The sequence below is a fragment of the Sinorhizobium chiapasense genome, assembly GCF_045277575.1.
Lineage (GTDB): Bacteria > Pseudomonadota > Alphaproteobacteria > Rhizobiales > Rhizobiaceae > Ensifer > Ensifer chiapasense_A.
This window is the reverse complement of the sequence record NZ_CP144205.1, coordinates 3,535,880-3,593,154: the sequence shown is the minus strand read 5'-3', so window position 1 is coordinate 3,593,154 and position 57,275 is coordinate 3,535,880. Positions and strand designations below refer to the sequence as shown.

Annotated in this window: 50 protein-coding genes and 1 pseudogene (1 of these 51 cut by a window edge); 19 read left to right on the top strand and 32 right to left on the bottom strand. The window is 62.2% G+C overall.

Annotated elements, in window-relative coordinates:
• The 5 genes from tsaE to trxA form a co-directional block, all read left to right on the top strand.
• A protein-coding gene (tsaE, locus tag QM996_RS17220) for a bifunctional tRNA (adenosine(37)-N6)-threonylcarbamoyltransferase complex ATPase subunit type 1 TsaE/phosphotransferase (protein ID WP_500270345.1) crosses the window boundary here: on the top strand, window positions 1-55 show its final stretch. The gene continues 1,457 nt to the left of window position 1, outside the view; the window shows 55 of its 1,512 coding nt (coding positions 1,458-1,512); its start codon lies off the left edge, out of view; its stop codon occupies window positions 53-55.
• A 10-nt stretch (window positions 56-65) separates the two neighbouring features.
• A complete protein-coding gene (locus tag QM996_RS17215) occupies window positions 66-797 on the top strand; it encodes a nucleotidyltransferase family protein (protein WP_500268476.1) in 732 nt (243 codons plus the stop codon).
• A complete protein-coding gene (addB, locus tag QM996_RS17210; RefSeq protein ID WP_500268475.1) occupies window positions 794-3,982 on the top strand; it encodes a double-strand break repair protein AddB in 3,189 nt (1,062 codons plus the stop codon). Before QM996_RS17215 ends, addB begins: the two co-directional genes overlap by 4 nt.
• Window positions 3,972-7,538, top strand: coding sequence for a double-strand break repair helicase AddA (gene addA, locus QM996_RS17205; RefSeq protein WP_500268474.1), 3,567 nt, complete (start codon window positions 3,972-3,974; stop codon window positions 7,536-7,538). Before addB ends, addA begins: the two co-directional genes overlap by 11 nt.
• A gap of 86 nt (window positions 7,539-7,624) precedes the next feature.
• Window positions 7,625-7,948, top strand: a complete 324-nt coding sequence (gene trxA / locus QM996_RS17200) for a thioredoxin (protein ID WP_173517976.1) — start codon at window positions 7,625-7,627, stop codon at window positions 7,946-7,948.
• A gap of 88 nt (window positions 7,949-8,036) precedes the next feature.
• On the opposite strand, the gene QM996_RS17195 is transcribed toward trxA, so the two are convergent.
• From QM996_RS17195 to QM996_RS17170, 6 genes are all read right to left on the bottom strand, one after another.
• A complete protein-coding gene (locus QM996_RS17195; RefSeq protein ID WP_334141523.1) occupies window positions 8,037-9,395 on the bottom strand; it encodes an IS5-like element ISRsp18 family transposase in 1,359 nt (452 codons plus the stop codon).
• Window positions 9,396-9,607: 212 nt separating this feature from the next.
• Entirely contained in the window at window positions 9,608-10,951 is a 1,344-nt protein-coding gene (locus QM996_RS17190; protein WP_500268473.1) for a bifunctional folylpolyglutamate synthase/dihydrofolate synthase, read from the bottom strand.
• A gap of 94 nt (window positions 10,952-11,045) precedes the next feature.
• Window positions 11,046-11,960 carry an acetyl-CoA carboxylase carboxyltransferase subunit beta gene (gene accD / locus QM996_RS17185; protein ID WP_500268472.1) on the bottom strand — a complete coding sequence of 305 codons (915 nt, stop codon included), beginning with the start codon at window positions 11,958-11,960 and terminating at the stop codon, window positions 11,046-11,048.
• A 50-nt stretch (window positions 11,961-12,010) separates the two neighbouring features.
• Window positions 12,011-12,850, bottom strand: a complete 840-nt coding sequence (gene trpA, locus QM996_RS17180) for a tryptophan synthase subunit alpha (protein ID WP_173517973.1) — start codon at window positions 12,848-12,850, stop codon at window positions 12,011-12,013.
• 4 nt (window positions 12,851-12,854) lie between these two features.
• A complete protein-coding gene (gene trpB, locus QM996_RS17175; RefSeq protein ID WP_173517972.1) occupies window positions 12,855-14,075 on the bottom strand; it encodes a tryptophan synthase subunit beta in 1,221 nt (406 codons plus the stop codon).
• Window positions 14,072-14,746 carry a phosphoribosylanthranilate isomerase gene (locus tag QM996_RS17170; protein WP_500268471.1) on the bottom strand — a complete coding sequence of 225 codons (675 nt, stop codon included), beginning with the start codon at window positions 14,744-14,746 and terminating at the stop codon, window positions 14,072-14,074. The genes trpB and QM996_RS17170 overlap by 4 nt, the downstream gene beginning before the upstream one ends.
• Window positions 14,747-14,902: 156 nt before the next feature.
• Between QM996_RS17170 and QM996_RS17165 the strand changes: the two genes are divergently transcribed.
• Window positions 14,903-15,097 carry a YqaE/Pmp3 family membrane protein gene (locus QM996_RS17165; RefSeq protein ID WP_500268470.1) on the top strand — a complete coding sequence of 65 codons (195 nt, stop codon included), beginning with the start codon at window positions 14,903-14,905 and terminating at the stop codon, window positions 15,095-15,097.
• A gap of 20 nt (window positions 15,098-15,117) precedes the next feature.
• Here QM996_RS17165 and QM996_RS17160 read toward each other — a convergent pair whose 3' ends face one another.
• The 9 genes from QM996_RS17160 to QM996_RS17120 form a co-directional block, all read right to left on the bottom strand.
• Window positions 15,118-15,870, bottom strand: a complete 753-nt coding sequence (locus tag QM996_RS17160) for a M48 family metallopeptidase (RefSeq protein WP_500268469.1) — start codon at window positions 15,868-15,870, stop codon at window positions 15,118-15,120.
• Between the two features lie 100 nt (window positions 15,871-15,970).
• A complete protein-coding gene (locus tag QM996_RS17155; RefSeq protein ID WP_173517969.1) occupies window positions 15,971-16,390 on the bottom strand; it encodes a DUF2852 domain-containing protein in 420 nt (139 codons plus the stop codon).
• 142 nt (window positions 16,391-16,532) lie between these two features.
• On the bottom strand, window positions 16,533-17,807 hold the full coding sequence (phaZ, locus tag QM996_RS17150) for a polyhydroxyalkanoate depolymerase (RefSeq protein ID WP_247959322.1): 1,275 nt from the start codon (window positions 17,805-17,807) through the stop codon (window positions 16,533-16,535).
• 342 nt (window positions 17,808-18,149) lie between these two features.
• Window positions 18,150-19,172, bottom strand: coding sequence for a zinc-binding alcohol dehydrogenase family protein (locus QM996_RS17145; RefSeq protein ID WP_500268468.1), 1,023 nt, complete (start codon window positions 19,170-19,172; stop codon window positions 18,150-18,152).
• Between the two features lie 32 nt (window positions 19,173-19,204).
• The gene (locus QM996_RS17140; protein ID WP_429818781.1) at window positions 19,205-20,182 is read right to left on the bottom strand and encodes an ABC transporter permease; all 978 of its coding nucleotides are present in this window, start codon (window positions 20,180-20,182) and stop codon (window positions 19,205-19,207) included.
• Between the two features lie 141 nt (window positions 20,183-20,323).
• Entirely contained in the window at window positions 20,324-21,877 is a 1,554-nt protein-coding gene (locus tag QM996_RS17135; RefSeq protein ID WP_500268467.1) for a sugar ABC transporter ATP-binding protein, read from the bottom strand.
• 95 nt (window positions 21,878-21,972) lie between these two features.
• Window positions 21,973-22,962 (bottom strand): ABC transporter substrate-binding protein, encoded by a 990-nt coding sequence (locus tag QM996_RS17130; protein ID WP_247959324.1) that lies wholly within the window; start codon window positions 22,960-22,962, stop codon window positions 21,973-21,975.
• 166 nt (window positions 22,963-23,128) lie between these two features.
• Window positions 23,129-24,148, bottom strand: a complete 1,020-nt coding sequence (locus QM996_RS17125) for an aldo-keto reductase family protein (RefSeq protein ID WP_500268466.1) — start codon at window positions 24,146-24,148, stop codon at window positions 23,129-23,131.
• A 39-nt stretch (window positions 24,149-24,187) separates the two neighbouring features.
• Window positions 24,188-25,693 (bottom strand): UxaA family hydrolase, encoded by a 1,506-nt coding sequence (locus tag QM996_RS17120; RefSeq protein WP_500268465.1) that lies wholly within the window; start codon window positions 25,691-25,693, stop codon window positions 24,188-24,190.
• A gap of 224 nt (window positions 25,694-25,917) precedes the next feature.
• On the opposite strand from QM996_RS17120, the gene QM996_RS17115 reads away from it, so the two are divergent.
• Both QM996_RS17115 and QM996_RS17110 read left to right on the top strand, forming a co-directional pair.
• Complete coding sequence (locus tag QM996_RS17115) at window positions 25,918-26,796, top strand: GntR family transcriptional regulator (RefSeq protein WP_500268464.1); 879 nt, start codon at window positions 25,918-25,920, stop codon at window positions 26,794-26,796.
• A 19-nt stretch (window positions 26,797-26,815) separates the two neighbouring features.
• Entirely contained in the window at window positions 26,816-27,904 is a 1,089-nt protein-coding gene (locus QM996_RS17110; RefSeq protein ID WP_500268463.1) for a mannitol dehydrogenase family protein, read from the top strand.
• Here the strand turns inward: QM996_RS17110 and hpaI are convergent.
• Window positions 27,898-28,704, bottom strand: coding sequence for an aldolase/citrate lyase/malate synthase family protein (hpaI, locus tag QM996_RS17105; protein WP_500268462.1), 807 nt, complete (start codon window positions 28,702-28,704; stop codon window positions 27,898-27,900). The genes QM996_RS17110 and hpaI overlap by 7 nt on opposite strands.
• Window positions 28,705-28,953: 249 nt before the next feature.
• Window positions 28,954-30,408 carry an NAD-dependent succinate-semialdehyde dehydrogenase gene (gene gabD, locus QM996_RS17100; RefSeq protein ID WP_500268461.1) on the bottom strand — a complete coding sequence of 485 codons (1,455 nt, stop codon included), beginning with the start codon at window positions 30,406-30,408 and terminating at the stop codon, window positions 28,954-28,956.
• A gap of 254 nt (window positions 30,409-30,662) precedes the next feature.
• On the opposite strand from gabD, the gene QM996_RS17095 reads away from it, so the two are divergent.
• A complete protein-coding gene (locus QM996_RS17095; RefSeq protein ID WP_500270344.1) occupies window positions 30,663-31,259 on the top strand; it encodes a nitroreductase family protein in 597 nt (198 codons plus the stop codon).
• A 59-nt stretch (window positions 31,260-31,318) separates the two neighbouring features.
• Here the strand turns inward: QM996_RS17095 and gyrB are convergent, their stop codons facing one another.
• From gyrB to QM996_RS17065, 6 genes are all read right to left on the bottom strand, one after another.
• Complete coding sequence (gene gyrB, locus QM996_RS17090; protein WP_500268460.1) at window positions 31,319-33,754, bottom strand: DNA gyrase subunit B; 2,436 nt, start codon at window positions 33,752-33,754, stop codon at window positions 31,319-31,321.
• A 135-nt stretch (window positions 33,755-33,889) separates the two neighbouring features.
• Entirely contained in the window at window positions 33,890-34,267 is a 378-nt protein-coding gene (locus QM996_RS17085; RefSeq protein ID WP_429818803.1) for a helix-turn-helix domain-containing protein, read from the bottom strand.
• Window positions 34,264-34,830 carry a Smr/MutS family protein gene (locus QM996_RS17080; protein ID WP_500268459.1) on the bottom strand — a complete coding sequence of 189 codons (567 nt, stop codon included), beginning with the start codon at window positions 34,828-34,830 and terminating at the stop codon, window positions 34,264-34,266. Before QM996_RS17080 ends, QM996_RS17085 begins: the two co-directional genes overlap by 4 nt.
• Window positions 34,823-35,926: a murein transglycosylase A gene (gene mltA / locus QM996_RS17075; protein ID WP_500268458.1), complete on the bottom strand. Its 1,104-nt coding sequence runs from the start codon at window positions 35,924-35,926 to the stop codon at window positions 34,823-34,825. Before mltA ends, QM996_RS17080 begins: the two co-directional genes overlap by 8 nt.
• Before the next feature lie 14 nt (window positions 35,927-35,940).
• Entirely contained in the window at window positions 35,941-36,645 is a 705-nt protein-coding gene (locus QM996_RS17070) for a Tim44/TimA family putative adaptor protein (RefSeq protein ID WP_500270343.1), read from the bottom strand.
• 66 nt (window positions 36,646-36,711) lie between these two features.
• Window positions 36,712-36,891, bottom strand: a complete 180-nt coding sequence (locus QM996_RS17065; protein WP_500268457.1) for a hypothetical protein — start codon at window positions 36,889-36,891, stop codon at window positions 36,712-36,714.
• Between QM996_RS17065 and QM996_RS17060 the strand changes: the two genes are divergently transcribed.
• Both QM996_RS17060 and secB read left to right on the top strand, forming a co-directional pair.
• Window positions 36,882-37,388, top strand: a complete 507-nt coding sequence (locus QM996_RS17060; protein WP_500268456.1) for an FxsA family protein — start codon at window positions 36,882-36,884, stop codon at window positions 37,386-37,388. The genes QM996_RS17065 and QM996_RS17060 overlap by 10 nt on opposite strands.
• A 171-nt stretch (window positions 37,389-37,559) precedes the next feature.
• Window positions 37,560-38,063 carry a protein-export chaperone SecB gene (gene secB / locus QM996_RS17055; RefSeq protein WP_247959332.1) on the top strand — a complete coding sequence of 168 codons (504 nt, stop codon included), beginning with the start codon at window positions 37,560-37,562 and terminating at the stop codon, window positions 38,061-38,063.
• Window positions 38,064-38,129: 66 nt separating this feature from the next.
• Here the strand turns inward: secB and QM996_RS17050 are convergent.
• From QM996_RS17050 to QM996_RS17025, 6 genes and pseudogenes are all read right to left on the bottom strand, one after another.
• Window positions 38,130-39,495: pseudogene (locus tag QM996_RS17050) on the bottom strand (IS3 family transposase).
• A gap of 69 nt (window positions 39,496-39,564) precedes the next feature.
• On the bottom strand, window positions 39,565-40,269 hold the full coding sequence (gene dnaQ / locus QM996_RS17045; protein ID WP_500268455.1) for a DNA polymerase III subunit epsilon: 705 nt from the start codon (window positions 40,267-40,269) through the stop codon (window positions 39,565-39,567).
• Entirely contained in the window at window positions 40,262-40,858 is a 597-nt protein-coding gene (gene coaE, locus QM996_RS17040) for a dephospho-CoA kinase (RefSeq protein WP_500268454.1), read from the bottom strand. The genes dnaQ and coaE overlap by 8 nt, the downstream gene beginning before the upstream one ends.
• On the bottom strand, window positions 40,858-41,715 hold the full coding sequence (locus QM996_RS17035) for a shikimate dehydrogenase (RefSeq protein ID WP_500268453.1): 858 nt from the start codon (window positions 41,713-41,715) through the stop codon (window positions 40,858-40,860). Before QM996_RS17035 ends, coaE begins: the two co-directional genes overlap by 1 nt.
• Complete coding sequence (locus QM996_RS17030) at window positions 41,708-42,307, bottom strand: Maf-like protein (RefSeq protein WP_500268452.1); 600 nt, start codon at window positions 42,305-42,307, stop codon at window positions 41,708-41,710. Before QM996_RS17030 ends, QM996_RS17035 begins: the two co-directional genes overlap by 8 nt.
• 143 nt (window positions 42,308-42,450) lie before the next feature.
• Window positions 42,451-43,272 (bottom strand): pyruvate, water dikinase regulatory protein, encoded by an 822-nt coding sequence (locus QM996_RS17025; protein ID WP_173517946.1) that lies wholly within the window; start codon window positions 43,270-43,272, stop codon window positions 42,451-42,453.
• Window positions 43,273-43,679: 407 nt separating this feature from the next.
• Here QM996_RS17025 and hemE point away from each other — a divergent pair, with 407 nt between their 5' ends.
• From hemE to QM996_RS16985, 8 genes are all read left to right on the top strand, one after another.
• A complete protein-coding gene (gene hemE, locus QM996_RS17020) occupies window positions 43,680-44,711 on the top strand; it encodes a uroporphyrinogen decarboxylase (RefSeq protein WP_500268451.1) in 1,032 nt (343 codons plus the stop codon).
• The gene (gene hemJ, locus QM996_RS17015) at window positions 44,708-45,250 is read left to right on the top strand and encodes a CopD family protein (protein WP_500268450.1); all 543 of its coding nucleotides are present in this window, start codon (window positions 44,708-44,710) and stop codon (window positions 45,248-45,250) included. The genes hemE and hemJ overlap by 4 nt, the downstream gene beginning before the upstream one ends.
• Window positions 45,251-45,444: 194 nt before the next feature.
• Window positions 45,445-46,710 carry a transcription termination factor Rho gene (gene rho / locus QM996_RS17010; RefSeq protein ID WP_089044254.1) on the top strand — a complete coding sequence of 422 codons (1,266 nt, stop codon included), beginning with the start codon at window positions 45,445-45,447 and terminating at the stop codon, window positions 46,708-46,710.
• Window positions 46,711-47,081: 371 nt separating this feature from the next.
• Window positions 47,082-48,410, top strand: coding sequence for a tRNA modification GTPase (mnmE, locus tag QM996_RS17005; RefSeq protein ID WP_500268449.1), 1,329 nt, complete (start codon window positions 47,082-47,084; stop codon window positions 48,408-48,410).
• Window positions 48,411-48,510: 100 nt separating this feature from the next.
• Window positions 48,511-50,394 carry a tRNA uridine-5-carboxymethylaminomethyl modification enzyme MnmG/GidA gene (gene mnmG, locus QM996_RS17000; RefSeq protein ID WP_500268448.1) on the top strand — a complete coding sequence of 628 codons (1,884 nt, stop codon included), beginning with the start codon at window positions 48,511-48,513 and terminating at the stop codon, window positions 50,392-50,394.
• Window positions 50,391-51,032, top strand: a complete 642-nt coding sequence (gene rsmG / locus QM996_RS16995; RefSeq protein ID WP_500268447.1) for a 16S rRNA (guanine(527)-N(7))-methyltransferase RsmG — start codon at window positions 50,391-50,393, stop codon at window positions 51,030-51,032. Before mnmG ends, rsmG begins: the two co-directional genes overlap by 4 nt.
• Before the next feature lie 15 nt (window positions 51,033-51,047).
• Window positions 51,048-51,842 carry a ParA family protein gene (locus tag QM996_RS16990; protein ID WP_500268446.1) on the top strand — a complete coding sequence of 265 codons (795 nt, stop codon included), beginning with the start codon at window positions 51,048-51,050 and terminating at the stop codon, window positions 51,840-51,842.
• A 35-nt stretch (window positions 51,843-51,877) separates the two neighbouring features.
• Window positions 51,878-52,768 (top strand): ParB/RepB/Spo0J family partition protein, encoded by an 891-nt coding sequence (locus QM996_RS16985; protein WP_247959341.1) that lies wholly within the window; start codon window positions 51,878-51,880, stop codon window positions 52,766-52,768.
• Window positions 52,769-52,970: 202 nt separating this feature from the next.
• Here QM996_RS16985 and holA read toward each other — a convergent pair whose 3' ends face one another.
• The 3 genes from holA to leuS are packed head-to-tail and all read right to left on the bottom strand — an operon-like array spanning window position 52,971 to window position 57,164.
• Window positions 52,971-54,005 (bottom strand): DNA polymerase III subunit delta, encoded by a 1,035-nt coding sequence (gene holA / locus QM996_RS16980; protein WP_247959342.1) that lies wholly within the window; start codon window positions 54,003-54,005, stop codon window positions 52,971-52,973.
• An 11-nt stretch (window positions 54,006-54,016) separates the two neighbouring features.
• Window positions 54,017-54,550 carry an LPS assembly lipoprotein LptE gene (gene lptE / locus QM996_RS16975; protein ID WP_500268445.1) on the bottom strand — a complete coding sequence of 178 codons (534 nt, stop codon included), beginning with the start codon at window positions 54,548-54,550 and terminating at the stop codon, window positions 54,017-54,019.
• Window positions 54,537-57,164 (bottom strand): leucine--tRNA ligase, encoded by a 2,628-nt coding sequence (leuS, locus tag QM996_RS16970; RefSeq protein WP_500268444.1) that lies wholly within the window; start codon window positions 57,162-57,164, stop codon window positions 54,537-54,539. The genes lptE and leuS overlap by 14 nt, the downstream gene beginning before the upstream one ends.
• Window positions 57,165-57,275 lie beyond the last annotated feature (111 nt).

The window sequence follows — 57,275 nt, the reverse complement described above, 5'->3', positions numbered from 1 at the left end:
CTTGTACGACTGGTGTATGAAGACCGGAATCCTCGTTTCCGAATCAGCGAACTGACAGAGAAGCAATGTCGATCAGCAATGCGATGGTGCTCGCCGCGGGCCTCGGCACCCGGCTCCGCCCGATCACCAACACCATACCGAAGCCGCTCGTGGAAATCGCGGGCAAGCCGATGATCGACTACGTGCTGGACCTGCTGGTGGAGGCAGGCATTACCAGGGCCGCGGTCAACGTGCACCACTTCGCCGATCAGATGGAAGGGCATCTCAGCCGGCGGAGCGCGCCCGAGATCCTGATCTCGGACGAGCGCGACGCGCTGATGAATTCCGGCGGCGGCCTGGCGAAGGGGCTGAAGCTTTTGCCGGATGGCCCGGTTCTGGTGATGAATGCCGACCTCTTCTGGGTCGGCGAACCCTCCGGGGTACCGAGTAATCTGACGCGGCTCGCCGCAGCTTTCGACGCTGATCGCATGGACATGCTGCTGCTCTGCGTGCGCGACGAGGACACGACCGGGCACAACGGCAAGAAAGACTTTTCGCTCGGCGCCGACGGGACGCTGACGCGTTACAAGGAAGGTCTGCCGAACCCGGTGGTCTATGCCGGCGCGATCGCGCTTCACTCCCGGCTTTTTTCCGATGCGCCGGATGACGCCTTCAACCTCAACATCTACTTCGACCGTGCGGCCGAGAAGGGACGCCTTCACGGCATCCTGCTCGAGGGGCACTGGATGACGGTCGGCACGCCCGAAGCGATCGGCGAAGCGGAAGCGGCGATCCGCCGCCATCAGCCGGGAGGATGAGCGTGCGCGGCCGCCGGTCCAACGTCTTCACGATCCCGCCCGGCCTCCCGTTCCTGAAGACGCTCGCCGAAAGGCTTTGCGACGGCAGCCTGACCCCGGACTTCCGCTACGATCCGGCCGACCCCCTGCCGCTTGCCGGCGTGACGATCTTCGTGCCGACGCGGCGCTCGGCCCGTGTGCTCAGATCCGAATTCGTCGATCTGCTCGGTGGCCGTTCCACCATCCTGCCCACCATCAAGGCACTCGGCGAGACCGACGACGACAGCGGCTTCTTCGACGCCGAGGTACCGGCGATCCTCGATCTGGCCCCGCCCCTGCCCGGTACCGCGCGTCTGATCGAGCTTGGCCGGCTGATTCTTGCGTGGCGCAACCGGCTGCCGAAGGTGGTGCTCGACATCCATGCGGAGAGCCCGCTGATCGCGCCGGCAAGCCCGGCGGATGCGATCTGGCTCGCGCGCAATCTCGCCGATCTCGTCGACGCGATGGAGACGGAAGAGCTGGACTGGGACAAGCTCGACAAGCTCGATGCCGGCGAACATGCCCTCTGGTGGCAGCTGACGCTGGAATTCCTGAAGATTGCCCGCAGCTACTGGCCGGAGCGGCTGGAAGAGCTCAAGCAATCCTCCCCTGCCCGCCACCGCAACGCTATCCTGCAGGCCGAGACGCAGCGCATCGCCGCTGGCAAGATCGAGGGCCCGATCATCATCGCCGGTTCGACCGGCTCCATTCCCGCGACCGCCGCGCTCATTGCCGCCGTGCAGAAGCTTCTAAACGGCACGATCGTGCTGCCCGGTCTCGACCAGACGATGAGCGATGCCGAATGGGAGATGATCGTCGCCGACGCCGCGCTTGACGGCAGGCCAGACCCGGCAAGCCGCAGCCATCCGCAATACGGCTTCTACCGGCTGCTGAAGCGCATGGGCGTCATCCGGTCGGACGTGACCACCCTGGCCGACGCCGAGACGGACCTCGACTTCCGCGCCGAGATCCTCTCGCATGCCCTTCTGCCGGCGAAGGCAACCAATGCCTGGACCGAAAGGCGCAGCGAACTCGATGGCGGCGAGCTGCACGCCGCCTTCAGGGATGCGGCCCTCATCGAGACCGCCAACGAACGCGAGGAGGCCGCCGTCATTGCCGTCGCGTTGCGGCTGGCGCTCGAAGGCAGCGAGGATAGCCAGGCAGCACTGATCACGCCGGACCGAAATCTCGCACGACGGGTCGGCGCCGAGCTTGCCCGCTTTGGTATCGAGGCCGACGATTCCGCCGGCACGCCGCTATCCTCGACGCCTCAGGGCAGCTTCATGCGCCTGCTTCTGGAGGCTAGTCTGCGCCCCGGCGATCCTGTGCCCTTCGTGGCGCTGCTCAAGCACCCGCTGGCGCGCTTCGGGCTATCGCGTGAGACGATGCACCAGGGCGCCGACGCGCTCGAACGCATGGCGCTGCGCGGCAGCACCGCAACCGTCGATATCCTCGCTCTGGAACCCTTGCTCAACGCGGCCATTGCCGGGCACAAGGTCGATCGCCACCCGCCGGAATGGCGCGTCGGCATCGGCGCCGAGGAGCTTCAGGCAGCCCGCGATCTGGCGATGAAGATCGGCCACGCAGTGGCGCCGCTCGCTTCCGCTCTGAGCCGCAGCAAGGACGGCAGCCGTGTTTTCTCGGAAGAATTCACCTTTGCCGACTGGGCGACGCGGACCGGCCAGGCGCTGGAAGCGGCCTCGGCCGACGAGCGCGGCGATCTCAGCGGGCTCTGGTCCGGCGAGGCGGCGGATACGCTCGCGACCCTGCTTCGCGGCATCATCGAAACCGATGGCCAGATGACGGCAGATGGGCCGCAATGGTGCGATGTCATGGAGGCGCTCGCCGCCGGCGCAGCGGTCAAGCCGCGTTCCATGCGCCATCCGCGGGTCTTCATCTTCGGCGCGCTGGAATCACGCCTGCAGAGCATGGATCTGGTGGTGCTCGGCGCCATGAACGAGGGCAATTGGCCGGGCCAGACCGCCAACGATCCGTTCCTGTCGCGCACGATGAAGACGGGCATCGGTCTCGAACCGCCGGAGCGACGCATCGGCCAGCTCGCCCACGACTTCCAGATGGCCTGCGGCACACGGCGCCTCATCTTCACCCGCTCGATGCGCCAGGGCGCGGCACCGACCGTCGCCTCACGCTGGCTGCAGCGCCTGCTGGCGCTTGGCGGCAACCGGCTGGTTGAGGCCTTGCAGGCCAACGGCGCCGACTATCTGACCTGGGCCCGGATGCTCGACGACGGAGGGCGGCAGCCGCTTGCCGAACGCCCGGCGCCCAAGCCGCCGGCGGACCTGCAGCCGCGCAAGTATTCCTTCAGCGAGGTCTCGCGGCTGAGGCGCGACCCCTATGCGGTTTACGCCCGGCGCATCCTTCGCCTGCATCCGCTGCTGCCGTTCAACAGCGACCCCGGTCCGGCCGAACGCGGCACGCTTTATCACCAGATCGTCGAGCGTTTCGTGCGCTCCGACGTCGATCTGATGTCGCCTGCAGCCGAAGAGCGGATGCATCGGCTGCTGAACGATGCCTTCGACGAGGCGCGGCTGCCCACGCATATCGACACGATCTGGCGGCCACGCTTCGCCGCCGTCGGCGCGGCTTTCATCAAGTGGGAGCGGGAACGCGCACGCTTCATCCGCCACTCGCGCACCGAGGTTCCGGCATCGATGGAACTGGGCATCGCCGACATGCGGCTGACCGGCATCGCCGACCGGCTCGATACGCTGACCGACGGCAGCGTCGAGATCATCGACTACAAGACCGGCTCCAGCCCATCGGCGACGGAAGCCCGCGTGCTGCTTGACCCACAGCTCGCCCTGGAGGCGGCGGCGCTCAAGGCCGGCGCCTTCAAGGACGTGCCGCCGAGCCATCCGCAGTCGCTGCTCTATGTCCGGCTCAAGCCCGGCTCACGCTTCAAGTCGGATGCGGTCAACAACGAAGGCAGCAGGTCGAAGGAGACCAGATCCGCGGACCAGCTTGCCGACGAGTCCCTCGCCGAGCTCAGAAAACTGCTCAGCGCCCTTCTTTCGGGAAAACACGGCTTTGCTTCCCGGCTGATTGTTCAGAAAGAGCGCGACTACGGTGGCGAATACGACCATTTGGCACGTGTGGCCGAATGGTCGACGGCCGATAGCGAGGAGGAGAACGGCGATGAGGGATGACAGCCTCGGCCCCGAGCAGGCGACGCCGCAAGCCTGGCTCGACTGGACCTCGCGCCGGCAGTCGCTTGCCTCCGATCCCGCGCGTTCCGCCTGGGTTTCGGCCAATGCCGGATCCGGCAAGACGCACGTGCTGACCCAGCGGGTGATCCGGCTGCTGCTCGCCGGCTGCCGTCCCTCGGCGATCCTTTGCCTCACCTATACCAAGGCGGCGGCGTCCGAAATGTCGAACCGCGTCTTCGAACGGCTGGCGGAATGGGTCACGCTCGACGACGCGACGCTTGAAAAGCGGATCGAGGCGATCGAGGGCGAGCGGCCTGGCCTGCTGAAGCTGCAGGAGGCGCGCCGCCTCTTCGCCCGCGCGCTGGAGACGCCGGGCGGCCTCAAGATCCAGACGATCCACGCCTTCTGCGAGGCGCTGCTGCATCAGTTTCCGCTGGAAGCCAACGTCGCCGGGCATTTCTCGGTCCTCGACGACCGCGCGGCCGCCGTACTGCTTGCCGATGCGCGCCGCATGCTGTTGACGGCGACGGCAGCCAAGGACGATCCGGAACTGGCGCGCGCCTTTGCCACCGTTCTGGACCTCGCCGACGACACCGGGCTTGAAAGGCTGCTCGCGGCGATCGTCGAGAACCGGACCTCGATCCAGACCTTTCTCGAACATGCCGCCGCGCTCGGCGGCACTGAGGCCGAGCTGCGCAGGGCCCTGAAGCTGGCGTCGGATGAAAGCGTCGACAGTGCCATGGCCGCGATCTGGCCGTTGGCGGGACTGAACGGCGCGGCCCTGGAACGCTACTTCTCACTTGCCATGAGTGTCGGCGGAACAAAGGTGCTCGACTTTGCCGAGGGGCTTCGAACCGTTTCCAAGCTCACGGACGTGAGCGCCCGCTATGATGGTCTCCGGCACTTGTTCTTCACCGGAACCGGTAAGGCCCGGGCCCAATCCACGTTCCTCAACAAGGCGATGCAGCAGGCCGCCCCCGATCTCATAGACCTGGTGGACGAAGCCTACCGCCATGTCGTCGCCTGTATCGATCACATCAGCATTCTCAAGATGTTCGAGGCGACGCTTGCGGCGCTGACGCTCGCCGAACGGCTCAACGTCGACTACGAGGAACTCAAGCGACGCCGCAGCCAGCTCGATTTCGAGGACCTGATCAACCGCACGGCGGCGCTCTTTGCCCGCGGCGACGTCAGCGCCTGGGTGCATTACAAGCTCGACCAGGGTATCGACCACATCCTCGTCGACGAGGCGCAGGATACCAGCCCGGCGCAGTGGACCATCATCCAGGCGCTGGCCGCCGATTTCTTCTCCGGCGAAAGCGCCCGCGGCGCCAACCGCACCTTGTTTGCCGTCGGTGACGAGAAACAGTCGATCTACTCCTTCCAGGGCGCGCGGCCGGAGCGGTTTTCGCTCGAGAGCCAGGAAACCGAACGGCGGGTGCGCGACGGCGGCAAGGCCTTCGCGCCCATCCGCCTGCAACTCTCCTTCCGCTCGACCGTCGACGTGCTTTCGGCCGTAGATACAGTCTTTTCCAATCCGGCGCATGCGCGGGGCCTCAGCGCCCGCAGCGAACCGGTCGTTCATGCTTCGAACCGCATCGGCCATCCCGGTGCGGTCGATATCTGGGACGTGATTGCCGCCGAACCGATGGACACGGACGAGGAATGGACGGCGGCCTTCGACGCGACGCCTGAGAGCGCACCGGTCAATATCCTCGCACGGCGGATCGCCGGCGTGTTGGAGAGCTGGATCGGCAAGGAGACGATCGTCGAGAAGGGCGTTCGCCGGCCGATGCGTCCGGGCGACGTGATCGTGCTGGTCCGCAAACGCGACGCCTTCGTCAATGCGCTGACCCGGGCGCTCAAGCGCCGCAACAACATTCCGGTCGCCGGCGCCGACCGACTGGTGCTCACCAAACATATCGCGGTTCAGGACCTGCTGGCTCTCGGCCGCTTCGTCCTCTTGCCGCAGGACGACCTGTCGCTCGCCGCACTGCTGAAAAGCCCGCTGTTCAATCTCGGGGAAGACGCGCTGTTCGAACTCGCGGCGCGCCGCAAGGTAGGCGAAAGCCTCTGGCAGCGTCTGCAGGCCGAGGCTGCCGAGGGGATCCTGTTCCACCAGGCAGAAAAGTCGCTCAAAAGCTATATGGCGCTCGCCAACCAGCTTGCACCGCACGATTTCTATGCCCGCATCCTTGGCGTGCACGGCGGCCGGGCGGCCTTCCTGGCGCGGCTCGGCACCGAGGTCAGCGACATTCTCGACGAATTCCTCACCTTCGCGCTCGACCAGGAAAGAAGCGGCCTCCCGGGCCTGCAGGCCTTCGTTTCGACGCTGGAAATGGAAGCGCCGACGGTCAAGCGCGAACAGGACAAGGAACGCGACGAGGTCCGGATCATGACCGTGCACGCCGCCAAGGGTCTCGAAGCGCCCGTCGTCTTTCTCGTCGATGGCGGCGGCGCACCTTTCAGCAACCAGCATGTCCCTTCTCTCCGCTTCCTCGAGCTTCCTCGAGGAAATGGCGCGGTCCTGTCGTTGCCGGTGTGGCGGGCGCCGGGCTCAGAGTCGAACTCGCTGATCACCGCCGACAGCGATCGTCTGAAAACGCTCGCCGAGGAAGAATATCGGCGCCTGCTCTATGTCGGCATGACTCGCGCCGCCGATCGTCTGGTCGTCTGCGGCTACCGCGGACAACGGGCCGCCGCCGAAACATGGCATGCTATGGTTCAAACGAGCCTGGCCGGGGACGAAAGCGGCCGCGGCCATCCGACGACCTTCCATGCCGGCGGCGAGGAATGGTCCGGCCATGCCTGGCGCGAAAGGCAGCTTGAGCGCGTCCTTCCCTCGAAGGAAGCGCCCTCGCCGGATGCCAGCCGCCCGGCGTCGGGCCTGCCGAAGGCGCTTTCGACACCGTTGCCACCGCAGAAGCGGCTGCCACGCCCGCTCAGCCCTTCCGGCGTCGGTATCGCTATCGACGAGGACGACGGCGATGGGCTCGTCGGGTCCGCGCTGTTTTCGGAAAAAGCACCGGCAAATCTCTCGATGTTGCGCGGCGCCATCCTGCACCGCCTGCTGCAGGTCCTGCCCTCCATTGCGGGCAATGATCGCCGCGCCGCAGCCGAGCGCTATCTCCTGCGCTCCCTGCCCCGTTGGTTGCCCGAGCAGCGCGCCGCGCTGATTGCCGGCGTCGAGAAGGTGCTCGACCACCCCGATCTTGAGGCACTCTTCTCGGCCGGCAGCCGCGCCGAGGTCTCGGTCATGGGCACGCTCACGCTCGGCGCGCGCGACCACGCGGTATCCGGTCGCATAGACCGGCTCGCCGTCAGCGACGGGATCGTGACCATTGCGGATTTCAAGACGAACCGACAGGTGCCGGCTTCTGAGGAGGATATTCCCTTCGCCTACAAGGCACAGCTGGCGATCTATCGCGAGCTCCTGCGGCCGCTCTATCCCGGGCACAGGTTCCGATGCGTGCTGATCTTTACCGAAGGGCCGGCAATCCACGTCGTTACCGATCGGGCGCTCGACAGGAGCCTTGAAGACCTCGCGACAAAGTGAGATACCGGATATTGAAAATCCAGCGGCGCCCTCTCACATGAGGCACAACATCTGGATACTGCCATTCCGAACGCAAGGAGCAGCCTATGGCTACTGTAAAGGTCGATACGTCCAATTTTCAGCAGGAAGTGCTGAACGCCGCCGAGCCGGTGGTTGTCGATTTCTGGGCTGAATGGTGCGGCCCGTGCAAGATGATCGCACCGAGCCTCGAGGAAATCTCCAACGAGCTCGCCGGTAAGGTCAAGGTTGTTAAGCTCAACATCGACGAAAACCCGGAACTGGCTGCCCAGTACGGCGTTCGCTCGATCCCGACGCTCGCCATGTTCAAGGCCGGCGAAGTGGCCGACATCAAGGTCGGCGCCGCACCGAAGACGGCCCTTTCCTCCTGGATCTCCACGGCGGTCGCCTAAGACCTTCGCTGACTACCGCAGCAGAAAGCCCGGAACCCCGGGCTTTTTTCTTGTCTTGCATCTGGTGTCGATCGTGAAGAACTCGCTTTCAGGCAGTTTGCTGCGGCGTTGGTCGGCTCTGGAACGTGAACAGTAGTGCGGCGAACAGACACAAAAGTTGCCTGAACCATCGCAGCAGGAGGGAGAAGTTGTATCCGGCGGCGGCCAGAACGGCATTGACGGCATCCCCCTGTTCGCCAGCGAGATAATTCCGGTCCATTCTGTGTTCGCTCTTGAGGTGTCCGATGACGGGTTCGACCGCCGATCGTCGTCGCATCTGGCGTTTTATGGCGGGCGTGATGCGGCGCTTCTGGCCGCTGGTGAAGACCCTCAGCTTGTGACTTTCGGGAGCATTATGGCCGCGGTATCCAGCATCGGCCAAAATGCGGGAGAGCTCGTTGCCGATCATCTTTTCCATATCCGGAATGACGGTCGCGAGCGTGTGGCCGTCGTAAGGATTGCCGGGCAGCGCGGTCGCGTGCAGGGCGAACTGCCCGCCCTTTGAACGGTTCAGTGTCGTGGCCACGGACACCTTCACTCCGAACTCATAGGGCTTGTGCGCCTTGCCTTTACCAATGCACTCGACTTCGTCGGCATGCAGGCTGTAGATCTTGCGGCCACGCTGACGTTGCCGCTGCGCGATGACCGTTTTTGCCTGATAGAGCGACCATTTGAAGATCGCGTCGAGTTGTTCGTCGCCGGCGATCTGACGCTCGATGTCGCGAACGGTCCGGCCGAGATAGGTCTTCAACTTGCGCAGCGCCTTGCCGGCCCGTTTGAATTGCTTCGCATGCGCGTAGCGCTGGTGCTGGATCAGGGCGAATTTACCGACCCGAATGTAGGTCTGGCGCAGGTCGAGCCCCATTTTCTTCGCCAGCCGCACCAGCCGTTCGCGCGCCCGGTGAATAAGCTTGGCATCCGTCGGGAACATGACGTTCTTCGGTTGAACGGTCGTGTCGACGGTCACCTGCCGCGTATCCTGCGGCTTCATCGCGCCTGTCTTGACTGCCACGGCCAGGCTCTCCTGCAAGAGCGCGCCGATCCGCGCCTCGCCCATGCGCTGCCGCCAGCGCGTCATCGAGGAGCGGTCGAACGATAGTTCGTGCCGAAAGAACTCCTCGCCGCACAGGTACTGAAAGTAGGGGTTCTCCACCCAGCGCTCGCACAGCGCCTCGTCCGACAGGTTGAACGTGTGCTTCAGAATGGCCAGCCCCGCCATCAGCCGCGTCGGCAAGGGCGGCATGCCCGCTCCGTCCGAATACACCGTCCCAAAGCGGGCTTCCAACACAGGCCAGTCGATAGCCTGCGCCAGACGCACCAGTTCGTGCTTCATATTGATGATCTGGTCGAGCCGGGATCGGAATAAATCCTGTTCACCCGTTTGGCGCCGTTCGCGTGGTTTACCCATTCCTGGCACTCCGATTCACCGCGATAAACCCAGTGAATCACGCTTCGCCAACCACGCAAACCTCAAACTGATATTGCAAGGAAACAGCTTGTTCGGCGGCTGTTTCCTGCAATTAGAAGATCTGCAGACCCCTCGATTCCTACGTCAAATCAGCGGCTTCCGAGTTCTTCACGGCCGACTCTGGTACCTGGATGGCGGCGGCGCCTTCGGAATCACTTCGGCGGTGTGCCGTTGTCGGCGAGAACGTCGCCCACCAGATAGAGCGAGCCGCCGATCAGGATGCGCGGCGGCGCCGGATCCTCGTCGACCAGATTGGCAATGATCGTCAGCGCTTCGGCGACGGAAGAGACGGCAGAGGCTTCGAACCCGACGGCAGCCGCGTCGCTTGCAAGCGCCACCGGATCAAGGCCTGCGTCTGAACCCCGGATCGGCACGGTGAAGACCTGTTCGGCAAGATCGAGAAACGCTCGGAAATAGCCGACCGGATCCTTGGTATTGATCATGCCGATGATCAGGAAGAGGGGCCGCGCTTCGCGTTCCTCGAACGTCGCCATCGCCTCGGCGATCACTTGGCCTGCACCCGGATTATGGCCACCGTCGACCCAGATTTCCGCGTCGGCCGGGCCATAATGCGTCAGCTTGCCGCTGGTCAGTCGCTGCAGGCGGCCGGGCCACTCGACCCCGGCAAGACCTCTCTCGATCGCCGCTTCGGAAACGTCGAAGCCTGCGGCCCGCACCGCACGAATGGCCGCGGCGGCATTCGCATATTGGTGGCGTCCCGGCAGCTTCGGCAGCGGCAGATCGGCAAGCCCGCTCTCGTCCTGATACACAAGGCGGCCGAACTCCTCATGCGCCATGAAGTCCTGGCCGTAGACGAAGATCGGGCAGCCGAGCCGTTCCGCCGTTGAGATCAGCACCTCACGCGCCGTTTCCTCTTCCTGTTGGCCGATCACCACAGGGCAGCCGCGCTTCATGATTCCGGCCTTCTCCGCGGCGATCAGTTCGACCCGGTCGCCGAGATAGGACTGGTGGTCTAGCGAAATCGGCATGATGACCGAGGCGGCCGGGCGGACAATGACATTCGTCGCGTCGAAGCGACCGCCGAGGCCTACCTCGATGATTGCGACATCCGCCGGATGCTCGGCGAAGAGCAGGAAGGTGACAGCAGTCAGGATTTCGAAGACGGTGATCTTCTCGCCGCCATTGGCTTCGGCGACGCGGCGCACGGCATCGGCCAGAACGGGATCGCTGACGAGCCGTCCCCTGCCGCCCTTGACGCCCAGGCGGTAGCGCTCGTGCCAATTGACGAGATGCGGCGACGTGTGGACGTGGACGCTGAGACCGGCGGCTTCCAGGATCGCCCGCGAGAACGCAGTTGCCGAGCCCTTGCCATTGGTGCCGGCGACGTGGATCACCGGCGGCAGGCGGTCCTGCGGATTGCCGAGCGCGGCAAGAAGCCGGGTGATCCTGTCCAGCGACAGGTCGAAGCCCTTGGGGTGGAGGGCAAGGAGTTTTTCGATCTCATAGCCCGCTTCGCTGGCTTCCACCGCTGCCATCTCTTAATCCGCCCCGACAAGCTCGACTGCCAAAGCATCTCCACGCGGAGATGCTTCATTTTTGTTCTGTGTAGCTCCGGTTACCCGAGCTTTTTCAAGCGCTTGCCGCGACCGGCAAGGCAGCCGGCTGTGTGCCGCCGTTGAGTTTCGAGGCTTCCGCCGGCTTCTTCATCAGGATCTTCAGAACCCGGGCGAGCGTTGCCGGCAGATCGTGGCGCTTGACGACCATGTCAACCATGCCGTGCTCCAGCAGGTATTCGGAGGTCTGGAAACCTTCCGGCAGCTTCTCGCGCAGCGTCTGCTCGATCACACGCTTGCCGGCAAAGCCGATTTCGGCGCCGGGCTCGGCCATGTGGATATCGCCAAGCATCGCATAGGAGGCGGTGACGCCGCCGGTCGTCGGGTTGGTGAGCACGACGATATAGGGAAGACCCGCTTCCTTCAGCAGGTTGACGGCAACGGTGGTGCGCGGCAGCTGCATCAGCGACAGGATGCCTTCCTGCATGCGGGCGCCGCCCGATGCCGGGAAGATGACCAGCGGGCACTTCTCGGCAATCGCCCTTTCGAAGGCCTTGATGATCGCCTCGCCGGCAGCCATGCCGAGCGAACCGCCGATGAAGTTGAACTCGTGCACGACGGCGACGAGCTTGACGCCTTGGACGCGGCCGAGGCCGGCAACGATCGTGTCTTCGAGCTCGGTCTTGGTGCGGCTGTCGCGCAGACGGTCGACATACTTCTTGGAATCGCGGAATTTCAGCGGGTCCTGAGCAACCTTGGGCTGCGGAAACGCCTCATAGATGCCGCCGTCGAACAGGTCCTTCAACCGCGCCTTGGCCGGCATCTTCATGTGGAAGCCGGACTGCGGGATGACCCACTTGTTTTCTTCGAGATCGCGGTGGAACACCATCTCGCCGGTTTCCGGGCACTTGATCCAGAGATTTTCCGGAACTTCCCGGCGGCCCAGCATCGAGTTGATCTTCGGCCGAACGTAGTTTGTGATCCAGTTCACTTAGTAACTCCTGAAGATTTCCTTCGGGTTGTGCGCGCTAATATAGGCAATTATTCGGCTGCTGCGAGGCGTGCGGACCGCACGCCTGCCGAGAGCCCTCTCACCAGCGCTTCAACACCCGGAACCGTCGCGTCGGTCGCCTTGCCCTCTTCGGTCAGGCTCGACGCGATCTGGTTGACGATCGCCGTACCGACGACCACGCCATCGGCGGATGCTCCGATGGCCCTTGCATGTTCTGCCGTCTTGACGCCGAAACCGACGCAAACCGGCAAGTTGGTGTGCGCCTTGATACGGCCGACGGCACCGGCAATCAACGACGGATCGGGCAGAGCCGAACCGGTGATGCCGTTCATCGACACGTAGTAGACGAAACCGGAGGTGTTTTCGAGCACCTTCGGCAGGCGGCGGTCGTCCGTGGTCGGCGTCGCCAGGCGAATGAAGTTGATGCCCTTCTCAAGCGCCGGAACGCAGAGCTCGTCGTCCATCTCCGGCGGCAGGTCGACGACGATCAGGCCGTCGATGCCGGCGGCAAGCGCATCCGTCAGGAAGCGGTCGACGCCGTAGATATAGATCGGGTTGTAGTATCCCATCAGCACGATCGGCGTGCGCTGGTCCTCCTCGCGGAAGCGGCGCGCGATCTCGAGCGTCTTGGCGAGCGTCTGGCCGCCCTTCAGGGAGCGCTGACCGGCAAGCTGGATCGCCGGACCATCGGCCATCGGGTCCGAAAAGGGCATGCCCAGCTCGATGACGTCGGCGCCTGCCTTCGGCAGCGCCTTCATGATCGAGACCGACGTCTCGAAGTCAGGATCGCCGCCCATGAAATAGGTGACGAGGACCGGACGTCCCTCGGCCGCAACATCGGCAAATCTCTTGTCCATGCGTGCGGTCATGATCTTACTGCCCCATTCCCAAAATCTTACCGACGGTGAAGATGTCCTTGTCGCCGCGGCCGGAGAGGTTCATCAGGATGATCTCGTCCTTGCCCATCTTCGGTGCGCGCTTGATGACTTCGGCAAGCGCATGCGATGGCTCGAGCGCCGGGATAATGCCTTCGAGGCGGGTCAGCGTCTGGAACGCTTCGAGCGCTTCGTGATCCATGATCGGCACGTATTCGACACGGCCGACATCGTTCAGCCAGGCATGTTCCGGGCCGATGCCGGGATAGTCGAGACCGGCCGAAATCGAGTGGCCTTCCTTGATCTGGCCGTCGCCGTCCTGCAGCAGATAGGTGCGGTTGCCGTGCAACACGCCGGGCGAACCGGCGGTGATCGACGCGCAATGCTCGTCGCCCTCGATGCCCTTGCCGCCAGCTTCGACGCCGACGATCTTGACGCTTTCATCATCGAGGAACGGATGGAAGATGCCGATTGCATTGGAGCCACCACCGACGGCGGCAACGACGAGGTCCGGCAGCCGGCCTTCGGCGGCGAGCATCTGCTCCTTGGCTTCCTGGCCGATGACGGCCTGGAAATCGCGGACCATTTCCGGATAGGGATGCGGGCCGGCAGCGGTGCCGATCAGGTAATAGGTGCTGTCGACATTGGTGACCCAGTCGCGCAGCGCCTCGTTCATCGCGTCCTTGAGCGTGCCGCTACCGGCGGTTACCGGCTTCACCTCGGCACCGAGCAGCTTCATGCGGAAAACGTTGGGCGCCTGGCGCTCGACATCGGTCGCGCCCATGTAGACGACGCAGGGAAGGCCGAAGCGGGCCGCGACGGTCGCCGAAGCCACACCGTGCTGGCCGGCGCCGGTCTCGGCGATGATGCGTGTCTTGCCCATGCGCTTGGCAAGCAGGATCTGGCCGATGCAATTGTTGATCTTGTGCGAGCCGGTGTGGTTCAGCTCTTCGCGCTTGAAATAGATCTTGGCGCCGCCGAGTTCGGCCGTCAGCCGTTCGGCGAAATAGAGCGGGCTCGGCCGGCCGATATAATGGGCGCCGAGATGTGCCAGCTCCGCCTTGAAAGCCGGATCGTCCTTCGCCTTGTTCCACTCGTCCTGCAGGTCGAGGATCAACGGCATCAGCGTCTCGGCTACGAAGCGGCCGCCAAAAATACCGAAACGACCGTCTTCATCCGGGCCGCCCCGGTAGGAATTCAACTTTGGCGCCTGGTTCACGTCCTGCTCCCTGACCGTGGCATGCCCGCCTCCGCCTGGCGAACGGCATTGAAAAACGATTCCATGAGCTTCAAATCCTTGACGCCCGGCGCGCTCTCGACGCCGGAGGAGATATCGATGGCGCGGGCGCGGGTCTGCGCCATGGCCTCGCCAATGTTACTGGCGTTAAGACCACCGGAAAGCATGTAATCGACGCTTCCGTCAAGCGCGTCGAGCAGCTTCCAGTCAAAGGAAACGCCGTTGCCGCCGGGCAAATCGGAACCTGCAGGCGGCTTGGCATCGAAGAGGAAGCGATCGGCGATGCCGATATAGGCGTCGATCTTTTCGAGGTCCGAGGCCTCACGCACCGAAAGCGCCTTCATGACCGGAAGGCCGTACATCGCCTTGACCGTCAGCAGCCGTTCCGGGCCCTCGCTGCCGTGAAGCTGCAGCATATCCGGATTGAGCGCCGAGACGATCTCATCGAGCTCGTCGTTGTCGGCATTGACCGTGACGGCGACGATCTTCGCCCGACCGCGAATGAGGTCCGCCAGCCGGCCGGCATCATCCGGCTCGATGTTCCTTGGGCTCTTCGGGAAAAAGATGAAGCCGGTATGGGACGCTCCGAGCGCGACAGCGCGCTCAACCGCTTCCGCGGTCTTCAGCCCGCATATCTTTACTTCGGTTTTCATGAGAAGCGACCTTGCATGAAATGTCGCGCGAGTCGAGCCAAAAACCGACGCGCGGCCTGCCAGCCAGCGCCCCCGGCACTATGCCCCAACGGCTGTGCGCCCCTTGTGCGACCAGCGAGCTTTCACCATATGCATTTTACCATAATGGAGAGACTGATGCGCCTGTTGCTCGCGCTTATCCTGCCCTGGCTGCAGTTTTTCACGATCGGCCGTCCCTTTGCCGGCCTCATCTGCCTGATCCTGCAACTCACACTCATCGGTTGGGTTCCGGCAGCGATCTGGTCGGTCTATGCGCTCGGCCAATACAAGACAGACGAGAAGATCCGCGAAGCTCTGCGCCACCGCGCATGATCTCCGGCTGGCTGGCTGGCTCAGTCGAAGTCGATGGCGTGAAGCATCGTGCCGTTGCGGCGGAGCCAGCGCTTGGCATCGTCTGTATCCGGGCACAATTTCCCACACAGCGCCCAAAAATCAGGCCCGTGATTCATCTCCTGCAAATGCGCGACCTCGTGCGCTGCGAGATAGGCGATGACCTTCGGCGGCGCCATGACGATGCGCCAGGAAAAACTCAGCGCTCCATCTGCAGAACAGGATCCCCAGCGGCTGCGCGTGTCCTTGAGCGACAGCGACTTCGCTCGCCGGCCGATGCGACCGGTATAGATCGCCACCAGACGATCGAGATCCTGGCGGGCCTCTTTCTTGAGAAAATCGACGATGCGCCGGTTCAGATGTTCCTCGCCGCCGCTGACGCGCAACACCGGTTCGTCATCAAGCACGATCGCTTCCGTCAGGCCGCGGATCTTGCCGGTGCGCTCGATACGATGGGAGATGCCGCGGATGAGGATGGAGCCGCCCTCCTCGATCTGGCTCTCGCCGGAGAAACGGGCAAGCTTCGTCATCAGCCAACCCTGATGGCGGCTGAGAAAGGCATTGACCTCGCGCTCTGGCATACCTTGAGGGATCGTCATCTTCAGCGCCCGGCCGCCAGGCTCGATGCGCAGCGTCATGCGGGTCGCGCGCGCGTTCTGCTTGATCGTCAACGGCAGGGACTTGCCGGCGACCTCGATCTGCCGCGTCGTGGCGGGTGGTGCAGGTTGGATGCGCCGCTTGAAGGAAGGGAACATGCAGGCTTTCTAACCGATTCGCGGGGCTTTCGCCTACAGTGCCGCGAGACGCGAACGGATATCCGGCGTTTCATGTGAAACGCCGGAAAGCATCATCGGGTCAGTGAGCTTCGACAACCGGGCCGGAGCCGCCGTTCTTGCGGTCGCGCATGAAGCGGTCGAACTCTTCCTGGTCCTTGGCACGGCGAAGCTCGCGCACATAGGTGTCGAATTCTTCACGCATTTCGTCGAGCTTGCGGCGCTCCTCGTCGAGGCGCGCAAGTTCGGCTTCGCGCCAGTCGTCGAAGGCGACGTTGCCGGTGCGATGCGTCCAGTTGGAGCGGCGACCGCCGCGCTTGAATGCAGAGCACATGCCATCCACCGTATCGTTGGCGTCTTTCTTGAACGTCTTGAGCTTTTCGCCGAACAGAATGTAGGCGAGCATGGCTAGGCCCAGTGGCCAGAAGACCACGAAGCCGAGCACCATCAGGGCGATGGTCGCGGGCGTCCAATCCGGACGGATCATTGCAGATTGGTTCATCTTCAGGATTCCTCGCAATCATCCGGGCCGCCCATGCGGCCCGATGAAAACGATGTGGGAAGGCGCCCCTGGCTGTGCAAGACGCCCTCCCCCGGAATCGGACAAACCCTTGACTCTACGCGGTCAAAACGCGATGGCGAGGTCAGGCCGACTTGCCGCCCTTGATGAGCTGCTTCACCGGCTTTACGTGCCGCGAATGCTCGCGGTGGAAGGCGACGATGCGCGGGGCGATTTCGCGACGGAAACGCGAACCATTAAAGACGCCGTAGTGGCCGACATCCGGCTGCATGTAATGCATGCGCATATGATCAGGGATATTGGTGCAGATCGTCTGCGCCGCCTTCGTCTGACCGACGCCGGAGATATCGTCGTTCTCGCCCTCGACGGTCAGCAGCGCGACCTTCCTGATTGCCGTCGTATCGACGCGCTTGCCGCGATGCATCATCTCGCCCTTCGGAAGCGCATGCTGCATGAAGACCACCTGTACGGTCTGCAGGTAGAATTCGGCGGTCAGGTCCATGACCGCGAGATACTCGTCGTAGAAGTCGCGATGCTTCTCGGCGGCGTCGCCGTCGTTCTTCACCAGATGCGCGAAGAACTCCTTGTGGGCGATCAGGTGTCGATCAAGGTTCATCGACATGAAGCCGGAGAGCTGCAGGAAGCCCGGATAGACCATGCGCATGAAGCCCGGCTGCGGCCACGGCACCGGCATGATGACGTTGTCGCGGAACCATTCGATCGGCCGCTGTTCGGCGAGCTGGTTGACGCCGGTCGGATTGATGCGCGTGTCGATTGGTCCGCCCATCAGCGTCATCGTCGCCGGCGACAGCGGATCATCGGCCGCTTCCATCAGCGCGACGGCGGCGAGCACCGGCACTGCCGGCTGACAGACACCGATCACATGGGTGTTCGGGCCCAGGAAGTGCAGCATCTGGATGACATAGTCGATGTAGTCATCGAGATCGAAAGTGCCTTCGCTGAGCGGCACCATGCGGGCGTCGATCCAGTCGGTGATGTAGATGTCGGAATGCGGCAGCAGCGCTTCCACGGTACCGCGCAACAGCGTCGCGTAGTGGCCGGACATCGGCGCCACCACCAGCACCTTCGGATCGGCAGCACGCCCCTTGGGCAAGGCGCGCTCGAAATGGATGAGGTTGCAGAAGGGAGCGCGCCAGACGATGCGCTCGTAGACGGAGACGGACGTGCCGTCGACCTCGGTCGCGGGAAGTCCGAACTCCGGCTTGCCATAGCGGCGCGTGGAGCGCTCGAACACTTCGAGCCCGGCGGCGGCCGCACGACCGAAATAGGTGTGCGAGACGGGATTCATCGGGTTGCTGAAGGCAAGCCGCATGGCATCGGCGGCCGTACGCCACGGCGCCATCATTGCATGGTTCAATTCATAGAGCTGGTAGAACATGGGAAGCGTACCCCTTGGTTCAATCAACGACAACGCCGCTCCCGGTCGGACGCAAGCTTGCGATTGTTTGTCTTGGTGTCCGCAATCGCTGCCAGACTACCATTTTTCTTGTGCAGTGCAACATGTATACCCGTGTCACCGCGACACAAGGCCTGAGCCCAGAATGAATCCGGATTCCTGACGATTTGCAAACGAGCTTGTCCGAAACTGCCGGTTTTCCGCTATTTTCGTGCGCTGAGAACCGATGCCGGGCAATTTCAGGAAAAAGTGGCGGTTCCGAAGCGTGATTGGCAGCTCCACTCTCTATGGCGACTCTGTGGCGACGCAGCAATCAGCGATCTTTCAGGCAGCCCCCACCTTGACGATCGCTTTGACCAGACCCGTCTTTTCTTCCGACCAACGGGGAAGATCGACGACAGCTCCGTCAAGTGTCGTGCGGTGGGTGATCAGGGCCTCGACCGGTACAAGGCCGGAAGCGATCGACGCGACTACATGGTCAAAGTCCTGGCGGGTCGCGTTGCGGCTGCCGATCAAGGTCATCTCACGTTTGTGGAACTCCGGGTCGGAAAAGCGGATCTCGTCCTTGACGACGCTGACGAAGACCAGCGTGCCGCCATGGGCGACATAGGAAAAGGCCGCCTGCATCGAGCCACCATGACCAGTGGCATCGAAGACGACGTCGAAACCGTCGCCATCGGTCGCCTCGGCAACGCGCGCCGCTACTTCCGCGTCCGCGACAATGCCATCGGCAAAGCCGAGCTTGCGAGCGGCAAAGTCCAGCCGTTCGGCGCTGGTGTCGGTCAGCGTCACCTGATGGCCGGCGATGCGTGAGAAAATCGCGGTGCCGAGACCAATCGGTCCCGCGCCGATGACCAGCGCCCTTGAGCCGGCGTCCGCGGAAGCACGGCGCACCGCATGGGCGCCGATCGCCAGGAATTCGACGGTGGCGGCTGCCTCCGGCGACAGGTCATGCGCCGGATAAAGATTGTCCTCCGGCACGACAATCTCTTCGCAGAAGGCGCCGTCGGTGTGAACGCCGAGTACCCGGATGGCGGTGCAGCAGTTAGGTTTACCCTGGCGACAGGCAACGCAGTTGCCGCAGGAAAGATAGGGGTTCACCACGACCGGCGTGCCGGGCGCGATCGCCGTGCCGCGACCACCGGAGATGACCGTTGCCGATATCTCGTGGCCCATGACGCGCGGGTATTCTAGAAACGGATGTTTGCCGGCGAAGATATGATAGTCAGTGCCGCAGATGCCGACATGGCTGACGGCAAGACGCACCCAACCGTCAGGCACGTTGTCCGCCGGCGGACGGTCGACGACCTCCAGGCGACCGGGTTCGAGGCAGAGCACGGCTTTCATGGCATTTCCCACGGAATATTCGGTGCCTGCGCCTAGCGGGCGCTGCGGCGCCGGAGTTGGTCGAAATAGACGATGACGATGATCAGAACGCCGGTGATGATGCGCTGCCAGAACGAGTTCACGTTCAGGAGATTGGCGCCGTTGTTGATCGTCGCGAGGATGAAGGCGCCGAGCAGCGGCCCGTGCACCGAACCGACCGCACCGAACAAGCTGGTACCGCCGATCACCGACGAGGCGATCGCCTGCAGTTCCCAGCCTTCGGCCTGCGTCGCGTTGCCGATGCCGATGCGCGAGGCGAGCAGCAGGCCGACGAAGGCGGCGCAAGTCGAGGAGAGGATATAGGCGAGATAGATGGTGCGGTGGACGTTGACGCCGGAGAGGCGTGCAGCCTCGCTGTTCGACCCGACGGCGAAGAGGTAGCGCCCGAAGCGGCTCAGATGCAGGAAGACATAGGCCGGGATCGCCACCACGATCACCATCCAGAACAGGCTGGGCACGCCGAGGAAATCCGCCCGCGAGAAGTTGGTGAAGGCTTCGTTTGTGATCGAGATCGTCGAGCCGTTGGTGATCAGCAGGCCGATGCCACGGAGCGAGGTGAGGGTCGCAAGCGTAATGATGAAGGGCGGCAGGCCCATGCGTACGATGCCGAAGGCGTGGAAGGCGCCGATCAGCACTCCAAAAGCAAGCGTGAGCAGGATGGCCGCCCAGAGCGGCATGCCCGCCGCAAGCAGCCAGGCGACGATGACGCTGGTGAAGCCGACCACCGCGCCCACCGAAAGATCGATGCCGGCGGTGATGATGACGAAGGTCTGGCCGACCGCAAGGATCGCCGTCATCGCACCCTGGCGCAGCAGGTTGCTGATGTTGTTGGGCGTCCAGAAACTGTTGGTGGCGAAGCCCAACAGCAGCCAGAGGAACAGAAGCAGCCCCAAAAGGGTGAGGCCGAACAGAATGCTCACGCCCTTGCGTGGCGCCGCGCTGGCGCTGCTCTCCACCGTTTCCGCACTCATGATCTTTCTCCCTGCATTCCTCAAGTTTCTTAGATCATGATGATCTTGGGTCTATCCGAACAAGATCATCATGATCGTCTTCTTCATAAGCTGGAGCGGGATGCGGGCGGAAAACCGCTCACCTCATCCCGCTCTAGGCGCTCAAACGCCGATCGCCTGCGTCAGCACTTCCTCATGGCTCGCGGCGCGGTAGTCATGGCTGGCAACCAGCCGGCCGCGCCGGAAAACGTGCAGCCGATCCGCGAGCTCGTAGACTTCAGGCAGATAGGACGAGATCAGGATGATGCCCGCCCCGTTCTCCAAAAGCCGCGCGAACAGGCGGTAGATTTCCGCCTTGGTGCCAACGTCGACGCCGACGGTCGGCTCGTCGAAAATGAAGAGTTTGGCACCGTGGCTCAGCCATTTGCCAATGACGATCTTCTGCTGGTTGCCGCCGGACATGGCGGACGCCAGGACCCGGCGCGAAGGTGTCTTGATCTTCAGGTCGCGGATCTGCCGGTCGGCATTCTCCCGCTCCTGCTGGCCGTTGATCGTCAGACCACGCGTCAGCCGGCTGAACACCGGCAGATTGATGTTGAGGCCGATCGGCAGATTGAGGCACAGGCCCTGGTCGCGACGGCTTTCCGGCGCCAGCGCGATACCGAGATCCATGGCGACACGCTCACTGGCGATATCGACCTTGTGCCCCTGCCAATAGACTTCGCCGGCGCTCGGGCGATGGCGCCCATAGAGGCCGAGCGCAAACTCGCTGCGCCCCGCTCCGATCAACCCGTAGAGGCCGACGATCTCGCCGGCGCGAACGGTCAGCGATACGTCCTGGAATCCGGGGCCGCTCAAGTCTCGCGTTTCGACGATGACTTCGCCGGGCGGAAAATGCTCCTTGTGATAGATCTGCTCGATCGTGCGGTTGATCATCAACGCGATCAGTTCCGCCTCGTTCGTTTCGCCGATCTTGCGGGTACCGACATGGGTACCATCGCGCAGCACCGAGACACGATCGGCAAGCTCGAAGACTTCCTCCATGCGGTGGCTGATATAGACGATGGTGACGCCTTCGGCCTGGAGCCTGCGGATCAGCCGAAAGAGCTGGGCCGATTCCTGCCGGGTCAGATAGGCCGTCGGCTCGTCGAAGATCAGGAACTGCGTGCCGCGCATCGCGGCGCGCGCGGTGGCGACGAGCTGCTGCTGGCCGATCGTGAGACTGCCAAGCACGGCAGCGGCCGGCAGGTTGAAGCCGAGATCGTCGAGCACGCGCTGGGCCGCATCGGTCATGGCGCGCTTGCGCATCAGGCCGTTACGGTTGATCTCGTCGCCTAGAAACATGTTGGCCGCCACCGACAGGTGGGCGCAGAGCACGACCTCCTGGTGCACGGCGTTGATGCCGCGTTCGATCGCCTCGTGCGGCGTGTCGAGCTGGACGGGTTTGCCGCACCAGAAGATCTCACCGGATGTGCGCTTGATGACGCCGGTCAGAAGCTTGATCAGCGTCGACTTCCCAGCACCGTTCTCGCCGACGATTGCGTGAATCTCACCGGACAGAAAGGTCAGCGACGCCGGTTTCAAGGCTTCTACGGCGCCGTATTTCTTCTGCAGGGCGCGCAGTTCCAGGATCGGTTCGCCCTTCGGAACTGGGTGGCGCGTTGCCACGTGCAGGCCTTCGGTCCTGATGTCGTGCGCCTCTTGCAACTCGGTCATCTGCGCATTCCTCCCATCGCAGAGATCGCTTGCGACCGGTCCTCGTTCCGGTCGCAAGCGGGTGCGGCGGGCAAAGCGGCCCGCCGCGGCCGTCGTCACTTGACCTTCGGGTTCAAGAGAGCGTCGATCTTCGGTTCGGCCATATTGGCCTTGGTTACCAGATTGGCACCGGTATCGACGTTCTTTTCGACCTTTTCACCCTTGGAAACGGCCAGCGCCGTCTTCACGCCATCATAGCCCATGCGGTAGGGATCCTGAACGACGAGACCGGCCAGAACGCCTTCCTTGAGGAAGCCGACCGTCTTGTCGTCACTGTCGAAGCCGATCACCTTGATCTTGTCGCCGAGCTTGTTTTCGGCGATCGCCTGGCCGACGCCCTGGGCCATGATCAGGTTGGAGGCGAAGACACCGACAAGATTGGGATTGGCGGTGATCAGGTCGGTCATGATGTTGAGGCCGGTGGTCGCCTGGCCGTCGGCATATTTGTCAGCGACGACCTTGAAGCCCGGATACTTCGTCTTGACCTGATCGAGGAAGCCCTCGCGCCGCTGGTCGAGCGAGCCGACGCCCGGGAGACTGGTGATGATGGCGATTTCGCCCTCTTCCTTGCCGGTCATTTCCTTGACCGCCGCAGCAAGACCGTCGGCAGCGATGCGGCCGCCCTGGACGTTGTCGGTGGTGAGGAACGAGGAGAAGGCCTTCGAGTCCGCACCAGAGTCGATGCCGATGATCGGAACAGCCTTCGCCGCCTCATCGATCGGCTTGCCGAGCGCCTTGAATTCCGTTGGCGAGATGACGACGGCAGCCGGAGCGCCGGCGACCGCGTTCTCGAGAATGCTGATCTGGCCGTTGATGTCGGACTCGGATTGGGCCCCGAGTTCGGGTACATTGACGCCCAGGTCCTTGCCGGCGGCGCGTGCGCCGGCCAGCACGATCTGCCAGTAGAAGGACGTGGTGTCCTTGACGATGATCGGGATCGTCACGTCCTGTGCGAAGGACGCGACCGGCGACATGCCGGCGATCATCGCAGCACCGGCCAGGGCGGTGAAGGCGCGACGCGTAAGGCTGCTTTTCAAAATGCTCATCCCAGGTTTCCTCTCAGTGCACCGTGTTCCACTTCTTGGAGGTCGATCGCAGGTGCCGGCTTATCGACCTTTTATCGATAAAAAACATATCTGAATGCTAGTACGACTATTCCGGCTTGGCAAGCTGCCGGAACAGCATTTCAGGCCGCAAGGCGGCCGCGATCCGCTAGACCCGAACCGGCTCGTCTCCGAGCTCCGGCGCAACCAGCGTGAACGGTTCAAAAGCCGCGAAATCTGCCGCGGAAAACCGGTGTTCGGTGAGTGCCATGTTGCGCGTCAGGCTCTCCGGCTTGGCGGTGCCGAGCAGCACGGAGGCAACCATGGGATGGCCGAGCGGAAACTGCATGGCGGGTGCCGCAAGCGGCACGTTCATGCCGCGAGCAACCGCCTCCATGGCGCCGACCTTTTGCCGGATATCTTCCGTTGCCGGCATGTAATCGAAATGCGCCCCCTCGACGGGCCCTGTTGCCAGGATGCCCGAATTGAAGACCCCGCCGACGACAAGCGAGGTCTGCTTCTTTTCGCAGAGCGGCAAGAGTTCGGCGACGGCCGAGCGATCGAGCAAGGTATAGCGGCCGGCCAGCAGGATGCAGTCGATATCGGCCTGGCGCATGACCTCGAGGCAAACCGGCACCTCGTTCACGCCGAGACCATAGGCGGCGATGGTTCCTGAGGATTTCAGTTCCTCCAGCGCCTTCAGGCCGCCCTCCAGCAACTGCCTCATATAGACGGCGTTGCGGGCGGCGCCATGGGTATAGATGCCGATATCGTGCACATAGAGAATATCGATGCGGTTGAGTCCCAGCCGGGCATAGCTGAACTCGACGGAGCGCATGATGCCGTCGTAGCTGTAGTCGTAGCTGACGTCGAAATTGAGCGGCTTCACATAGGAATAATCAGGCACCTTGTCTTCCGGCACCGGATGGAGAAGTCGGCCAACCTTGGTGGAGAGGACGAATTGATCGCGCGGCTTGTCGCGCAGGAAATCACCGACCCGGCGCTCAGCAAGCCCGAGGCCGTAAAAGGGTGCCACGTCGAAATAGCGCAGTCCCGCAGCCCAGGCAGCGTCCAGCGTCGCGATTGCCGCCTCACGGCTGCACTCCCGGTAGAGCCCGCCAAGCCCGGCGGCGCCGAAGCTATATTCGGTCACCGATAGTTCGGTTCGACCGATCCGTCTCGTCTGCATTCCCCGTCTCCTCCTCCAAGGATGCCAGTCGTTCCGTATTTAGAGCGTCGCGCCCAGATGCCAGGGTACGAACTCGTTGTCGCCATAGCCGAAGAGCTCGCTTTTGGTCTTGCGGCCCGAGGCGGTCTCGACGATCAGATCGAAGATCTCGCGGCCGAGCCCGGCGATGCTCGCCTCCCCCGAAGCGATCACGCCGCAATCGATGTCCATGTCCTCTTCCATCGCCTTGAACAGCGCCGTGTTGCTGGTGAGCTTGATCGACGGCGCCGGCCGGCAGCCGAAACAACTGCCGCGGCCGGTGGTAAAGGCGATGACATTGGCGCCGCCAGCAACCTGGCCGGTCGCCGACACCGGATCGTAGCCGGGTGTGTCCATGAAGACGAGCCCATGCTCGGTCACCCGTTCGGCGTAGCGATAGACCGCGTTCAACGGTGACCGGCCGCCTTTGGCCACGGCACCGAGCGATTTTTCGAGAATGGTGGTCAAGCCGCCGCGTTTGTTGCCCGGCGACGGATTGTTGTCGAGCGAGGCGCCGTGCATCGCCACATAGTTCTCCCACCAGGCGATCAGTCCGTCGAGCTTCATCGCCACGGCTTCGTTGACGGCCCGGCTGCGCAACAGGTGCTCGGCGCCGTAGATCTCCGAGGTCTCGGAGAGGATTGCCGTCCCGCCAGCCGCCGCAAGGATATCGACCGCGGCGCCAAGCGCCGGATTGGCTGTAATACCTGAAAGCCCGTCGGATCCGCCGCATTGCAGGCCGACGACAATCTCGCTCACCGGAATGGCAACTCGGCGCTCCTTGCCGACTTCGGCCGCGATCTCCTCGAGAATGCCGAGCGCCTTCTCCACCGAACGTCGCGAGCCGCCGGCTTCCTGAATATTGAAGTGACGCTTTTCGCTGCCAGCACCGCTCTGGCCATAGAGCGTCAACTGGTTGACCTCGCAGCCGAGGCCGACCATCAGCACGCCGCCGAAATTGGCGTGGCGGGCATAGCCGGCGAGCGTTCGGTGCAGATTGGCCATGCCGTCGCCGGTCGACGACATGCCGCAGCCCTGGTCATGCACGATCGGCACGAACCCGTCGATGCCTTCGTATTTCGGCAGGATTCGCCTGTTCGCCTCCTCGGCGATGGCCCGACAGACGGTGGTCGAACAGTTCACGCTGGCGACAACACCGATATAGTTTCGCGTCGCCGCTCGCCCGTCGCCACGGCGATAGCCCATGAACGTGCGCGCCTTGTCGGCATCGCTTGCTGCTTCCGGCGTCCCCTGCGGGCCAATCGCCAGGCGATCCCGGTCGAAGGCGAGGTTGTGGGAGTGCACATGGTCGCCCGGCGCAATGTCAGCGGTCGCCCGTCCGATCGCCTGGGCATATTTGACGACGGGTTCGCCGGCGCGGATGGCGCGGATCGCGATCTTGTGGCCGGCATCGACCTTTGCTGCCGCACGCGCGCCATTTGGCAAGGCGTCACCGGCGGCAATCGCCAGGGTCGCCACGACGACGTTGTCCTCCGGCGCGAGCAGAATGGTGGACGGCGCAGACACCGATTTCTCCATGATTGTTAAGGTCTGTTCTTCTGTCTTTTATCTACAATAGACAGATCGTCGTCAATGGGTATTATAGCAAAACGTCGCTGACGCCGTCGGGCCAACGACCGGGGTGAACGGGAGGAACAGATGTTGACGACAGACGGAGACAAAACCGGATCGCCGCGATAGAGGAGCGTCCCTGATAAGCGCAGAGAATTTCGAACCGGCCGGATCTTGCCATGGCAAAACAGAACACCGTCTTCAAGGATGCCTATAACCGCTGCCTGAAGCTTCTGGCGGAAACATCCTCGCTGCCTTCCGAGCCGGAGCTTGGGCAGGTACTCGGCGTCAGCCGGACGACGGTGCGTGCAATCCTCAGTCGCTTCGAGGAGCTGGAGCTGATTGCCTGGGACAAGCGCAAGAAGAACGTGCTGCGGCAGCCCCGCCCCGACGACTATTTTCCGACGGAAGAAACCGATTCGCTCTCCGAGATCATAGAGCGCAGTTTCATGCGCCGGATCCTCGCCGGCGGCGCCGAGCCCGGCATGCAGATCAACGAGCTCGAACTGGCGCGCGAAATCGGCACCGGGACGACCAGCGTACGCGAGTTCCTGATCCGCTTCAGCCGCTTCGGCCTGATCGAGAAGCGGCCGAACAGCCACTGGATCCTCAAGGGCTTCACGCGGGAATTTGCGCTGGAGCTGACGGAAGTGCGCGAGATGTTCGAATTGCGTTCGGCCGCGCGCTTCGTCTCCTTGCCGCACGATCACCCCGCGTGGGAGGAGCTCAAGAAGATCGAGACCCTGCACCGGGAGATCCTGGCCGATATCGACAACCGCTACCGGGAATTCTCCGAACTGGACGAGCAGTTCCACTTGCTCGTGCACAAGGCGTCCAGCAACCGCTTCATCGTCGATTTCTACGACATCATCGCGATCGTCTTCCACTATCACTACCAGTGGAACAAGACGAATGCCCGCCAGCGCAACGCCCGCGCCCTGGAAGAACACCTTGCCTATATCGAAGCGTTGCGCTCGCATGACCCCGCAAAGGCCGAACAGGCCTGCCGGCGCCATCTCCAGTCCGCGCGCGAAACCTTGCTTCAATCCATTCCATAGCCAGCTACCGGAGCCACAGATGACGACACCGATCGTGCAATTCGGGACGAGCCGTTTCCTTCAGGCCCATGCCGATCTCTTCGTCAGCGAGGCACTGAAATCAGGTCAGGCGCCCGGGCCGATCACTATCGTCCAGACGACCGGATCCAGGGAACGCGCCGGACGGCTTGCGGCGCTTGCCCGCCCCGAAGGCTTTCCCGTCGTCATCCGCGGCATCCAGGGCGGCGAGCGGATCGACCGGACAGTACAGGTCACCAGTGTGGCGCGCGCTCTCTCGACCGCCGAAAATTGGAGCGAGGTCCGGGAGATCGTTGCCGAGGAGGCGGAGGTCCTGATCTCCAATACCGGCGATACGGGTTACCAGGTCAGCGACGACGACCTGGTAACGGACATTCCCCATTCCTTTCCCGGTAAGCTGCTTCTGCTCCTGAAGGCGCGCTTCGATGCGGGTGGGCGCCCCCTGACGATTCTCCCTTGCGAGCTCGTGTCACGCAACGGCGATGTGCTGAAGGCTCTGATGCTGGAGCTTGCGGCGGAGCGGATCAATGACAATGCTTTCACCATGTGGCTGGACAAGCGCGTCGTCTGGGCAAATACACTGGTCGACCGCATTGTCTCCGAACCGCTGGAGCCCGCCGGTGCGATTGCCGAGCCCTATGCGCTGTGGGCAATCGAAAACAAATCCGGTCTACGGTCGCCCTGCACCCATCCGTCCGTGAAGCTCGTGGACGACCTGACACCCTACGAGAAGCTGAAGCTTCACATCCTTAACCTCGGTCACACGGTCCTTGCGGATCTTTGGCTTAAGGAAGGCCGTAACTCCAACGAGACCGTGCGGGAGATCCTCGCCGACGCACGCGTGGCAGCCCGGCTGGACCACATCTATCGATCCGAAGTCATTCCTGCTTTCGCCGCCAAGGGATTGAAGAACGAGGCGATCACCTATGCTGCAGCGACGCTGGAGCGCTTCAGAAACCCGTTCCTTAACCACCGCCTGGGCGATATCGCCAACCATCATCGCGAAAAGATCGAGCGTCGGATCGTCGACCTCCAACGCTGGAGCCCGAGCGTTCCGATGCCCGAGCTCACTGCAATATCGGATCAGTAGCCGGATTCCTGCTTCTTTGGTGCCGAAGCGACCTCGCCGAGAAACTCCTGGCGCAGCGCCGTCGTCGCGCGGACAAGCGACGTGACGTCCGTGCCGATCGCCATGAAATCAGCGCCGAGCTCGCGGTAGTCGCGCGCCTGCTCGAGATCGAGCGTCATAATGCCCCTCGCCTTGCCGGCCTTCTTGATACGCTCGAACGCGTCGGCAATCGCCGCGCGCACCTCTGGATGGCCGGGCTTGCCGAGATAGCCCATATCGGCCGCCAGGTCGGACGGACCGATGAAGAGGCCATCGACGCCGTCGAGTGCGGCAATCTCGTCGATCGCGGCAAGGCCTGCGCGGCTTTCGATCTGCAGGATCAGGCAGATCTCGTCGCCAGCGGTTTGAAGATAGTCGCCGATGCGGCCGAACTGAGAAGCGCGGCCGAGGGCGGCGCCAACGCCACGAACGCCATGGGGCGGATAGCGCGTGGCGCGCACCAGTTGCTGCGCCTGCGCCAGACTCTCGACCATCGGGATCAGCAAGGTCTGCACCCCGGTGTCGAGGATCTGCTTGATCAACACGGTATCGCCGACCGGCAGGCGGACCATCGGATGGCTGGCAGATGCCGAGACCGCGCGAAACTGTGCCGACAGCAGCGGGATATCGTTCGGCGCATGCTCGCCATCGATCAGCAGCCAGTCATAGCCGCTTCCAGCCACCACTTCCGCCGCATAGGGACTGGCAAGCGCCACCCACAGTCCAAGCTGGAAGCGATTTTCGCGCAGAGCTGCCTTAAAGGGGTTCTTCGGTGCCGGCATGCCTATTCTCCTTAAACGTAGCTGTAAGGATCAACCTCGCCCCTCTTGCGCCACCCGGCATCTCTCCTCGTAAACGGAGACGATGCCGCGCCGACTTGAAATCCCTCTCCCCGCATGCGTTGAGAGGACTAGGGTAAGGGGCAACCTCACGCCATCGATAGATTCGACTGCGAAGACTAACGCCTTGCTGGCAAAAGAAAACCGGCCAAAACACTGGCCGGTTTGTTGCAAGTTGGATTTTCGCCTGTTTCAGGCAACGCCGCCGAGGCAGACATACTTGATCTCGGTGAACTCCTCGATGCCGTAGCGCGAGCCCTCACGGCCGAGACCGGAGAGTTTGACGCCGCCGAACGGCGCTTCCGCTGTCGAGATCAGCCCGGTGTTGACGCCGACCATGCCGTATTCCAGTGCTTCGGCGACGCGAAACACGCGGGCCAGATTCTTGGCGTAGAAGTAGGAGGCGAGACCGAACTCGGTGTCGTTTGCCTGCTCGACCACATCGGCCTCGTCCTTGAAGCGGAAGAGCGGCGCGACCGGGCCGAAGGTTTCCTCACGTGCCACGGCCATCGCCTGGGTGACGTCGGCGAGAACCGTCGCCTCGTAGAAGGTGCCGCCGAGCGTGTGGCGCTTGCCGCCCTGGATCACGCGTGCCCCCTTCGACGTGGCATCGGCAATGTGCTCCTCAACCTTTTCCAGCGCGGCATTATCGATCAGCGGCCCGAGGATGACGCCTTCATCAAGGCCGTTGCCGATCTTCAGCTTGGCGACGGCCTTGGCGAGCTTGTCGGAAAAGGCGTCATAGACCTTGTCCTGCACATAGATACGGTTGGCGCAGACGCAGGTCTGGCCGTTGTTGCGGAACTTGGCGATCAGCGCGCCTTCGACCGCGGCATCGAGATCAGCATCATCGAACACGATAAACGGCGCATTGCCGCCGAGCTCGAGGCCGAGCTTCTTGATGGTGCCGGCACTCTGGCGATAGAGCTCGGCGCCGACCTCGGTCGAACCGGTGAAAGTGAGCTTGCGCACGACAGGGTTGGAGGTCATCTCGGCGCCGATCTCGCGGGCGGAACCGGTGATGACGCTGAAGAGGCCTTTCGGCAGCCCGGCGCGTTCGGCAAGGATCGCGATCGCGATCGCCGAGAACGGCGTCTGCGCCGCTGGCTTCAGCACCATGGCGCAGCCGGCGGCGAAGGCCGGACCGGCCTTGCGGGTGATCATCGCATTGGGAAAGTTCCACGGCGTGATCGCCGCCACGACGCCGATCGGCTGTTTCATCACCAGGATGCGCTTGTCGGGCTGATGGCCGGGGATCAGGTCGCCATAGATGCGGCGCGCTTCCTCGGCGAACCACTCGACGAAGCTTGCGCCATAGACGATTTCGCCGGTGGCTTCCGCCAGCGGCTTGCCCTGTTCCAGCGTCAGGATGCGGCCGAGATCCTCCTTGTTCTCGATCATCAGCTCGAACCATTTGCGCAGGATGCCGGCGCGCTCCTTCGCCGTGCGCGCCGCCCAGCCCTTCTGGGCCACGCGCGCCGCCTCGATCGCTGCCTTGGTTTCCTTGGCGCCAAGCTTCGGCACGCGGCCGATGATCTCGCCGGTCGCGGGGTTGTTCACCTCGATCGCATTCGCCGCGTCCGCCTCGATCCACTCGCCGCCGACGAGGGCTGCCTGGCGAAACAATGATGGGTCTTTAAACGACATGATCCGTCCTCTCTCAAAGCCTACAGAACTTATACAACTTTTTTCCTGGAAACGGCAATGACCCACGCGACCGTTTCTGCACTTTCCTGACGCGCGCAGCCTACCGGTCGCGCACGTTTCCGTGCGTCCAACCCGGTTTCATCCGCACCCGTCCTCATGTAGCGTCCGAAACGAATCGAGCCATAGGCGCCGGGGACAGATCAGGCGCTGAAAAGCTGCTGAGGATTTAGAGAACACAGAGAAGAGGCATGTCCATGACGGCGACCGACAACAGAAAAGCCGACTTTCCCATCGATGCCATGTTCCTTGAGCGCTGGTCGCCCCGCGCCTTCACCCACGAGGAGATCGAGGAACGCGAACTGCTTTCCTTCTTCGAAGCGGCCCGCTGGGCACCTTCGGCAAGCAACCGGCAGCCCTGGCGCTTCGTCTACGCCCGTCGCGGGACGGAACCCTTCCCGGTGCTGCTCGACATTCTCGACGAAGGCAACCAGCGCTGGGCGAAGAACGCGGCAGCGCTTCTGATCGTCATTTCGAGAACCCACAACCAGGCACAGAACGGCGAGATGCGACCGGCCTATACCCATGCCTTCGACACGGGCTCGGCCTGGTACAGCCTTGCTTTGCAGGTTTCTCTTTCCGGCTGGCACGCCCATGGCATGGCGGGCATCGACCGCGACAAGGCCATGCACGTTCTGAACGTTCCCGAACATTACCGGGTCGAAGCCGCCGTTGCGATCGGCCGGCTGGCCGATCCCTCGATCCTCCCCGACGATCTGCGCGTGCGGGAAATCCCAAGCCAGCGCAAGCCGGTCAACGAGTTCGCCTTCGAAGGCCGATTCAAGGGCGAATAACGAAAAATCCCGGTGCCGCAAGGCACCGGGATCCCGATTGGCAATGGTCTTCGGAAAGATCAGATGTCGAGGTTGGCGACGCTCAGCGCGTTTTCCTGGATGAAATCGCGGCGCGGCTCGACCTCGTCGCCCATCAGGCGCGAGAACAGGCCGTCAGCATCGGTCGCGTCTGCCACCCGGACCTGCAGCAGCGAGCGGACGTTCGGATCGAGCGTCGTTTCCCAGAGCTGCTCGGCGTTCATTTCACCGAGGCCCTTGTAGCGCTGCATCGACAGGCCCTTGCGGCCAGCCGCGAAAATGGCGTCGAGAAGCGCACGCGGTCCGCTGATCTCCTGTGTCCCGTCGCGACGGCGCAGGACCGGCGGGGCGGCATAGACTTCCTTGAGCTTGGCGGTGAGCTGGTCGATGTAGCGGGCATCGGACGAGCCGATCAGCGCCATGTCAAGCACGGCGACTTCCTTGACGCCGCGGACCATGCGCTCGAGGCGGAGACCGCCTTCGGCCGTGATCGCACCAGTCCAGCCGCGTTCGGTTTCCTCGGCGATGACATCGAGGCGACGGGCAACTTCCGCGGCGACCGCTTCGTAGGCGTCGCGCTGGCCATTGAGCTCGACATTCAGCGCGCCGGCAATCGCTGCCTGCTCGACGATGGAGCGATTGTAGCGCGAGTGCAGCCCGTTCATCAGATTGCGTAGGCGGAGCGCGTCGTTGATGACTTCGCGCAGATCCTGGCCGGCGCGCACTTCGCCCGATTCCAGCTCCAGCGTCGCCTCTTCCAGGCCCATCGTGATCAGATAATCTTCCAGCGCCTGCTCGTTCTTGAGGTACTGGGCCGACTTGCCGCGCGTTACCTTATAGAGCGGCGGCTGGGCGATATAGAGATGGCCACGCTCGATCAGCTCCGGCATCTGGCGGAAGAAGAAGGTGAGCAGCAGGGTACGGATATGGGCGCCGTCGACGTCAGCGTCCGTCATGATGATGATCTTGTGGTAGCGCAGCTTGTCGGCATTGAACTCGTCCTTGCCGATCGAAGTGCCGAGCGCGGTGATCAGCGTGCCGATTTCCTGGCTCGACAGCATCTTGTCGAAGCGGGCGCGTTCGACGTTGAGGATCTTGCCGCGCAGCGGCAGGATCGCCTGGTTTTCGCGCGAACGGCCCTGCTTGGCGGAACCGCCTGCCGAGTCCCCTTCCACCAGGAAGAGCTCGGACTTGGCCGGATCGCGCTCGGAGCAGTCGGCAAGTTTTCCGGGCAGCGACGAGATGTCGAGCGCACCCTTGCGGCGCGTCAGTTCGCGGGCCTTGCGGGCGGCCTCGCGGGCAGCAGCCGCTTCGACCACCTTGCCGACGAGGATCTTGGCTTCGCTCGGATGTTCCTCGAACCAGGTGCTGAGCGCTTCGTTGACAAGGCTTTCGACCACCGGTCGCACTTCCGACGATACCAGCTTGTCCTTCGTCTGCGACGAGAACTTCGGGTCCGGAACCTTGACCGAAAGAACGGCCGTCAAGCCCTCGCGGCAGTCCTCGCCCTGGAGCGTGACCTTCTCCTTTTTCGTGATGCCCGAGGAATCCGCGTAGGAGGTGACCTGCCGCGTCAGCGCCGCGCGGAATCCGGCCATATGGGTGCCGCCGTCGCGCTGCGGGATGTTGTTGGTGAAGCAGAGCACGTTTTCGTGGTAGCTGTCGTTCCACCACATGGCGACTTCAACGGTGATGCCGTCCTTCTCGCCACGAATGGCGACCGGCTTGTGCACCAGCGGCTTCTTCGCCCGGTCGAGATAGGCGACGAAGGCTTCGAGGCCGCCGTCATACATCATCTCGTCCTGGCGAATGTCGGAATGGCGCTTGTCCGTCAACATGATGCGGACGCCGGAGTTCAGGAAGGCGAGTTCGCGCAGACGGTGTTCCAGGGTCGAGTAGTCGAACTCGGTCTTGGAGAAGGTCTCGGCGCTCGGCAGGAAGGTCACTTCGGTGCCGGTCGCGTCGCCTGCCTCTCCGGTGACCGCAAGCGGAGCATCGGCGACGCCATGGGTAAAGCTCATCTCGTGGATCTTGCCGGAACGGCGGATCTTCAACTTCAGCGAAACCGACAGCGCGTTGACCACCGAGACGCCGACGCCGTGCAGACCGCCGGAGACCTTGTAGGAGTTCTGGTCGAACTTACCGCCGGCGTGCAACTGGGTCATGATGACCTCGGCCGCCGAAACGCCTTCCTCCTTGTGGATGGCGGTCGGGATACCGCGGCCGTTGTCGGTCACCGTCACCGATCCATCCGGATTGAGCGACACCGTGACGATGTCGGCATGACCGGCGAGTGCCTCGTCGATCGCGTTGTCGACGACTTCGTAGACCATGTGATGCAGACCGGAGCCGTCGTCCGTATCGCCGATATACATGCCAGGCCGCTTGCGCACGGCATCCAGGCCCTTCAGCACCTTGATGGAATCGGCACCATATTCGGCGCTGGCGCCGGTTTCGGTCTCAGGAATATCGGTCATTCAGCTACGGGTCTTTCCAGGTTCTTCGGACATGGTGATTCGTTGCGAATCACGTCTCGGACGCCTCGTGGACTATAGAAAATTTGTCCATGGTTCCAAATCCCGGACCGCCAGGCAGCGGCCGGAAACAGGCATTCATCCCCTGTCATTATCAGGAAATGTGGCTTTTTCCAAAACATCTTCCAGGGCGCGGATCGTCTCTGGCGACAAAGCGCGGATTTGCTCGCTGAGCCGGTTGGCAAAGGCCGTGTGCTCGGGCGTCAGACCCGACGTGTCCAGCACCACTTTCGGGGCGGAGACGTTGGCGATACGGAACAGTTCCTCCGCCTCGTCCCAGATGACGTTGAAGTAGCCTGCCACCCGCTGGAGAAAATCGAAGCTCGGCGCACCGCGCTTTCCGTGTTCAAGCGCCGAGAGATAGGCGGCAGAAACGTTGAGCGCCGCCGCCATCTGTTTCTGCGACACGCCCTTCCTGCGCCTGAGTTCGCGCAGCGCCTCGCCGAAGGGCGTCATATCGCGCTCCCGCGGGTACGCGCCAACCGAACGTAGAGAGCGCCCTCTCCGCCATGGTTGCGGGCAGCCTGCTCATAGGATGAGATCAGCGGCCGGAACTCAGGCAGGGAGAACCAAAGCGGCACAGCCCGTTTCAAAGCACCGTCGCTACCGAACGAGGTGCCCTTGCCGGTGATGACGAGCACATGGCGCAGCCCCCGCTCATGCGCCCTCAGAAGAAACTGCAGCAGCAATCCATGCGCTTCGCTCTGGATCATGCCGTGCAGGTCGATCCGCGCTTCGAGTGTCAAGCGCCCCTTGGCAAGCTTACGCTTGACCGGCTGCTCTAGCGGATGATGCACTTTCTCGCCCGGCTTTTTCGTCAGCGTGATGCCCGGCGGCTCGACGGTACCGGTCGGTTTCTGCTGCTGCTTGGCTTTCGGTTCTTCCTGCGGCCTTGGCTGTTCGTCCTCGGCCAACATGTCCATCAGCTCGTCGAGCCGACCCGGCATCGGTCTCGTCGAGCGGGCAACCTTGCCCCAGAGAATGCGGTCCTCGGACGAAAGCTTCTTTTCCTTAGGCATGGCCGTATCGTGCCGCGGCGGCCCTGGGAACAAAGACATAAAAATCCGCCGCATTGCGGACCGCGCCCGCCCGTTCGCCAGCCTCGAAGCCGGAACCGGTGAAGATGTCACCGCGCGCCGGCCCAACGATCGCCGAACCCGTGTCGAGCGCCAGCATCAGGCGCTGGAAGGGCTTTCCGTCGTCGAGGCGCGTCAGGCTCTCGCTCGCGATATAGAAGGGCACGCCGAAAGTGTGGATCAGGCGATCCACCGCCAAGGAACGTCCCGGCTCGAGCGAGACCTTGGCAGCGGCGATCGGGCCCAGGTGCTCGTCCTCGACCGCGGCCTCACGGAAGAAGATGAACGACCGGTTGTGCCAGAGCACTTCATCGACGTCGTCCGGGTGCGCCTCCAGCCAGGCACGGATGCTCATCATCGAGACGGTCGCGGCGTCGATCTTGCCGCACTCGATCAGCAACTTGCCGACCGGCGAGAAAGTGTGGCCGGTCTTGGCGGCATAGGTCACGCGACGGCGCGAACCATCCGGGAAAACGAGCCGCGCCGCGCCCTGCACATGCACGAAGAAGAGATCGATCTTGGATTTTGCATAGGCAATCTCCAGGCCGCGGCCGGTCAAATAGCCCTCTTCGATGGCCCGCCTGTCCGGATACTCGCTGATCCGGTGACCGTCAGAAAGGCCAAAGGCGAAATAGGGATCCATGCCATCGGGTCGGTTGCTGTCATCGATATCGACCAAGTCGTCCGGCCGGCGATAAAGCGGATAACGATAGGTATCGTTCGCTTCAGCACGAACTTCGATTTCCGGTTCGTAGAACGCGGTCACGAATCCGGAACCGGCATCCGGGCCGATGAGAAACGGCACGAAGTGCTTCTCGAAAAATGCCCGCGCGCCTTCAGCCGTATCGATGTCCGCCAACGAGGCCGAGAGAGCCGGCATCAGATCATCGACCGAGATCCCGAGCGAACCGGTGCGATAGGGCTTGACCGTCGAGACATGCTTCTGACAGCGGCGCATCGCCTCGATCACCTTCGTCGGGTCGTCGTCCCGCCAGCCGGGAAGATCGTCGAAACTGACGGGTTCAAGTCGAAAGGACATGGCAGCCCGTCCGCTCAGTTTTCGGATTCGGTGGCGATTAGCTTCCAGTTTGGATCCCGCGAACGGATGTCGCGCGCAAAGGTCCAGAGATCGTTGACCTCGGCAACCGACTCGGCATCGCCGTCGATCAGGCCACCCTGCTTGTCGTAGGTCGCCGATATCAGCTGGCTGACGATGCGGACCGTGATGTTTTCTTCGCTGTCCTTCACTTCGGCGTGAATGATGTCCGCCTTGTCGATGCCGACAAAGGTGGACTTGACGACTTCGCCCTTGCGCTCACGGTCGGTGATCGCCGCGTCGAAGCCTTCATAGACCTCACGGGACAGCAGGTTCTTCAGCGTCTTGCGGTCGCCGTCAGCAAAAGCCATGACGATCATCTCGTAGGCCATCTTGGCGCCATGGACGAATTCCTTGGGATCGAAGCTCGGATCAGCATCGCTCAGCGATCGAAGCTGGGTATTCAGCGTCGTACCCGCCTTGGCGAAGGTATCGATCGATTCGTAGCGCCCCGCTTCTTCGTCCGCGTTCTCGCGCCGCGGCAACTGCACGACTTTGCCCTTGTCGCCGTTTTCCGGCCCCTGGCTCATATCACGCGGCGAGTAAGGATCGAACGGCGGCCGTTCGCTCCCTGTCCGACGGCCCAAGACGCTGCGCAGCTGCAGGAAAATGACCACCGCGGCGATCAGGAAAAAAAATGTGATGAAGTCGAAGGAGCCCATTTCCACCCGGAACCGCTGTTAGATTTTCTCGTGGCTATTTCCATATAGTCCGCAAGAATAGATCATTCAAATGGCGATGTCCGCACTCTTACGGCGCCGCGCGTCTTTTAAGATGCGCAAAGATCGCTGTGGTACTTCGGAGTTGCTGCATGCTTTTGCCCTGAAATCGGAGACGCTTTGAGGAAACATGCGGTAGAAGGGGATCTGACACCAGGTTTCATTTTCGGGCAGCATCGATGCGTTCATTTCTTATCCCCCTCGTCATCCTCGGGCTCCCGCTCGCCGAAATCGCCGGTTTCGTCGTCGTCGGCCGAGAGATCGGGCTTTTGATGACGCTGCTTCTGGTGCTTGGAAGCGCATTTGTGGGTGTGATCCTGCTCAGGGTCCAGGGATTTGCCGTCATCCGCAGGATGCAGGATGCCACCCGCACCGGCAGTGACCCGGGCCGGGAGGTGATCGGCGGCGCCTTGCTGTTCGTCGCGGCGATCCTGCTCATCGTGCCGGGCTTCGTCAGCGACGTAATCGGGCTCCTCCTGTTTCTGCCCTTTGTCCGGAATGGCGTGGCCGCCTACCTGCGCAAGCGGATGACGATCGTAACCGCGGCATCGGGGGCAAACTGGTACCCACAAAACGACCCGCGAGAACCACGGCCCTCGCCGCGCGTCATCGACCTCGACGAAGGCGAATTCTCGCGGACCGACGACGAGGATCCGCCGCAAAACGGCGATCGCCATCGCCCCTGACCAAAAGAATGCGCAAACGGCACTCCGTCGCCCACATTCTGGAGCATATTCCCGGCTTCGCGGTTTGGAGCAAAGGTACCCGCATCCGGCCGAACGCGCCGGGTTCGCAGGGTTGTAAGCCCTAGGCCGAAATGCTAGATGGCCTCACCGAATTGATGTCGAGGAACCCTTATGACGACTGATACCGCATCCAACGGCAACGGCAGCGCGCAGCAGAGCCCGTCGCTGAACATCCTCGCCCAGTATATCAAGGACCTTTCCTTCGAAAACCCGGGCGCTCCGCGTTCGCTGCAGGCTCGTGACAAGGCGCCGTCGATCAACATCAACGTCAATGTCAACGCCAACCCGCTCGCAGAGAACGATTTCGACGTTGTTCTGTCGCTGAATGCCGAAGCCAAGGACGGCGAACGCGTTCTCTTCAACGTCGAGCTGGCCTATGGCGGCGTCTTCCGCGTTGCCGGTTTCCCGCAGGAGCACATGCTGCCGCTGCTCTTCATCGAGTGCCCGCGCCTGCTGTTCCCGTTCGCGCGCCAGATCGTTGCCGACGCGACCCGCAACGGTGGCTTCCCGCCGCTGATGATCGACCCGATCGACTTCGCGCAGATGTTCGCGCAGCGCATGGCCGAAGAAAAGGTCCGTGCCCAGGTTTCGAACGCGAACGAAACCGCGAACTGATCGAAATCCAGAACGCTGGAACAAAGAAGCCCGGTTCACTGAACTGACCCCGTAAAGTTGGACGGTTCATAGGCTGGGATGATTTAAGGGCTGGGTCCTGTATTGTACAGGGCTCAGCCCTTTGAGCTTCAGTTTGATGCGGTGATGGTTGTAGTAGTGGATGTAGTCTGCGATGCCGTCTTGCAGGCTGTTGATGCTGTCGAAGCGCGTGGGATGGAAGAACTCGGATTTGAGGGTGGCGAAGAAGCTTTCCATGGCGGCATTGTCGAGGCAGTTGCCTTTGCGTGACATGCTCTGATCGATGTTGCCTGCCTGAAGCAGGCGCTGCCAGGCCGGCATCTGATATTGCCATCCCTGGTCGGAGTGCAGGATCGGCCGTTCATCGGCCTGCAATCGGCTCAGAGCTTTGGTGAGCATGCTCTCGACCAGTTTGAACACCGGCCGCCTGGCGGTCTCATAGGCGATGATTTCGCCGTTGTGGAGGTCCATGACCGGCGAGAGATAGAGCTTCTCGCCCGCCACGCTGAACTCCGTCACATCGGTCACCCATTTCTGGTTCATGCGCTCGGCGGCGAACTGCCGCTGGATGCGATCGGGCGCTACGTGTCCGGCCTGGCCCGTGTAGGAGCGGTATTTCTTCGGCCGGACCAGCGACTTCAGGCCCAGCTCGACCATCAGCCGCTGAACCGTCTTGTGGTTGACCGTCTCGCCTAGTCCGCGCAACGCTGCGCTCACCCGGCGGTAGCCATAGCGGCCCTTGTGGGCCGCGAAGATTGATCGGATCCGGTCCTTAAGCACGATATGCCGGTCGGGCCGGGCGAGTGCCTGCTGCTGATAGTAGAACGTGCTGCGCGCCAGGCCGGCAAGCTTGAGCAAGCCGTCAAGCCGATAGAACGGCCTTAACGCTTGGACGACGTGCGCTTTTTCGGCGCCTGTTCCCGCGTTAAGGCCTCCAGTTTTTTTAGGTAGGCGTTCTCCATGCGCAGATAGTTCAGTTCTGCCAACAGCTCCTCACGGCTCTTGGCGTCATCGCTCCGCGAAGCATCCGCTCCACTGGCTTTGACGGGTGGTTCTGGCATGGATGGCGGCCTTCCTCTCCGGCGCGGGGTCAAGGCTGCGAGCCGCCGCGTTCATATCGCCTCTCCCATTCCGAAAGGCAGCCGGCATTGCGGATGCCGAAGATCGCCGCTGCCTGCCGACGGGACAACCCATCCTCCCACATCCGGCGCAGAACCGATAGCTTGAACTCGGCATCATAGTGGCCGAATTTCTTCTCCAGTCCCGCCAAACCATGCGCCGCATGAGCCGCCACCCATTTGCGCACCGTCGCGTCATCGATGCCGAACTGCGCCCCAACGCTGCCGTAGCCGTGATCACCGCGCAGATAAAACGCGACGACAGACTGCTTGAAAACCGTGCTGTGCTTGGACATGCAAAACCCCCGAAGGTTGATGTCCAACTTTCGGGGGTCAGTTCACACGCCGGGCTTTTTTGATGCCTGTTATTCCTGGGGTTCGTATTTTGCCCAGATCGCCTTGGCGCCGATCTTCGCAATCAGCGCAGCGTGCGCCGCAAGATCTTCCTCCGACAGCCGGCTCGGCAGCGGACGCGGACGCTGGCCGATGACGATTGGCGCATCGTCGAGTTCAATCGACTGCCCCGCCGATTTCGTCGAGACAAGGCCGAGCGCAGCCTGCCGACCGCCGATCATCTCGATATAGACTTCGGCAAGCAGTTCGGAGTCGAGAAGAGCGCCGTGTTTCGCGCGGTGCGAATTGTCGATGCCGTAACGACGGCAAAGCGCATCGAGCGAGTTCGGCCCCATCGGGTGCTTGCGGCGAGCAAGCGCCAACGTGTCCGTCACCCGATCGACGGCGATCGGCGGCAGTCCCAGACGGGCGAACTCCGCGTTGACGAAGCCCATGTCGAAGGTGGCGTTGTGCGCAACCCAACGCGCATCTCCGAAGAATTCGAGGATCTCATCGACGACATCGGCAAAGGGCGGCTTGTCCCTCAGGAATTCGTCGGTGATGCCGTGGATGGCGAGTGCATCCGGGTGAACCTTGCGGCTGCCGGGATTGATGAAGATGTGCAACGTGCGGCCGGTCGGAAACTGATTTTCGAGTTCGACACCGCCGATTTCGATCACGCGGTCCTCGCGATTGTCGAGGCCCGTCGTTTCCGTATCGAAGATGATCTCACGCATCCGTGTCTCCGTTGCTGGCTGCGAGCTCGTCGACGACGGCCTTCACCTGGCCGCGGGTGACGTCGAAACTGTCGCTGGTATCGATGATGTAGTCGGCGCGTTTACGCTTTTCGCTGTCGGGCACCTGCCGCGCAAGGATCATCGCGAGTTTTTCCTCGGTCATTCCCGGGCGCTTCAACGCTCTTTCGCGCTGGAGTTCGGCCGAACAGCTCACCACCACGACGCGGTCGACCCGCTTTTCCGCGCCCGTTTCAAACAGCAGCGGAATGTCCAGGACAACAAAAGGCGCGCCTGCGTTCTTCGTTAGGAACTCTTGCTCCTTCTTGCGCACGAGCGGATGAACGATCGCCTCGAGTTCCGGCAGCCGTCCCGGCGCCTCCATGAGCTGGCGCGACAGTTCGGCGCGATCGACCTCACCGTCTTTCGTCGTTCCGGGAAAGGCCGCCTCGACCGGTGCAACCGCCTCGCCGCGATAAAGTTCGTGCACGACCTCATCGGCATCGTTCACCGGAACGCCGAAATCACGGAACATCTGGGCCGTCGTCGACTTGCCCATGGCGATCGATCCTGTCAGCCCGAGGATCATCATCAGTGCCTGTCCATGTCATCGATGATGAGCTGTCGAAGCGCGGCATCGACCGTCGGCCGACAGCCAAACCAGAGCTCGAAGCCGGGCACCGCCTGGTGCAGAAGCATGCCCAGACCGTCGACGATCGCGAAACCTTGCGCCTCCGCCTGGACCAGGATCGGCGTCTTCAGCGGAACATAGACAATATCCGTCACGACGGCGCCGGATGCCATGATGCCGAAATCGATCGCCGGCGCTTCGCTGCCATCCATGCCAAGGGAAGTGGTGTTGATGAACAGGCCTGCGCCCGCCATCACCTCCTTGAGCGCGCCCATGGGATGCGCCTCGACCGACGGTCCGAAACGATCGGCGAGCTCCTTCGCCCGCTCGACCGTCCGATTGACGACATGAATCGTCTTGATGCCGCGATCACGGACCGCCTGGATGATCGCGCGGCTGGCGCCGCCGGCGCCGAGGACAACGGCGGTCGACGTCTTGTCCCAGCCGGCCGCCCGCTCATCGAGATTGGCAACGAAACCGCGGCCGTCGGTGTTGGTGGCGCGAACCTCCCCATCTTCAACCCAAAGCGTATTGGCGGCGCCGAGCTCCTGGCTCAGCTCATCGGGTCTATCCGCCAGGCGACAGGCGAGTTCCTTGTGCGGGATGGTGACATTGCCGCCGCAGAAACCGGATGTTCCGTCCCTGAGGCTTGCAATGAAGGCGGCGAAATCGTCCGGCCTGACCTCATGGGCGCGGTAGCTGCCGGGCAGACCGAGCTGTTTCAGCCAATAGCCGTGGATGAGAGGCGATCGGGAATGCTTGATCGGATAGCCGGTGACGAAGGCGTGGTTAACAAATGTTTCACGTGAATCACGCATCGATCGTTCCCAGTTCACGAAGTTTGGCGAGCAGCGGCAGCATCGGAAGACCGAGGATGGTGAAATAGTCGCCCTCGATCTTTTCGAAGAGCTGGATCCCCTCGCCTTCCAGTTGGTAGGCGCCGACGCTCGAAAGTGCCTTCTCGCCGACACGCTCCAGGTGGCGCCTAACGAAGTCTGCCGTCAGCGGCCGCACGGTCATATGAGCGGAAGAGACGTGCCGCCAGACAACCTCTTCGCCGCGCAAAAGCACGATGGCGCTGTTCAGGCGATGGGTCTTTCCCGACAGCGAAAGCAGATGCTGTGCCGCTTCCGCCACGTCCTTTGGCTTGTGATAGACCCGCGCTTCCAGGGACATGGTCTGGTCCGAGCCGATCACCAGCGCGTCGTCAAAATGCCGGATAACGTCGCGCGCCTTTGCCTCCGCCAGCGCGAGCGCCACGGTTTCGGGCGCAGCACCGGCATCTTCGAGCGGCTTTTCCAGCGCACGCTCATCGATCTTGGCTGCCTTCGCCTCGAAAACGAGGCCGGCATTTTCCAGGAGCGCACGGCGAAACGGGCTTGCCGAGGCCAGGACGAGCAAAGGATTCATCAATCAGGTTCCCGTATTGTTCGATTCGGGGGGATCACATGATTTTGGGGTCGGCTCGACCCAAAATCATAAACGTGATCGATTTTTACAAGTGAGAGCGGGATGGCGGGCGGAAAACCGCAAACACTTTTCCTCATCCCGCTCTAGCGCAGACGCGGACGCAGGGCAACGATGGCGGCCGCGGTTTCCTCGATCGAACGGCGGGTAACATCGATGACCGGCCAGTTGTTGCGGGCGCAAAGTGACCGTGCATATTTCAGTTCCTCGGTAATCGAGGCCTTGTCCGTATATTGATCGCCGTGGAACCCTTGCGTCGTTCCGAGCACCCGGTGCTGGCGCACTTGTGAGATGCGGTCGGCGGTGGCGATCAGCCCGACGACGAGCGGCTTCGTCGCCTCCATCAATCTGTCGGGCAACGGCACGCCCGGGACGATCGGAATGTTGGCGGTCTTGATGCCGCGGTTGGCGAGATAGATGCTGGTCGGCGTCTTCGACGTCCGGCTGATGCCGACGAGAACGACATCGGCCTCGTCGAAATCGGCAGGCAACTGGCCGTCGTCATGGTCCATCGTAAAGTTGAGCGCATCGATACGGGCGAAGTATTCCGCGTCCATCACATGCTGGGCGCCGGAGCGACGACGCGAGGGCGATCCCAGATAGGACTGGAAGAGGTCGATGATCGGGTCGAGCACCGAGACACAAGGGACGCCCATGTCGCGACAACGCCGATCGATGATATCGGCAAGTTCCCGGTCGACAATCGTGTAGAGCACGATGCCGGGCGCGCCATCGATCGCGTCGAGAACCTGCAGCAACTGTTTGCGGTTGCGGATCAGCGGATAGACATGTTCCAGCGCGTGGGAACTCTGGAATTGAGCGGCTGCGGCCCGCCCCGCGGCGATCAGAGTCTCGCCGGTCGAGTCCGAAATCAGGTGAAGGTGGAAGTAGTTTTTCTTGTTCTCCACGCAATTCTCCTGGTGCTGTTGATAAGCCGGGATGAAGAACAGCTAACGACGCGATGCCGATCCAGGCAAGTGGAAAACAGCCGACTTATTCACAATTGGCGCAGCCGCGGAAAATGCTCCGCGGCAAATGTGGAAAAGACTCGCGGCGATGACAAAGTGTCACGCGTATCAACCGGTTGTCCACAAGCCCGGCCAAAATCTCTGTGCCGCTAATCGACTGAATCAAAAGGCCTTTATTCGCCTATCTGCACTGTTTTTCCAGATGGCGCGGTTGTTGTCCCGGCGCACTTCATCCTGATCCGCGGCCGTGGACAAGTTGGTGGGTTGTTTTAATCCTTGATACCCACCGACTCTAAGAAATAGAAACCTTCTAAATATCTTTGATTTTAGATTGGGAGAGATGATCCGTGACCGAAACGCGCAGAAAGGTTCTGGAGGTTTTGGTAGGGAAGACGGTATCTCCTCCTCCGATCTGGCTCATGCGCCAAGCCGGCCGCTACCTGCCGGAGTACAGGGCAACGCGGGCTAAGGCCGGAAGCTTCCTCGATCTCTGCTACACGCCGGATCTCGCAGTCGAGGTGACGCTGCAGCCGATCCGTCGATATGCTTTCGATGCCGCCATTCTCTTCTCCGATATCCTGGTCATCCCGGATGCTCTGAAGCGCAATGTGCGCTTCGAGGAAGGCCATGGGCCGCGAATGGATCCGATCGATGTCGACGGTATCCTTCGCCTGAAGCCTGAGGGCATCGCTGAGCACCTTCAGCCTGTCTTTGAGACGGTGTCGCGGTTGCGCGCCGAACTCCCCGGAGAAACGACGCTGCTTGGCTTCTGTGGCGCTCCCTGGACGGTTGCGACCTATATGATCGCCGGACACGGGACGCCGGACCAGGCCCCTGCCCGTCTCTTTGCCTACCGCAATCCGGAAGCCTTCGATCACCTGCTGTCTTTCCTCGCGGATGTCTCGGCCGACTATCTCGTGCGGCAGATCGATGCCGGCGCCGATGCGGTGCAGATCTTCGATTCCTGGGCCGGGGTTCTCGGCGAGGAGGAATTCGCCCGTTATGCCGTCAAGCCGGTGCAGCGGATGATCGCTTCGGTCCGGGCGCAGCGGCCGAACGCGAAGATCATCGCCTTTGCGAAAGGCGCTGGTCAGCTACTGAAGACCTATCGCCAGGCGACGGGCGCCGATGCCATCGGCCTTGACTGGAGCGTGCCGCTTTCCTTCGCGCAGGATCTGCAGAAGGAAGGGCCGGTGCAGGGCAACCTCGATCCGATGCGGGTTGTTGCGGGCGGCACGGCGCTCGAGGAAGGCATCGACCGTATTCTCGATGCGCTTGGCCATGGACCACTGATCTTCAACCTCGGCCACGGCATCACGCCGCAGGCCGATCCGGATCACGTGTCGGCGCTGGTTGCCCGGGTCCGCGGAGCGAAATGATGGCGGAGAGGCAGACCGATCAGGCGCCCGGTAACAGGGCGCGGCTCAGGGCAGCGATTGCGCTCAGCGCTTTCGTGGCGCTTCTTGTCGGTCTGTTCGTCTGGCAGCCGGATGATCTCTATCTCTGGATCAAGGCGCTGCATGTCATCGCGGTCATGTCCTGGATGGCGGCCCTTCTCTACATGCCACGCCTCTTCATCTATCACACCGACGCCGAGCCAGGCTCGGCGCAGTCGGAAACCTTCAAGATGATGGAGATGCGGCTCTTGAAGGTCATCATGAACCCGGCGATGATGATCTCCTGGGTGCTCGGGCTCTACCTCGCCTGGAGCGTCTATGGCTTCCAGGGCGGCTGGCTGCACGCCAAGCTCCTGTTCGTGGTGCTGCTGACGGGTGTCCATATGCGCTTCAGCCGCGCCGTTCGCGAATTCCAGCGTGACGAAAACAAGCACGATGCGCGCTATTGGCGGCTGATGAACGAGGCCCCGACACTGCTGATGATTCTCATCGTGATCATGGTCGTGGTGAAGCCGTTCTGAATTTAATCGATTTGTGGTTTGCAATAGTCGTTTCTAATTTGCGACAGCCCCTTGCGGGGTTTCACGTGAATCGCTATTTTCTGCCATCTCCTCTTCATGGCTTGTGACAAAGACAAGAGCCTGCCTCTTCCAGCCGCAGCTCCCTAACGAATACTCGCCATCTCTCCATTACCCATACCAAACATGGATCCTTCATGGCTGAAATGAAGCTACAAGAACTCAAGAACAAGACGCCGACCGATCTGCTCGCCTTTGCCGAGGAGCTCGAGGTCGAAAACGCCAGCACGATGCGCAAGCAGGAGCTGATGTTCGCGATCCTCAAGATGCTTGCCGCACAGGATATCGAAATCATCGGCGAAGGCGTCGTTGAAGTCCTGCAGGACGGGTTCGGCTTTCTCCGTTCCGCGAATGCAAACTACCTTCCCGGTCCCGACGACATTTACATCTCGCCTTCCCAGATCCGCCGCTTCTCCTTGAAGACCGGCGACACGGTTGAGGGCCCGATCCGCGGACCGAAGGAAGGCGAACGCTACTTCGCCCTGCTCAAAGTCAACACCATCAATTTCGATGATCCGGAAAAGATCCGTCACAAGGTTCACTTCGACAACCTGACGCCGCTCTATCCGAACGAGCGCTTCAAGATGGAACTCGACGTTCCGACGTCGAAGGATCTCTCGGCCCGCGTCATCGACCTGGTGGCGCCGCTCGGCAAAGGCCAGCGCGGCCTGATCGTCGCACCACCGCGCACCGGTAAGACCGTTCTCCTGCAGAACATCGCGCATTCGATCACCGCCAACCATCCGGAATGCTACCTGATCGTTCTCCTGATCGACGAGCGTCCGGAAGAAGTGACGGACATGCAGCGCTCGGTGAAGGGCGAAGTCGTTTCGTCGACCTTCGACGAGCCGGCAACCCGCCACGTGCAGGTTGCCGAAATGGTCATCGAAAAGGCGAAGCGCCTTGTCGAACATGGCCGCGACGTGGTTATCCTGCTCGACTCGATCACCCGCCTCGGCCGCGCCTACAACACGGTCGTTCCGTCTTCCGGCAAGGTCCTGACCGGTGGTGTCGACGCCAATGCGCTGCAACGTCCGAAGCGCTTCTTCGGTGCCGCCCGTAACATCGAAGAAGGCGGCTCGCTGACGATCATCGCGACCGCGCTGATCGATACCGGCAGCCGCATGGACGAAGTCATCTTTGAAGAATTCAAGGGTACCGGTAACTCGGAAATCGTGCTCGACCGCAAGGTCGCCGACAAGCGCATCTTCCCGGCGATGGACATTCTCAAGTCCGGTACGCGTAAGGAAGACCTATTGGTGCCGCGTCAGGACCTGCAGAAGATCTTCGTGCTCCGCCGCATTCTGGCGCCGATGGGCACAACCGACGCGATCGAGTTCCTTATCGACAAGCTCAAGCAGACGAAAAACAACGGTGATTTCTTCGACTCGATGAACACGTAAGACGCGGTCGATAGCCGAAATCAGAGACCGGCCGAGTAATTCGGCCGGTTTTGTTTTCCAAGAACCTTAGCCGGATTCACTGCAGATATCGATTCGGCCTCGCAACAATCCGGATCATCGGGATCTCGACTCCACAATTGTTTCCGGCTGATTCACGTGAAACATGCCGGCGCCATGAAACACGAAGCGTGGCAGCACCTTGATATTTCAACGGCGTTTCGGCATAAGCTCCCCCGACCCGTTGAGATACAGTCTTCATTCTGCGTGAGCATGCTCCGCGAAGCGAAACGATCCGGTCCCGAACTTCGACGATCCCCATTGTTTCGACCAGCGAAGCGCATAACGGCTTTCGCGGTCTTTCAGGTGAGCCAATGACAGCGATGCACACGATATATGCGCTTTCCAGCGGAGCCCTGCCCGCCGGCGTCGCGGTCGTGCGTGTCAGCGGCCAGCACACCGCGGCGGTCCTGCAGGCGTTGTGCGGTGACGTGCCGCTTCCGCGAACAGCGACACTCAAATCGATTCGGACCCGCAACGGTCTTGTGATCGATAGCGGCCTTGTCCTCTATTTTCGCGGACCTGCTTCCTTCACCGGCGAGGATTGCGCCGAATTTCACATCCATGGTGGCCGCGCTGCGGTGAACGCCCTGCTCGAAGCGCTCTCCCAGTTCGAGGGGCTGCGCCACGCGGAAGCGGGCGAGTTTTCACGGCGCGCCTTCCAGAACGGCAAGCTGGATCTGGTGGAAGTCGAGGGGCTCGCCGACCTGATCGTTGCCGAGACCGAAATGCAGCGCCGGCTGGCGATTGAACATTCGGGTGGTGGGCAATCGAAGGTTTACGCGGCCTGGGCAAAACGCCTCACGCATGCGCGGGCGATGATCGAGGCCGAACTCGATTTTGCCGACGAGGACGACGTGCCGGGTTCGGTGAGCGAACGCATCTGGCAGGACATGGCGATGCTGGCACGGGAGATCGCCGCCCACATCGCCGATGCGCCGATCGCCGAGATCATCCGGGACGGGTTGAAGATCGTCATCGCCGGCGAGCCGAATGCCGGCAAGTCGAGTTTGCTCAATGCACTGGCGCAGCGGGATATCGCCATCGTCACGGAAATCGCCGGGACGACACGCGACGTACTCTCGGTTGACCTTTCATTAGCCGGATTCTCCGTCAAACTCTACGACACCGCCGGATTGCGTGAAACCGACGAACGTGTCGAGCAAGAGGGTATCCGTCGGGCACGCGAAGTGATCGAGCGAGCAGATCTGATCCTCCTCCTGTCGGAGTCCGCCGGCGGTTTTGAATCTTTGTCCGAAATTGCCACTGACGGCACGCCCGTCCTGCGGGTGGCAACAAAGATCGATCAACGAGACCAGCGGTGGTCTCCCGATGCGGCGGACGTTTTCATCTCGACCAGGACGGGTGAAGGCATGGATCGCCTATTGGATGCGATCGCCAGCCATCTGCCCGACCTCAGTGGCCGGACCGCACTCGCTTTGCCGTCGCGTCGCCGCCATGTCGATAGCCTGCGTCAAGCGCTTCGGGCAATCGAAGCGAGTTTGGCGGGGGAGCGTTATGGTCTCGACATCCGAGCTGAGCAGCTTCGTCTCGCAGGCGATGCCATTGGGCGGATTACCGGCCGGGTGGATGTCGAGAACCTTTTGGATGTGATATTTTCCGAATTCTGTATTGGAAAATAGCCTGTGGAAACAACGATACAACGTTTGCGCGTCCTTCGTTGTGTTTCACGTGAAACGATTCGTGCCGGCGCGAAGCGGTGCTGGCTTGGAGATATGAGCAATGATCCAGTATGACGTCATCGTCATTGGCGGCGGCCATGCGGGCTGCGAAGCGGCAGCCGCGGCAGCGCGTCTCGGCGCCAATACGGCACTGATTACCCATAAGGCGTCAACCATTGGCGTGATGTCCTGCAACCCGGCGATCGGTGGATTGGGTAAGGGGCATCTGGTGCGCGAGATCGACGCGATGGATGGCCTGATGGGCCGCGTCGCCGATGCTGGCGGCATTCAGTTTCGCCTCCTCAACCGGCGCAAGGGGCCTGCTGTTCGAGGTCCGCGCACCCAGGCTGACCGGCGCCTCTATCGCGAAGCCATGCAACGCGAGATCGCCGCCATCGCCAATCTGACGGTTATCGAGGGCGATGCCTTTGACCTCGTTGAGACTGACGGAAAGGTCAGCGGCGTCGTGATGAAGGACGGGCGGTCGTTTATATCAAAGTCCGTGGTCCTGACGACTGGCACTTTCCTGAAGGGTCTGATCCACATCGGCGATCAGAAGATCCCTGCCGGCCGTGTTGGTGAAGAACCATCGGTTGGTCTTTCCGGGACGCTGTTGCGCTACGGTCTGAAGCTCGGCCGCTTGAAGACCGGTACGCCGGCACGCCTCGATGGACGCACGATCGACTGGGATCGTGTCGGGCGGCAAGGGCCGGACGAGGATCCCGTGCCCTTCTCCTTCATGACCGACCACATTCTGAACCGTCAGATTGATTGCGGTGTGACGCGCACGACGGAGGCAACGCACAAGATCATTGCCGACAACATCGGCAAGTCGGCCATGTATTCGGGCCAGATCGAAGGTGTCGGCCCGCGCTATTGTCCGTCGATCGAGGACAAGATCGTGCGCTTTGGCGAACGCGACGGTCATCAGATCTTCCTGGAGCCGGAAGGCCTCGACGATGACACCATCTATCCGAATGGGATTTCGACGTCGCTGCCCGCCGATATCCAAGAGGCGTTCATTCGAACAATCCCCGGCTTGGAGAATGTGACGATCCTGCAGCCCGGCTATGCCATCGAATATGACCATGTGGATCCGCGCGAGTTGAACGCAACTTTGGCGGTGCGCAAGATGCCCGGCCTGTTCCTGGCGGGGCAGATCAACGGGACGACCGGTTACGAGGAAGCTGCCGCGCAAGGATTGGTCGCGGGTTTGAATGCGGCTTTGCTTGCGACCGGACGACCGGAGGTGATCTTCAGCCGCACCAATTCCTATATCGGCGTCATGATCGACGATCTGACGTCGCGCGGCATCACTGAGCCCTACCGCATGTTCACGTCTCGCGCGGAGTATCGTTTGTCGCTCCGTGCCGACAATGCCGATGCCCGTCTGACACCATTGGCGATGGAGCTCGGCTGCATCTCCGACGGGCGCCGTGATCGTTTTGTCGATTGGCGCGCTCAGTTCGATGACGGCCGGCAGCTATTGAAGAGCCTTTCGGTGACCCCGGCGGAGGGCAATCGCCATGGCCTCAGGCTGAACCAGGATGGCCAGCGGCGCACTGCCTTTGAGATCCTCTCCTATCCGGAGCAGTCAATCGCTGCCCTGCTGCCGATCTGGCCCGAGCTGTCGTCGATTGGCCCGCGGGTAGTCGAAGCGCTGGAGATTGACGCGGCCTACGCGGTCTATATGGACCGCCAGGCGGCGGACATAGCCGGCATTCGTCGTGAGGAAAATCTGGTCATTCCCGACGGCTTTGACTTTGACAAACTGTCGGGCTTGTCCAATGAACTGAAGCAGAAGCTGAAGCAGCAGGCACCGCGAAATCTGGCACAGGTGATGAAGGTGGACGGCATGACCCCGGCCGCGGCGTCGCTGATTCTTGCCTGGTTGAAGCGTCAGAGCGGAACTGTAGAACGCGAAGAAAAGGCAAGTGCACAATGAAAACGAGTCCCGTCGATGTGTTGAACGGACTGCGTGTTTCACGTGAAACGAATGAACGACTGGAGCATTTTGCCCGCCTCTTTCAGAAATGGGCGAAGTCGATCAATCTCGTGGCGCCCTCCACCATCGAGGATCTGTGGCGCCGTCATATCGTCGACAGTCTGCAGCTTGCGCAACTGTCGCCCAAGCCAAAGACCTGGGTCGATCTCGGTAGCGGGGGCGGCTTCCCGGGTGTCATTACGGCGATCTATCTCGCGGAGTTCGCCGACGGCTGGGTGCATCTCGTCGAAAGCAACAACAAGAAGGCCGCATTCTTGCGGGTCGCATTGGCGGAAACGGGTGCGCGCGGCTCCGTTCATCCGATTCGAATCGAAGAAGCCGGAAGGGTGATTCCGCAGGCCGACGCAGTTTCGGCGCGCGCATTGGCCGATTTGACGCTGTTGCTCGACTATTCGGCGCCGTGGTTGCTGGCCGAGGAGCGCAAAACGGTCGCCTACTTCCACAAAGGGCGGGATTACCAGCGCGAAATCGACAAAGCCATTGGCCGCTATCAATTCGATCTGGTAAAACATCCAAGCGTCGTCGAGCCGGATTCTGTTGTGCTCGAGATCGCAAATCTGTCACGCAAGGTTCAGTGATCGGCGAGCGGAAATATGTTTGGCGCAAGAAATCGGATCATCACAATCGCAAATCAGAAGGGTGGAGTCGGTAAAACGACGACCGCCATTAATCTGGCTACCGCTTTGGCGGCGATCGGCGAGCGCGTCCTCATCGTCGATCTTGATCCGCAGGGCAATGCCAGCACCGGTTTGGGTATTCAGCGGCGGGATCGAAACCTCTCGTCCTACGAGCTGATGATGGGATCGCATGGGATTGGCGAGATTGCGCAGCAAACCGCCGTTCCGAACCTTTCGATCGTGCCGTCGACGATGGATCTTCTCGGCGTCGAGATGGAGATTTCGCAGGAGGCGGATCGGGTTTTCCGGCTGCGCAGAGCTTTGGTTAGCCCGGCGGCGATGGAATATTCCTATGTGCTCGTCGACTGCCCGCCGTCGTTCAATCTGCTGACGATGAATGCCATGGCGGCCGCGCATTCCGTGCTGGTGCCGCTGCAGTGCGAGTTCTTCGCATTGGAAGGTCTCAGCCAATTGCTGGAAACCGTGGACCAGGTTCGCCGATCGGTAAACCCGTCACTGGATATCCAGGGCATCGTGCTGACGATGTTCGACTCGCGCAACAACCTCGCCCAACAGGTCGTTAGCGATGTCCGCACCCATCTTGGCGACAAGGTCTATCACACGCTCATCCCGCGCAATGTTCGCGTTTCGGAGGCGCCGTCCTATGGCAAGCCTGCAATCCTCTACGATCTGAAGTGTGCCGGAAGCCAGGCCTATCTGCAGTTGGCATCGGAAGTGATTCAGCGCGAGCGCCAGCGCAAGGCGGCATAATCATTTCGGTAGCGTAATCTAAATCGGGTGACAATATGAACGACGATAGCTCGAAGAGACGGCTTGGTCGCGGACTGGCAGCGTTGATCGGTGAGATGGATCAGCCGCTGCAGACTGGCGCCGCAGCCCCTGCCCCGGTCAATCCGGACCGGCGGGTGCCGATTGAGTTTGTGTCGCGCAACCCCCGCAATCCGCGCCGGCAGTTTGATGAAGCCGAACTCCAGGATCTCGCCAATTCTATCCGCCAGCACGGCATCGTTCAGCCCGTTGTCGCCCGCACCATTGGTGTCGACCGCTACGAAATCATCGCCGGCGAACGCCGCTGGCGCGCCGCACAGTTAGCCGGATTCACCGAGATTCCGGTGATCATTCGCGACGTCGATGATCGTACGGCACTTGAGATCGCTATCGTCGAAAACGTTCAGCGCTCGGACCTCAACCCGCTTGATGAGGCGCTTGGGTATGAGCAGCTGATTGCCGAGCATGGTTATACGCAGAACGATCTCGGCGAAATCATCGGCAAGAGCCGCAGCCACGTCGCCAACAGCCTGCGGCTGCTGAAACTGCCGGAACCGGTACGCGACATGCTGTCGGAGGGTACGCTTTCCGCGGGTCATGCACGGGCGCTCATTCCCACGTCGGATCCGGCGACGCTGGCCCGGACGATTGTCGCCAAGGGGCTTTCAGTGCGCGATGCCGAGCGCATGGCTCAAAACGATATCCGCGCCCAGAACGATCCGAATTTCGGCAAGACAGCGCGCCGCGACGAAAAGGATGCGGATACGCTGGCGTTGGAACGTACCCTGTCGGACAGCCTTGGCCTCGAAGTGACCGTCAACCACAAGGCGTCTGGTGGCCATCTCCGCATCGCCTATAAGACGCTCGATCAGCTCGAGGAAATTTGCCGCCTGCTTGAGCGCCGGTGAGGGCTTCAAGCGGCATGCGAAAGCCGCGCCTCGTGTGCAAGGCGCGGCTTAATCTATTGATTCACTTAATCTTTCTGTCTTACTTGGTTCCGTCGGGAGCATCCGTGGGGACGCGGAGGCATCCGTGCGAGGCATAATTGCCGGCTAGGAAAGTGACGGAAGCAAGCGGCGTCAGGGCTGGGTCCCCTTTGCGTCAACCGCATCAGCGCCGTGCGGATTGCACGGCGATCGCCATGAGATTCTGCAAGACCAGGCTTTCTTCCAGGCTGGCGCGGCTGCGACTTTGAAAGATCGTCGTCTGAAGACGATTGAGTTCACGGCGTATCGCCGGCGCCGTCCATTGCTTCAAGGCGGCTTCGACGATCGGCTTGCGCCGGAAATGTAGACCGCGGCCGAGCGTGGCAATCACCTGCCCCGCCTGCTGGCGACTGGCATCCATTTCGGCGCGCATCACGTCGAGCTGCTGGAACTGTCTTAGGCAGGCCTGCAGCACCAGAAACGCCGGTGTTTTCGACGTGGTGATCTTCTGCATCGCGTGCAGCAGGCCGTCGAGATCGCCCTTCAGGACCGCGTCGACCGCGTCGTCAACGGAAATGGCGCTGGCGTCGCCGACGATGTCGAGAACGTCCTCCTCGTCGACAGCCGTCTTGCCGCGGCAATAAAGGGCGAGCTTGCGCAGTTCGTTGCGTGACGCCAGGCGGTCGCCGCCAAGTGCCTCCAGCAGGCGCGCGCGGGCGGCAGGCGTGATTCCCAGCTTTTCGTCGCCAAGTTCCTTGTCGATCAAGGCCTGCAGGCCGCGAATGTCGTCGCTGTAACAGGCGATGCAGGCGACAGAGCGGGCCGTCTCGCCGATCTTGCGGAGTGCGGCCCCCTTCTTCAGGTCACCGGCCTCGACGATCACGTAACTTCCGGACGGCGGTTCGGCGGCCAGAAGCTGCATCGCGTCGACGAGCGACTTCTCGTTGGCCGCGCCCCGTACCCAGATGAGCTTGTCACCACCGAAGAGGCCGATGGAATTGACCTCATCGAGCAGCCGGCCCGGCGATTGCGTCAGCTCGCTGACATCGAGTTTCAGGACGGAAAAGGGATCATCCAGCGGCACGCCGCAGCGCGCGGCGAGCGCGGACGCGCGCTCGGAGACGAGCCCGCGGTCGGGCCCGTAGAGAATGAACAGCCGGTAGACCCCGGCGGACTTCTGGAGGAAGGAGTCGAATTCGTGTGACTTGACTTCGCTCATCCCGACACCGACTAGCGGCTGAGGGCCGCGGCGATATCAGCCCGGATCAGCTCGGCCAGTTCCTTTGCTGCGCGGTTTTCGCCGTCGCGGACGGCGCGCAACTTGGCAAATTCCTGGACCGGGAAGTCGACGAGCGCGACCGCCGTACGATTACCGGACTTGATCGTCTCGCCCGTGCCGATCTTCGTCAGGTTGTAGTCCGCCTTGACGACGATGCGGCCGGCGCTGGCCCGGTCCACTCGGTCCTTGTCCTGATCATAGAGCACGCCCATGGCGCGGGTCGTGACCTCAAGTGCCAGGTGATACTGCGGGTTTACCGGTTCGCCCTGCCCGCCTGCCACAAGGAAGATCAGGTCGTTGCGGACTTCCTGTTCGACGCGGTCGTCGGCATCGGAGATCTCGATGGCCGCCAATGCCGTCGACGTACCGACAGGATCGGAATAGAGCGGCCTGACCTGGCAGCCAGCGAGCGCGGTCAGCAAAAGAACACCTGCCAGCACCGGGATCGACCGGATGCGGGAGTCAGCTCTATCAGACAACGACATTGACGATCCTCTGGGGCACGACGATGATTTTCTTGGGGCTGCTGCCGTTGAGCGCAGTCTTGACGGCATCAAGCGCCAGGACGGCGCTTTCGATCGCACTCTGATCCGCATCGCGGGCGATTGTCAAATCGGCGCGCTTCTTGCCGTTGATCTGCACCGGAAGGGTGATTTCGTTCTCGACAACCAGCGCCGGGCTGAAAGCCGGCCAGCCGCGTTCCGCAATCAGCCCCTCGCCGCCGATTTCGCGCCAGCATTCCTCGGCGAGATGCGGCGTCATTGGTGCGATCAGGTTGATCAGGATCGTCGTGGCGTCCTTCACGGCGCCGGCGAGTGCCGCATCCGCCTTGCCGGCGGCAACCTGGGTCAGCGGCGCGGCAAGCGTGTTCACCAGTTCATAGATCCGCGCCACGGCCTTGTTGAAGGCGAGTTTGTCATAATCCGCCTCAACGGCGCGCAGCGTCTTGTGAGCGGCCTGCGAAACCGCAAGGGCTTCGCCTTCAGATGCCGGCGCTGCTTCGGTCTCGCGCAGCTTTTCGGCCGACTCGCTTATCAAACGCCACACGCGTTGGACGAAGCGATGCGATCCTTCGACACCGGCCTCGGACCAGATGACGTCCCGATCCGGGGGCGAATCGGAGAGAACGAAGAAGCGGGCCGTATCGGCGCCGTAGGAAGCGATGATGTCGTCGGGATCGACGACATTCTTCTTCGACTTCGACATCTTCTCGATCGAGCCGATGGCGATTTCCTCGCCGGTCTCAAGCAGCACGGCGCGGCGGCGTCCGTCGATCTCTTCGATGCGGATCTCAGCCGGCGTAACCCATTCGCGCTGGGCGCCATCGCCACGGCTATAGGTTTCGTGCACGACCATGCCCTGGGTGAACAGACCCTTGAACGGCTCATCGATGGCGACATGGCCGGTCGCCTTCATCGCGCGGGTGAAGAAGCGCGAGTAGAGCAGGTGGAGGATCGCGTGTTCAATGCCGCCGATATACTGATCGACCGGCAGCCAGTGGTTGGCAACCTTTGGGTCGGTCGGATTGTCTTCCCAGGGTGCGGTGAAGCGCGTGAAATACCAGGACGAGTCGACGAAAGTGTCCATCGTGTCCGTCTCGCGCCGGGCATCCTTGCCGCAATGCGGGCAGGCGACGTGGCGCCAGGTCGGGTGACGGTCGAGCGGATTGCCCGGCTTGTCGAAGGTGACGTCCGGCGGCAGCACGACAGGCAGATCGGCTTTCGGAACCGGCACGACGCCACAGTCGTCGCAATGGATGACCGGGATCGGGCAGCCCCAATAGCGCTGGCGCGAAATGCCCCAGTCGCGCAGGCGGAAGTTCACCTTGCGCTCGGCGCGCGGCGTGCCGTTGAACGTTTCCTTTTCCAGCTTCGAAGCGACCGTCTCGAAGGCTTCCTCCGTCGACAGGCCGTCGAGGAAGCGCGAGTTGATCATCACGCCGTCGCCGATATAGGCCTCGTCGCCGATCGCAAAGGTCGCGGCATCGCCGTCCTTCGGCATGACGACCGGGACGACCGGCAGGCCGTATTTGCGGGCGAAATCGAGGTCGCGCTGGTCGCCGGAGGGGCAGCCGAAGATGGCACCCGTGCCGTAGTCCATCAGCACGAAGTTGGCGACATAGACCGGCAGCTCCCAGCTCGGATCGAGCGGGTGCTTGGCGCGAATGCCGGTATCGATGCCCTTCTTTTCGGCCGTTTCCAGCGCGGCAAGCGACGTGCCGGCGCGGCGGCATTCCTCGCAGAAGGCCTCGACTTCCGGATTGGTGGCTGCCACCTGCCTGGCCAGCGGATGGTCGGCAGCGATCGCCAGGAAGGAGGCGCCGAAGAGCGTGTCCGGACGAGTGGTGTAGACGGTGAGTTCGGTCGCGTCACCAGCGGTACCGTTCACGAGTTCCCAGCGCAGCGACAGGCCTTCTGAACGGCCGATCCAGTTCTTCTGCATCAGGCGCACCTTCTCGGGCCACTGATCCAGCGTGTCTAGCGCGTCGAGCAGTTCCTGGCTGAAGTCAGTGATGCGGAAGAACCATTGCGTCAGTTCGCGCTGTTCGACCAGGGCGCCCGACCGCCAGCCACGGCCGTCGATCACCTGCTCGTTGGCAAGCACGGTGTTGTCGACCGGGTCCCAGTTGACCTTCGACTGCTTGCGGTAGACGAGGCCCTTCTCCAGGAAGTCCAGGAACAGGTGCTGCTGGCGCTGGTAGTAGGCGGGGTCGCAGGTCGCGAATTCGCGGTTCCAGTCGAGCGACAGGCCCATGACCTTGAGCTGCGCCTTCATCGAGGCGATGTTCTGGTAGGTCCAGCTTGCCGGATGCACGCCACGCTCCATGGCGGCGTTTTCGGCCGGCATGCCGAAGGCGTCCCAGCCCATCGGATGCAGCACGTTGAAGCCGCGGGCGCGCTTGTAGCGCGCCACCACGTCACCCATCGTGTAGTTGCGCACGTGGCCCATATGGATGCGGCCAGACGGATAGGGGAACATCTCGAGCACGTAATACTTTTCGCGCGGATCGTCGTTCTCGGTCTGGAAGACCTCGTTCTTTTCCCATTCCTGCTGCCAACGGGGCTCGGCATCACGCGGATTGTATCGTTCGCTAGACATGTCTTTTCGATGTTCCGGAAGTTCTGCGGCGCATAGGCGCGCGCCTCATGATAGTTGGGGTGACCTTCACCACGAAACCGCCTGACGGTCAAGTTTTTGAAGGGTTTGCCG

What these genes read in the sequence shown, in the direction of transcription:
- QM996_RS17215 (WP_500268476.1), top strand. Translation starts at nt 66, where the DNA reads ATGTCGATCAGCAATGCGATGGTGCTCGCCGCGGGCCTCGGCACCCGG.
- addB (WP_500268475.1), top strand. Translation starts at nt 794, where the DNA reads ATGAGCGTGCGCGGCCGCCGGTCCAACGTCTTCACGATCCCGCCCGGC.
- addA (WP_500268474.1), top strand. Translation starts at nt 3,972, where the DNA reads ATGAGGGATGACAGCCTCGGCCCCGAGCAGGCGACGCCGCAAGCCTGG.
- trxA (WP_173517976.1), top strand. Translation starts at nt 7,625, where the DNA reads ATGGCTACTGTAAAGGTCGATACGTCCAATTTTCAGCAGGAAGTGCTG.
- QM996_RS17195 (WP_334141523.1), bottom strand. Translation starts at nt 9,395, where the DNA reads ATGGGTAAACCACGCGAACGGCGCCAAACGGGTGAACAGGATTTATTC.
- QM996_RS17190 (WP_500268473.1), bottom strand. Translation starts at nt 10,951, where the DNA reads ATGGCAGCGGTGGAAGCCAGCGAAGCGGGCTATGAGATCGAAAAACTC.
- trpA (WP_173517973.1), bottom strand. Translation starts at nt 12,850, where the DNA reads ATGACCGCACGCATGGACAAGAGATTTGCCGATGTTGCGGCCGAGGGA.
- QM996_RS17170 (WP_500268471.1), bottom strand. Translation starts at nt 14,746, where the DNA reads ATGAAAACCGAAGTAAAGATATGCGGGCTGAAGACCGCGGAAGCGGTT.
- QM996_RS17165 (WP_500268470.1), top strand. Translation starts at nt 14,903, where the DNA reads ATGCGCCTGTTGCTCGCGCTTATCCTGCCCTGGCTGCAGTTTTTCACG.
- QM996_RS17160 (WP_500268469.1), bottom strand. Translation starts at nt 15,870, where the DNA reads ATGTTCCCTTCCTTCAAGCGGCGCATCCAACCTGCACCACCCGCCACG.
- QM996_RS17155 (WP_173517969.1), bottom strand. Translation starts at nt 16,390, where the DNA reads ATGAACCAATCTGCAATGATCCGTCCGGATTGGACGCCCGCGACCATC.
- phaZ (WP_247959322.1), bottom strand. Translation starts at nt 17,807, where the DNA reads ATGTTCTACCAGCTCTATGAATTGAACCATGCAATGATGGCGCCGTGG.
- QM996_RS17145 (WP_500268468.1), bottom strand. Translation starts at nt 19,172, where the DNA reads ATGAAAGCCGTGCTCTGCCTCGAACCCGGTCGCCTGGAGGTCGTCGAC.
- QM996_RS17140 (WP_429818781.1), bottom strand. Translation starts at nt 20,182, where the DNA reads ATGAGTGCGGAAACGGTGGAGAGCAGCGCCAGCGCGGCGCCACGCAAG.
- QM996_RS17135 (WP_500268467.1), bottom strand. Translation starts at nt 21,877, where the DNA reads ATGACCGAGTTGCAAGAGGCGCACGACATCAGGACCGAAGGCCTGCAC.
- QM996_RS17130 (WP_247959324.1), bottom strand. Translation starts at nt 22,962, where the DNA reads ATGAGCATTTTGAAAAGCAGCCTTACGCGTCGCGCCTTCACCGCCCTG.
- QM996_RS17125 (WP_500268466.1), bottom strand. Translation starts at nt 24,148, where the DNA reads ATGCAGACGAGACGGATCGGTCGAACCGAACTATCGGTGACCGAATAT.
- QM996_RS17115 (WP_500268464.1), top strand. Translation starts at nt 25,918, where the DNA reads ATGGCAAAACAGAACACCGTCTTCAAGGATGCCTATAACCGCTGCCTG.
- QM996_RS17110 (WP_500268463.1), top strand. Translation starts at nt 26,816, where the DNA reads ATGACGACACCGATCGTGCAATTCGGGACGAGCCGTTTCCTTCAGGCC.
- hpaI (WP_500268462.1), bottom strand. Translation starts at nt 28,704, where the DNA reads ATGCCGGCACCGAAGAACCCCTTTAAGGCAGCTCTGCGCGAAAATCGC.
- gabD (WP_500268461.1), bottom strand. Translation starts at nt 30,408, where the DNA reads ATGTCGTTTAAAGACCCATCATTGTTTCGCCAGGCAGCCCTCGTCGGC.
- QM996_RS17095 (WP_500270344.1), top strand. Translation starts at nt 30,663, where the DNA reads ATGACGGCGACCGACAACAGAAAAGCCGACTTTCCCATCGATGCCATG.
- gyrB (WP_500268460.1), bottom strand. Translation starts at nt 33,754, where the DNA reads ATGACCGATATTCCTGAGACCGAAACCGGCGCCAGCGCCGAATATGGT.
- QM996_RS17085 (WP_429818803.1), bottom strand. Translation starts at nt 34,267, where the DNA reads ATGACGCCCTTCGGCGAGGCGCTGCGCGAACTCAGGCGCAGGAAGGGC.
- QM996_RS17080 (WP_500268459.1), bottom strand. Translation starts at nt 34,830, where the DNA reads ATGCCTAAGGAAAAGAAGCTTTCGTCCGAGGACCGCATTCTCTGGGGC.
- mltA (WP_500268458.1), bottom strand. Translation starts at nt 35,926, where the DNA reads ATGTCCTTTCGACTTGAACCCGTCAGTTTCGACGATCTTCCCGGCTGG.
- QM996_RS17070 (WP_500270343.1), bottom strand. Translation starts at nt 36,645, where the DNA reads ATGGGCTCCTTCGACTTCATCACATTTTTTTTCCTGATCGCCGCGGTG.
- QM996_RS17060 (WP_500268456.1), top strand. Translation starts at nt 36,882, where the DNA reads ATGCGTTCATTTCTTATCCCCCTCGTCATCCTCGGGCTCCCGCTCGCC.
- QM996_RS17065 (WP_500268457.1), bottom strand. Translation starts at nt 36,891, where the DNA reads ATGAACGCATCGATGCTGCCCGAAAATGAAACCTGGTGTCAGATCCCC.
- secB (WP_247959332.1), top strand. Translation starts at nt 37,560, where the DNA reads ATGACGACTGATACCGCATCCAACGGCAACGGCAGCGCGCAGCAGAGC.
- dnaQ (WP_500268455.1), bottom strand. Translation starts at nt 40,269, where the DNA reads ATGCGTGAGATCATCTTCGATACGGAAACGACGGGCCTCGACAATCGC.
- coaE (WP_500268454.1), bottom strand. Translation starts at nt 40,858, where the DNA reads ATGATGATCCTCGGGCTGACAGGATCGATCGCCATGGGCAAGTCGACG.
- QM996_RS17035 (WP_500268453.1), bottom strand. Translation starts at nt 41,715, where the DNA reads ATGCGTGATTCACGTGAAACATTTGTTAACCACGCCTTCGTCACCGGC.
- QM996_RS17030 (WP_500268452.1), bottom strand. Translation starts at nt 42,307, where the DNA reads ATGAATCCTTTGCTCGTCCTGGCCTCGGCAAGCCCGTTTCGCCGTGCG.
- hemJ (WP_500268450.1), top strand. Translation starts at nt 44,708, where the DNA reads ATGATGGCGGAGAGGCAGACCGATCAGGCGCCCGGTAACAGGGCGCGG.
- rho (WP_089044254.1), top strand. Translation starts at nt 45,445, where the DNA reads ATGGCTGAAATGAAGCTACAAGAACTCAAGAACAAGACGCCGACCGAT.
- mnmE (WP_500268449.1), top strand. Translation starts at nt 47,082, where the DNA reads ATGACAGCGATGCACACGATATATGCGCTTTCCAGCGGAGCCCTGCCC.
- mnmG (WP_500268448.1), top strand. Translation starts at nt 48,511, where the DNA reads ATGATCCAGTATGACGTCATCGTCATTGGCGGCGGCCATGCGGGCTGC.
- rsmG (WP_500268447.1), top strand. Translation starts at nt 50,391, where the DNA reads ATGAAAACGAGTCCCGTCGATGTGTTGAACGGACTGCGTGTTTCACGT.
- QM996_RS16990 (WP_500268446.1), top strand. Translation starts at nt 51,048, where the DNA reads ATGTTTGGCGCAAGAAATCGGATCATCACAATCGCAAATCAGAAGGGT.
- QM996_RS16985 (WP_247959341.1), top strand. Translation starts at nt 51,878, where the DNA reads ATGAACGACGATAGCTCGAAGAGACGGCTTGGTCGCGGACTGGCAGCG.
- holA (WP_247959342.1), bottom strand. Translation starts at nt 54,005, where the DNA reads ATGAGCGAAGTCAAGTCACACGAATTCGACTCCTTCCTCCAGAAGTCC.
- lptE (WP_500268445.1), bottom strand. Translation starts at nt 54,550, where the DNA reads ATGTCGTTGTCTGATAGAGCTGACTCCCGCATCCGGTCGATCCCGGTG.
- leuS (WP_500268444.1), bottom strand. Translation starts at nt 57,164, where the DNA reads ATGTCTAGCGAACGATACAATCCGCGTGATGCCGAGCCCCGTTGGCAG.